At 38.4% G+C, this 57,671-nt stretch carries 55 protein-coding genes and 1 other annotated feature (2 of these 56 running past the window's edge); of the genes, 40 read left to right on the top strand and 15 right to left on the bottom strand.

What is annotated here, in order from left to right; translation table 11 throughout:
* Positions 1-918: the 3' portion of an amino acid permease gene (locus ACFX4E_RS10655; RefSeq protein WP_028407441.1), read on the top strand. Its footprint begins 501 nt before the window's first position; only the last 918 of its 1,419 coding nucleotides appear in the window; its start codon lies beyond the left edge, outside the window; it ends in the stop codon at positions 916-918.
* Between the two features lie 27 nt (positions 919-945).
* Here ACFX4E_RS10655 and ACFX4E_RS10650 read toward each other — a convergent pair whose 3' ends face one another.
* The 3 genes from ACFX4E_RS10650 to ACFX4E_RS10640 form a co-directional block, all read right to left on the bottom strand.
* Positions 946-2,358: a sigma-54 interaction domain-containing protein gene (locus tag ACFX4E_RS10650; RefSeq protein ID WP_028407442.1), complete on the bottom strand. Its 1,413-nt coding sequence runs from the start codon at positions 2,356-2,358 to the stop codon at positions 946-948.
* A 104-nt stretch (positions 2,359-2,462) separates the two neighbouring features.
* The gene (locus ACFX4E_RS10645) at positions 2,463-3,326 is read right to left on the bottom strand and encodes an SDR family oxidoreductase (protein ID WP_016763019.1); all 864 of its coding nucleotides are present in this window, start codon (positions 3,324-3,326) and stop codon (positions 2,463-2,465) included.
* 141 nt (positions 3,327-3,467) lie between these two features.
* Entirely contained in the window at positions 3,468-3,959 is a 492-nt protein-coding gene (locus tag ACFX4E_RS10640; protein WP_013055376.1) for a YajQ family cyclic di-GMP-binding protein, read from the bottom strand.
* 255 nt (positions 3,960-4,214) lie between these two features.
* Between ACFX4E_RS10640 and ACFX4E_RS10635 the strand changes: the two genes are divergently transcribed.
* Entirely contained in the window at positions 4,215-5,078 is an 864-nt protein-coding gene (locus ACFX4E_RS10635; RefSeq protein WP_028407443.1) for a CvfB family protein, read from the top strand.
* A 34-nt stretch (positions 5,079-5,112) separates the two neighbouring features.
* Here the strand turns inward: ACFX4E_RS10635 and ACFX4E_RS10630 are convergent, their stop codons facing one another.
* Positions 5,113-5,244, bottom strand: a complete 132-nt coding sequence (locus tag ACFX4E_RS10630) for a DUF3941 domain-containing protein (protein ID WP_013055378.1) — start codon at positions 5,242-5,244, stop codon at positions 5,113-5,115.
* 52 nt (positions 5,245-5,296) lie between these two features.
* Positions 5,297-6,157 (bottom strand): DegV family protein, encoded by an 861-nt coding sequence (locus ACFX4E_RS10625; protein WP_098525531.1) that lies wholly within the window; start codon positions 6,155-6,157, stop codon positions 5,297-5,299.
* A 256-nt stretch (positions 6,158-6,413) separates the two neighbouring features.
* Between ACFX4E_RS10625 and ACFX4E_RS10620 the strand changes: the two genes are divergently transcribed.
* Positions 6,414-7,253 (top strand): YitT family protein, encoded by an 840-nt coding sequence (locus ACFX4E_RS10620; protein WP_025749916.1) that lies wholly within the window; start codon positions 6,414-6,416, stop codon positions 7,251-7,253.
* Between the two features lie 37 nt (positions 7,254-7,290).
* Here the strand turns inward: ACFX4E_RS10620 and ACFX4E_RS10615 are convergent, their stop codons facing one another.
* The 3 genes from ACFX4E_RS10615 to ACFX4E_RS10605 form a co-directional block, all read right to left on the bottom strand.
* On the bottom strand, positions 7,291-8,052 hold the full coding sequence (locus tag ACFX4E_RS10615) for a DUF3813 family protein (RefSeq protein ID WP_028407446.1): 762 nt from the start codon (positions 8,050-8,052) through the stop codon (positions 7,291-7,293).
* Positions 8,053-8,055: 3 nt separating this feature from the next.
* The gene (locus tag ACFX4E_RS10610; protein ID WP_013055382.1) at positions 8,056-8,208 is read right to left on the bottom strand and encodes a hypothetical protein; all 153 of its coding nucleotides are present in this window, start codon (positions 8,206-8,208) and stop codon (positions 8,056-8,058) included.
* A 118-nt stretch (positions 8,209-8,326) separates the two neighbouring features.
* Positions 8,327-9,139, bottom strand: a complete 813-nt coding sequence (locus ACFX4E_RS10605; RefSeq protein ID WP_050691042.1) for a Cof-type HAD-IIB family hydrolase — start codon at positions 9,137-9,139, stop codon at positions 8,327-8,329.
* Between the two features lie 235 nt (positions 9,140-9,374).
* Between ACFX4E_RS10605 and ACFX4E_RS10600 the strand changes: the two genes are divergently transcribed.
* Positions 9,375-9,683 (top strand): metal-sulfur cluster assembly factor, encoded by a 309-nt coding sequence (locus ACFX4E_RS10600; RefSeq protein WP_377237321.1) that lies wholly within the window; start codon positions 9,375-9,377, stop codon positions 9,681-9,683.
* 30 nt (positions 9,684-9,713) lie between these two features.
* On the opposite strand, the gene ACFX4E_RS10595 is transcribed toward ACFX4E_RS10600, so the two are convergent.
* Complete coding sequence (locus ACFX4E_RS10595) at positions 9,714-10,412, bottom strand: Crp/Fnr family transcriptional regulator (protein ID WP_028407448.1); 699 nt, start codon at positions 10,410-10,412, stop codon at positions 9,714-9,716.
* Positions 10,413-10,763: 351 nt separating this feature from the next.
* Between ACFX4E_RS10595 and argC the strand changes: the two genes are divergently transcribed.
* From argC to ACFX4E_RS10540, 11 genes are all read left to right on the top strand, one after another.
* Positions 10,764-11,807: an N-acetyl-gamma-glutamyl-phosphate reductase gene (gene argC, locus ACFX4E_RS10590; protein ID WP_098965962.1), complete on the top strand. Its 1,044-nt coding sequence runs from the start codon at positions 10,764-10,766 to the stop codon at positions 11,805-11,807.
* A gap of 49 nt (positions 11,808-11,856) precedes the next feature.
* The gene (gene argJ / locus ACFX4E_RS10585; RefSeq protein WP_371264481.1) at positions 11,857-13,089 is read left to right on the top strand and encodes a bifunctional ornithine acetyltransferase/N-acetylglutamate synthase; all 1,233 of its coding nucleotides are present in this window, start codon (positions 11,857-11,859) and stop codon (positions 13,087-13,089) included.
* 12 nt (positions 13,090-13,101) lie between these two features.
* Positions 13,102-13,926: an acetylglutamate kinase gene (argB, locus tag ACFX4E_RS10580; RefSeq protein WP_028407451.1), complete on the top strand. Its 825-nt coding sequence runs from the start codon at positions 13,102-13,104 to the stop codon at positions 13,924-13,926.
* On the top strand, positions 13,892-15,046 hold the full coding sequence (locus ACFX4E_RS10575; RefSeq protein ID WP_098332507.1) for an acetylornithine transaminase: 1,155 nt from the start codon (positions 13,892-13,894) through the stop codon (positions 15,044-15,046). The genes argB and ACFX4E_RS10575 overlap by 35 nt, the downstream gene beginning before the upstream one ends.
* Before the next feature lie 70 nt (positions 15,047-15,116).
* Entirely contained in the window at positions 15,117-16,190 is a 1,074-nt protein-coding gene (locus ACFX4E_RS10570; RefSeq protein WP_028407453.1) for a carbamoyl phosphate synthase small subunit, read from the top strand.
* Complete coding sequence (locus ACFX4E_RS10565; RefSeq protein WP_377237322.1) at positions 16,183-19,293, top strand: carbamoyl-phosphate synthase (glutamine-hydrolyzing) large subunit; 3,111 nt, start codon at positions 16,183-16,185, stop codon at positions 19,291-19,293. Before ACFX4E_RS10570 ends, ACFX4E_RS10565 begins: the two co-directional genes overlap by 8 nt.
* A complete protein-coding gene (gene argF / locus ACFX4E_RS10560; protein WP_377237323.1) occupies positions 19,290-20,240 on the top strand; it encodes an ornithine carbamoyltransferase in 951 nt (316 codons plus the stop codon). The genes ACFX4E_RS10565 and argF overlap by 4 nt, the downstream gene beginning before the upstream one ends.
* Positions 20,241-20,344: 104 nt before the next feature.
* Positions 20,345-20,989 carry an SDR family oxidoreductase gene (locus ACFX4E_RS10555; RefSeq protein WP_098790832.1) on the top strand — a complete coding sequence of 215 codons (645 nt, stop codon included), beginning with the start codon at positions 20,345-20,347 and terminating at the stop codon, positions 20,987-20,989.
* A 129-nt stretch (positions 20,990-21,118) separates the two neighbouring features.
* Positions 21,119-21,298 carry a YjzC family protein gene (locus tag ACFX4E_RS10550; RefSeq protein ID WP_013055394.1) on the top strand — a complete coding sequence of 60 codons (180 nt, stop codon included), beginning with the start codon at positions 21,119-21,121 and terminating at the stop codon, positions 21,296-21,298.
* Positions 21,299-21,412: 114 nt separating this feature from the next.
* Complete coding sequence (clpB, locus tag ACFX4E_RS10545) at positions 21,413-24,016, top strand: ATP-dependent chaperone ClpB (RefSeq protein ID WP_098433401.1); 2,604 nt, start codon at positions 21,413-21,415, stop codon at positions 24,014-24,016.
* Positions 24,017-24,205: 189 nt separating this feature from the next.
* Positions 24,206-24,457 (top strand): hypothetical protein, encoded by a 252-nt coding sequence (locus ACFX4E_RS10540; RefSeq protein ID WP_014461601.1) that lies wholly within the window; start codon positions 24,206-24,208, stop codon positions 24,455-24,457.
* A gap of 28 nt (positions 24,458-24,485) precedes the next feature.
* Here ACFX4E_RS10540 and ACFX4E_RS10535 read toward each other — a convergent pair whose 3' ends face one another.
* Positions 24,486-25,379: a helix-turn-helix domain-containing protein gene (locus ACFX4E_RS10535; protein ID WP_028407458.1), complete on the bottom strand. Its 894-nt coding sequence runs from the start codon at positions 25,377-25,379 to the stop codon at positions 24,486-24,488.
* 338 nt (positions 25,380-25,717) lie between these two features.
* On the opposite strand from ACFX4E_RS10535, the gene ACFX4E_RS10530 reads away from it, so the two are divergent.
* Entirely contained in the window at positions 25,718-26,896 is a 1,179-nt protein-coding gene (locus tag ACFX4E_RS10530) for a galactokinase (RefSeq protein ID WP_377258361.1), read from the top strand.
* Between the two features lie 30 nt (positions 26,897-26,926).
* Positions 26,927-28,450, top strand: coding sequence for a UDP-glucose--hexose-1-phosphate uridylyltransferase (gene galT, locus ACFX4E_RS10525; protein WP_098965969.1), 1,524 nt, complete (start codon positions 26,927-26,929; stop codon positions 28,448-28,450).
* A gap of 42 nt (positions 28,451-28,492) precedes the next feature.
* Here the strand turns inward: galT and ACFX4E_RS10520 are convergent, their stop codons facing one another.
* Both ACFX4E_RS10520 and ACFX4E_RS10515 read right to left on the bottom strand, forming a co-directional pair.
* Positions 28,493-29,377, bottom strand: a complete 885-nt coding sequence (locus ACFX4E_RS10520) for an NAD(P)-dependent oxidoreductase (protein WP_136790168.1) — start codon at positions 29,375-29,377, stop codon at positions 28,493-28,495.
* Between the two features lie 202 nt (positions 29,378-29,579).
* Positions 29,580-29,768 (bottom strand): YjzD family protein, encoded by a 189-nt coding sequence (locus tag ACFX4E_RS10515; RefSeq protein ID WP_013055400.1) that lies wholly within the window; start codon positions 29,766-29,768, stop codon positions 29,580-29,582.
* Positions 29,769-29,977: 209 nt separating this feature from the next.
* Here ACFX4E_RS10515 and ACFX4E_RS10510 point away from each other — a divergent pair, with 209 nt between their 5' ends.
* The 3 genes from ACFX4E_RS10510 (at position 29,978) to ACFX4E_RS10500 (ending at position 32,056) form a co-directional block, all read left to right on the top strand.
* Positions 29,978-30,718, top strand: a complete 741-nt coding sequence (locus tag ACFX4E_RS10510; protein WP_013081744.1) for a hypothetical protein — start codon at positions 29,978-29,980, stop codon at positions 30,716-30,718.
* A gap of 181 nt (positions 30,719-30,899) precedes the next feature.
* Positions 30,900-31,784, top strand: a complete 885-nt coding sequence (locus ACFX4E_RS10505) for an NAD-dependent epimerase/dehydratase family protein (RefSeq protein ID WP_028407462.1) — start codon at positions 30,900-30,902, stop codon at positions 31,782-31,784.
* A 77-nt stretch (positions 31,785-31,861) separates the two neighbouring features.
* Complete coding sequence (locus tag ACFX4E_RS10500) at positions 31,862-32,056, top strand: ComZ family protein (protein ID WP_013081746.1); 195 nt, start codon at positions 31,862-31,864, stop codon at positions 32,054-32,056.
* A gap of 28 nt (positions 32,057-32,084) precedes the next feature.
* Here ACFX4E_RS10500 and ACFX4E_RS10495 read toward each other — a convergent pair whose 3' ends face one another.
* The gene (locus ACFX4E_RS10495; RefSeq protein WP_025749899.1) at positions 32,085-32,285 is read right to left on the bottom strand and encodes a hypothetical protein; all 201 of its coding nucleotides are present in this window, start codon (positions 32,283-32,285) and stop codon (positions 32,085-32,087) included.
* A gap of 256 nt (positions 32,286-32,541) precedes the next feature.
* On the opposite strand from ACFX4E_RS10495, the gene ACFX4E_RS10490 reads away from it, so the two are divergent.
* The 9 genes from ACFX4E_RS10490 to ACFX4E_RS10450 all read left to right on the top strand — a co-directional run bounded on the left by ACFX4E_RS10490 (position 32,542) and on the right by ACFX4E_RS10450 (position 42,619).
* Positions 32,542-33,480, top strand: a complete 939-nt coding sequence (locus tag ACFX4E_RS10490) for a beta-ketoacyl-ACP synthase III (protein ID WP_028407464.1) — start codon at positions 32,542-32,544, stop codon at positions 33,478-33,480.
* Between the two features lie 39 nt (positions 33,481-33,519).
* Positions 33,520-34,761 (top strand): beta-ketoacyl-ACP synthase II, encoded by a 1,242-nt coding sequence (fabF, locus tag ACFX4E_RS10485; protein ID WP_013055405.1) that lies wholly within the window; start codon positions 33,520-33,522, stop codon positions 34,759-34,761.
* 106 nt (positions 34,762-34,867) lie between these two features.
* A complete protein-coding gene (locus tag ACFX4E_RS10480; RefSeq protein WP_377237324.1) occupies positions 34,868-35,641 on the top strand; it encodes a DUF2268 domain-containing putative Zn-dependent protease in 774 nt (257 codons plus the stop codon).
* 226 nt (positions 35,642-35,867) lie between these two features.
* Entirely contained in the window at positions 35,868-36,890 is a 1,023-nt protein-coding gene (locus ACFX4E_RS10475; RefSeq protein ID WP_028407466.1) for an ABC transporter ATP-binding protein, read from the top strand.
* Entirely contained in the window at positions 36,890-37,873 is a 984-nt protein-coding gene (locus tag ACFX4E_RS10470) for an ABC transporter ATP-binding protein (protein ID WP_016763042.1), read from the top strand. The genes ACFX4E_RS10475 and ACFX4E_RS10470 overlap by 1 nt, the downstream gene beginning before the upstream one ends.
* Before the next feature lie 43 nt (positions 37,874-37,916).
* Positions 37,917-39,656: an oligopeptide ABC transporter substrate-binding protein gene (gene opp4A / locus ACFX4E_RS10465; RefSeq protein ID WP_377237325.1), complete on the top strand. Its 1,740-nt coding sequence runs from the start codon at positions 37,917-37,919 to the stop codon at positions 39,654-39,656.
* A 21-nt stretch (positions 39,657-39,677) separates the two neighbouring features.
* Positions 39,678-40,643 carry an oligopeptide ABC transporter permease gene (gene opp4B / locus ACFX4E_RS10460; protein ID WP_016763044.1) on the top strand — a complete coding sequence of 322 codons (966 nt, stop codon included), beginning with the start codon at positions 39,678-39,680 and terminating at the stop codon, positions 40,641-40,643.
* An 11-nt stretch (positions 40,644-40,654) separates the two neighbouring features.
* Positions 40,655-41,569: an oligopeptide ABC transporter permease gene (gene opp4C / locus ACFX4E_RS10455; RefSeq protein WP_028407468.1), complete on the top strand. Its 915-nt coding sequence runs from the start codon at positions 40,655-40,657 to the stop codon at positions 41,567-41,569.
* A 300-nt stretch (positions 41,570-41,869) separates the two neighbouring features.
* Positions 41,870-42,619, top strand: a complete 750-nt coding sequence (locus ACFX4E_RS10450; RefSeq protein ID WP_014461589.1) for a YjbA family protein — start codon at positions 41,870-41,872, stop codon at positions 42,617-42,619.
* Between the two features lie 28 nt (positions 42,620-42,647).
* Here ACFX4E_RS10450 and trpS read toward each other — a convergent pair whose 3' ends face one another.
* Complete coding sequence (gene trpS / locus ACFX4E_RS10445) at positions 42,648-43,637, bottom strand: tryptophan--tRNA ligase (RefSeq protein WP_026106503.1); 990 nt, start codon at positions 43,635-43,637, stop codon at positions 42,648-42,650.
* Positions 43,638-43,713: 76 nt separating this feature from the next.
* Positions 43,714-43,918 (bottom strand) — a binding site (T-box leader).
* 664 nt (positions 43,919-44,582) lie between these two features.
* On the opposite strand from trpS, the gene ACFX4E_RS10440 reads away from it, so the two are divergent.
* The 5 genes from ACFX4E_RS10440 to ACFX4E_RS10420 all read left to right on the top strand — a co-directional run bounded on the left by ACFX4E_RS10440 (position 44,583) and on the right by ACFX4E_RS10420 (position 50,195).
* A complete protein-coding gene (locus tag ACFX4E_RS10440; RefSeq protein WP_013055414.1) occupies positions 44,583-46,229 on the top strand; it encodes a peptide ABC transporter substrate-binding protein in 1,647 nt (548 codons plus the stop codon).
* Between the two features lie 97 nt (positions 46,230-46,326).
* Positions 46,327-47,262: an ABC transporter permease gene (locus ACFX4E_RS10435; RefSeq protein WP_013055415.1), complete on the top strand. Its 936-nt coding sequence runs from the start codon at positions 46,327-46,329 to the stop codon at positions 47,260-47,262.
* Positions 47,263-47,264: 2 nt separating this feature from the next.
* A complete protein-coding gene (locus ACFX4E_RS10430) occupies positions 47,265-48,191 on the top strand; it encodes an ABC transporter permease (protein ID WP_013055416.1) in 927 nt (308 codons plus the stop codon).
* A gap of 14 nt (positions 48,192-48,205) precedes the next feature.
* Complete coding sequence (locus tag ACFX4E_RS10425; protein ID WP_028407470.1) at positions 48,206-49,276, top strand: ABC transporter ATP-binding protein; 1,071 nt, start codon at positions 48,206-48,208, stop codon at positions 49,274-49,276.
* Position 49,277: 1 nt separating this feature from the next.
* Complete coding sequence (locus tag ACFX4E_RS10420; RefSeq protein WP_028407471.1) at positions 49,278-50,195, top strand: ABC transporter ATP-binding protein; 918 nt, start codon at positions 49,278-49,280, stop codon at positions 50,193-50,195.
* 282 nt (positions 50,196-50,477) lie between these two features.
* Here ACFX4E_RS10420 and ACFX4E_RS10415 read toward each other — a convergent pair whose 3' ends face one another.
* Positions 50,478-51,053, bottom strand: coding sequence for a GNAT family N-acetyltransferase (locus tag ACFX4E_RS10415; RefSeq protein ID WP_028407472.1), 576 nt, complete (start codon positions 51,051-51,053; stop codon positions 50,478-50,480).
* 451 nt (positions 51,054-51,504) lie between these two features.
* Between ACFX4E_RS10415 and ACFX4E_RS10410 the strand changes: the two genes are divergently transcribed.
* The 6 genes from ACFX4E_RS10410 to madM all read left to right on the top strand — a co-directional run.
* Positions 51,505-52,869, top strand: coding sequence for an amino acid permease (locus tag ACFX4E_RS10410; protein ID WP_377258358.1), 1,365 nt, complete (start codon positions 51,505-51,507; stop codon positions 52,867-52,869).
* Between the two features lie 523 nt (positions 52,870-53,392).
* Positions 53,393-54,799 (top strand): amino acid permease, encoded by a 1,407-nt coding sequence (locus ACFX4E_RS10405; RefSeq protein ID WP_028407474.1) that lies wholly within the window; start codon positions 53,393-53,395, stop codon positions 54,797-54,799.
* 418 nt (positions 54,800-55,217) lie between these two features.
* On the top strand, positions 55,218-55,616 hold the full coding sequence (gene spxA / locus ACFX4E_RS10400; protein WP_013055422.1) for a transcriptional regulator SpxA: 399 nt from the start codon (positions 55,218-55,220) through the stop codon (positions 55,614-55,616).
* 202 nt (positions 55,617-55,818) lie between these two features.
* Complete coding sequence (locus ACFX4E_RS10395; RefSeq protein WP_377258354.1) at positions 55,819-56,715, top strand: LysR family transcriptional regulator; 897 nt, start codon at positions 55,819-55,821, stop codon at positions 56,713-56,715.
* Between the two features lie 195 nt (positions 56,716-56,910).
* A complete protein-coding gene (madL, locus tag ACFX4E_RS10390) occupies positions 56,911-57,324 on the top strand; it encodes a malonate transporter subunit MadL (RefSeq protein ID WP_028407476.1) in 414 nt (137 codons plus the stop codon).
* On the top strand, positions 57,321-57,671 hold the 5' portion of the coding sequence (gene madM, locus ACFX4E_RS10385) for a malonate transporter subunit MadM (protein ID WP_028407477.1). It continues 411 nt past the right edge of the window; only the first 351 of its 762 coding nucleotides appear in the window; it begins with the start codon at positions 57,321-57,323; its stop codon lies off the right edge, out of view. The genes madL and madM overlap by 4 nt, the downstream gene beginning before the upstream one ends.

Raw genomic sequence — 57,671 nt, 5'->3', positions numbered from 1 at the left:
ATTTTAATTGGAGGAGCTGCTGTTTTTGGTTTTATCGATTTCAAGGGAGGAGAATCCGCACCGTTTCTTTCACATTTCACCCAAGGCGCAGGTCTTTTTCCAAATGGAATACTGGCAGTTTTATTGACTTTAGTAACGGTTAACTTTTCGTTTCAAGGAACGGAGCTTGTCGGCATTGCAGCAGGAGAAAGTGAAAGTCCTGAGAAAACGTTACCGAGATCTATTCGAAACGTCATTTGGAGAACGCTGTTTTTCTTTGTGTTAGCTATGTTTGTTTTAGTCTCTATTCTGCCATACAAAACAGCAGGCGTCATTGAAAGTCCGTTTGTTGCCGTATTAGATCAAATTGGCATTCCATACGCAGCGGATATCATGAACTTTGTCATTTTAACAGCCGTTCTATCAGTGGCGAACTCCGGCGTTTATGCTGCTTCTCGTATGCTTTGGTCACTGTCAAACAGCAATATGGGGCCAAAACCTTTGAAGAAATTATCTTCAAAAGGTGTTCCAATTAACGCATTAATTGTGACAATGATTATTTCAGGGTGCTCGTTGATTACAAGCGTCGTGGCTGCTGAAACCGTATATCTTTGGTTTATTTCGATTTCAGGAATGGTGACCATTATTGTTTGGATGTCCATTTGTGCCTCTCAATTTATGTTCCGCCGTCGTTTTTTAGCGGAAGGAGGAGACATAAAGGAATTGAAATTTAAAACGCCGCTTTATCCGTTCGTTCCTATTCTAGGTTTTTGTTTGTATGGACTTGTATTAATCAGTTTAATTTTTATTCCGGATCAACGAATTGGTCTTTACTGCGGTGTCCCTTTAATCATTGTACTCTACGTGTATTATCACGTAGGAATCAAGAAAAATATTGATCAAAAACAATCGGATTCACCGGTTTATAAAGCAAAATAAAAAAGAAGTGCACTGTGCACTTCTTTTTTATTTAGAGCGGATGTTTAATCGTTTCATACGATACTGCAAGCTTTGTCTGGTCAGCCCTAGTATCTTAGCACTTTTTGAGATGTTGTGGCTGTGTTGTTCAAGCGTTTGTTTAATACATTCTGCTTCGAACGCTAACAGCTGTTCCTTTAAAGGAAGAGAAGGGTGAAAAGCGCTTGGATAAGAAGGTGCGTCACTGCTTGCTTTATTTTCAAAATGTTCATGCTGCTTTAGCTGGAACTTCGTTCTGTATTGGAAAGGAAGGTGAGAATAGTGAATAACATCTTCGTCCATTACCAAGTTCATTGCGCCTTCAATAATGTGTTCTAATTCCCGTACGTTCCCTGGCCAGTCATAAGAGAGAAAAGAAGACATGACTTGGTGATCTACGGTTTTTACATTCATCTGAAACAAATCATTGTATTTTTTGATGAAAAACTTTGTTAATTCAATAATATCTTCTTTTCGTTCACGAAGAGGAGGAATAAAAAGCGTCACGACGCCAAGTCGATAATATAAGTCTTTGCGTAATCGGTTTTCTGCAATTGCATCGATTGGATCTTCATTCATGTTCGCGATCACTCGAACGTTAACCGGTTTGTCCACTGTATCCCCAATTCTTCGTACGGTTTTTTCCTGCAGCACTCGAAGAAGCTTAGCCTGAAGATTTGGGTTTAACGAGTTGATTTCATCTAGCAGTAATGTGCCTCCTTGCGCTTGTTCGAAAAGGCCAGGATTATCCATTGCACCTGTAAAAGCTCCGCGCTTCGTACCGAACAAAAGGCTTTCAATTAAATTATCCGGTAGCGCAGCACAGTTTTGTGAAATAAAAGGAGCAGAAGAGCGGCTGCTGCCATTATGTATGCTTTGAGCAAACAATTCTTTTCCCGTGCCTGTTTCTCCAATGATTAAGACATAAGAAGGAGTTCTAGTAGCACGCTTGGCGTCTTCAATCACATCATGAACCGCTTGACTGTTTCCGATGATGCTGTCAAACGTAAAGCGTGTGTTTCCTTTTTGCCTAATGTTTTGCCGGATTAGACGCTCTAGTTTTGTCACGTCCTGAGCAATTTCAACCGCTCCTTGAATGACCCCGTCTTTTAAAATAGGGAAGGTATTATTAATCGTCGTGATTTCTTGTCCTTGATTGTTGAAATACGTTTGCTTGACGTTAACCGTTTCTTTTCCTTTTTGCAGCGCCTGTACAAGCGTGCTTTGCTGATTTTCTTTGAACATAAATACATCTAACAAGTTTTTATGTAAAACGTCTTGTTCATCCATCAGCTCCATCTTTGTCATCTTTTCATTATAAATAATAGTTTTTCCTGTTTCATCGACCGCATGGATACCGGCATCGACTTTATTTAAAATGGTTTCGTATATATGTTTAAGAGTGCTTAATGTATCGGTCATTCAAATACTCTCCTTTAGCGGTGTTCATATCTCTATTTAAACAAAAATAGCTGAATTCTGATAGTGTTTCCACATAAAAATAAATGAATGACCGAAGAGAAATGTTATCCGTTTACAATGGATCCCCCATTAATGTGCAGAACTTGCCCGGACATATAAGAAGAATCAGAGCTTGCCAAGTATACATAGGCTGGTCCGAGCTCAGAAGGCTGTCCTGCCCGTTTCATAGGTGTATTAGACCCAAATGTCGCAACTTGCTGTTCGTCGAACGTAGACGGAATAAGAGGTGTCCAAATGGGTCCCGGAGCTACGCCGTTTACGCGAATGCCTTTTGTTGCGAGCGAAGCTGATAAAGAACGTGTAAAAGCAACGATAGCACCTTTGGTTGAAGAGTAATCAATCAGCTGATCATGCCCATGGTAAGCTGTCACAGACGTTGTATTAATAATAGCGCTTCCTTGTTTTAAATGAGGCAATGCAGCTTTGGTCAAATGAAAAATTGAAAAAATATTCGTTTGAAACGTACGAGTAAGCTGTTCAGTCGTGATATCCGTAATACTTTTTTGAGGATGCTGTTCAGCAGCATTATTGACTAAGATGTCTATTTTTCCGAAAGTCTGAATGGCCTTTGAGACGACTTCTTGACAAAAATGCTCATCTCCTATGTCACCAGCAAGCAACAAACAAGAAGCTTCCATTCGTTCAACTTGTTTTTTGGTTTCATTTGCATCATCGTGTTCATTAAGGTAGGTTATGACAACATTTGCGCCTTCTTTAGCGTAATGATAAGCGACAGAACGTCCGATACCGCTGTCTCCTCCGGTGATAACAGCTACTTTGTTCTGTAATTTTCCGCTTGCCTTATAATCTGGAGCGATAGAGGTAGGGATTGGGTGCATATCTTTCTCAATACCTGGCTGAGTTTGCTGATGCTGAGGAGGGAAGTTTTGTTTTTGATTTTGATTCATTGGTATACACTCCTTAATTAATATGAGTATGTAAAGCGTATACTAGTATTTGTTAAGAAAGTGTATCTATGCATAGGAATAAGCCTGAACGAATAAAAAAAGGCTTTAAAAGAAAAAATGAATGCCGGAGCATCCATTTTTTTAGCGGTAATTAATAAATTGTACGTCAATAGGTAAATCAGCGCTGCGAATAGCTGAAATGATTTGCTGCAGGTCATCACGATTTTTACCGCTTACGCGAAGCTGATCATCTTGAATCTGGCTTTTTACTTTTAAACCGGTATTCTTAATAATCGTATTTAGCTTTTTAGCGTTGTCTTTGTCGATACCTTGAATTAGCTTGGCACGTTGTCTAACCGTTCCTCCAGAGGCGTTCTCAATTTTTCCATATGAGATATTGCGTGTAGGTACGCCGCGTTTAATAAGCTTGGAGATCAGTACGTCTTTTAACTGTTCAAGCTTAAATTCATCATCAGAAATAAGAACAAGCTCTTCGTTTTCAAGCGAGATTTCGCTTTTACTGCCTTTAAAATCGTAGCGGGTTTTAATTTCTTTTGTTGCCATGGTAATGCCGTTTGTTACTTCTGATAAATCGACTTGTGACACAATGTCAAATGAACTATCTTTAGCCATAATAACCTCCATATGTAAAGAGTTTGTTCTTTTATTATAAATAAAACACAAACTGTATACAACTGATATTGAATAGAGAGCCGGTAATTGATACAATACAAGTTATGCTTTTTGTTGTAAGCTATAGAAGCAGCTTTTTTAAACAATGCATGCATTTAAGTTGATTTGAAATTTAAAATGCTGTTCGATGCAAAGTGAGAAGGTATGTGGTGACGGAATAGTCACTACTAATTTATATAAAGGATGGATAGAACGATGAATGTAGAAGCTGGGATGAAAGCGTATTTAACAGTAAACCGGGAAACGCCGATTGGTTATATGTTAGCAGAAGGTGAAGAAGAAATTTTGCTACATAAAAATGAAACAACAAGAGAACTTGCTGAAGGAGAAGAAGTAGAAGTTTTTCTATACCTTGATCAGCATGACCGTTTAACGGCAACGATGCACTTACCTCTTGTTGAAGAAGGTGTCTATGAGTGGGTCGAGGTCGTAGATGTTAATCCAGGTTTGGGCGTGTTTGTAAATATCGGCATGAACAAAGATATGTTAATTGGTTCAACAGACTTACCTGCCCTAGAAGATCTGTGGCCAGAAGTCGGAAACAAGGTTTACTGTACAATGAAGATTTCAAAGCGCGGTAAGATGTACGGGAAAATTGCTACAGACGATGTGATGAAAGCAATGGCATTAGATGCTCCGCCCGAACTTTTTAATCGTGAAGTGCGCGGATACATCTATCGCGTACTGCGCGTAGGTTCATTTATTATGACAGATGAAGGATATGTTGGATTTATTCATGAAAGCGAGAGACGCAAAGAACCAAAGCTTGGGACGTATGTAACAGGCCGCGTAATTAATGTAAAAGAAGACGGAACGCTAAACGTATCGCTTCTTCCGCGCAAGCAAGAAAGCATGGATGAAGATGCACAAGTACTATACGATTACATGGAAAGCCGCGGTGGCGTTATGCCATTTTGGGATAAAAGCTATCCGGAAGATATTCGCGAGCGCTTTAATATGAGTAAAGCTGCGTTCAAACGTGCGCTTGGTAAACTGATGAAAGAAGGAAAAGTTTATCAAGAAGAAGGATGGACATATTTTAAAAAAGAAGAAAACTAAAAGGAGAAGCCGCTGAAAATTCAGCGGCTTCTTTTTATAAGTGATCAGTTTTTTTAGAAAATGAATGTTTTCCAAGCTCACGGTTATGCTTAGCTTGCAGATTCTTTTCGTGAAGCTTTGCGTTATTATCTTTTGCTTTTTTATCGTTATCGCTCGTTTTTGGCATTGTGATACACCCCTTTTTGATCGTACCTTTAGAATGCCCTGACCTCTTTAAATTATTCGATGGTTTCGTTCAAAAAGAAGACTGCAATCGTCCCTGGGCCAGAGTGAGAACCTATGGCTGCACCAATAATATTAATAATAAAATGTTTGGTTCCAAAACGTTCTTGAATCATCTCTTTCAGCTGAAGAGCTGTTTCTAAATCATCTCCATGGCTGATTCCAATGGTTTGAGAAGAGAGGCTTTTTCCTCGTTCTTCCATTACATCAAGCATGCGCTTAAATACTTTTTTACGGCCGCGGATTTTTTCGATTGGAATCAGTTTTCCATCTTCCACATGAAGCAGCGGCTTAATATTAAGCAGACCTCCTACAAAAGCAGAAGCTTTGCTCACGCGTCCTCCTTGAGCAAGAAAATCTAAGTCATCGACCGTAAAAATATGTTCCATATGCAGCGCGTATTGTTTTATTTTTTCTGTCATCTCGACTAGTGAGAGGTTTTGTTGTAGTAATTGTGTTGCATAATAAGTAACTACTCCCTGGCCAAGAGATGCACATTTCGTATCGATTATCTCTAATTGGAAATCGGGATACTTTTCTAGGAGTTCTTCTCGAATCATCATTGCTGTTTGGTATGTACCGGATAATTCTGAAGAAAAAGCTAAATAAATGCACGAATCACCTGATTTAGCTATGTTCTCAAAGACTTCATACGTAGTAGTTGGAGCCGCTTGAGATGTTTTTGGCATTTTGCCTTTACGGATGGCTTCGTAGACAGAAGCTGGCTCAATCGTTTGTAGATCTAAAAATTCTTGATTATCCAGGCTTACGCGAAGTGGTAAAAAGCCAACGTTATTTTCTTGAAAAAAGGATAAAGGCAAATCGCTTGCACTATCGGTTAAAAGTTTAATTGACATAAATGTCACCTTCCTAATTGCATTTATAAAATATTAAATGAATTTGATGTATAAACATTGAGAAGCGTTATATACGACATAGTATTAGTGTATAAGCACTTTGAGGAAAATACAATTTTTGAATAAGTTTTTTTAATTCTGCCAAATCGTACATACTATATGTACTAACTATTTTAAAGATGCTGACTTTATTCATTTTATAAATGGGTATAGGAGAGTAAGAAGTTTTAAAAAAGCGGAGGTCGGTCATTTGAATATGTGGCTTGAAACAAAAAAAGCGATAGTCGTCTTAGTAGGAGCATTATTGAATGCGCTTGCGCTCAACTTGTTTTTGATACCTGCTAATGTATATTCGAGCGGCTTTACAGGAGTAGCGCAGCTTGTTTCGAGTATCGTGACAGATTACACCCCTTTTACTATTTCCACTGGAGTGCTGCTGTTGTTGTTAAACATTCCTGTAACTATTTTAGGGTGGAAAAAAGTTGGGAAGTCATTTACTGTTTACAGCTTTATCAGCGTTGCTGCAACAACTTTGTTTCTTGGAATTATTCCTATTCAAGCACTTTCTAAAGACATCATCCTTAACGCAGTTTTTGGAGGCGTTATTTTAGCGGTAGGGGTAGGAATTACGTTGAAATTTGGAGCTTCAACTGGTGGGCTCGATATTATTGCCCTGATTTTGTCTCGAGTAAAGGACCGACCAATTGGCACTTATATGTTCATATTAAACGCAATTATTATCGTGCTAGCAGGTCTTTTATATGGTGCTGAGAAGTCACTTTATACGCTTGTGACGCTTTATACAACTACTCGCGTCATTGATGTTATTCATACGCGTCATGTCAAACTCACAGCAATGATCGTAACGAAAAAAGGAGTGGAGCTAAGAAAGGCGATTCACGCCAAACTTGTGCGAGGGATTACGGCGGTACCGGCTAAAGGCGGCTTTACAAACGAAGATAAAGAAATGCTAATGATTGTTTTGACCAGATATGAATTATTTGACTTGGAGCGAGTGATTAAAGAGGTAGATCCTAAAGCTTTTACCAATATCGTTCAGACAACGGGAATCTTTGGTTTGTTTCGCAAGGATTAAAAAAGGTCCAGGTATTCATTACCTGGACTCTTTTTTATTAATGCGTGCCTTTTAAGTCATTAGAAAGTTCTTGAAGCTGAGCTTGTTCTTCAGGAGAAGCATTTTGCTGCGCATGAGACAGCATATCAGCTGCAATGTTTTCATCAGAAGCTGCAGACGTATGAGCCTGAGACGTTTGATGATTTTGACCAGCAGCTCCTAATGTATTCTGAAGCTGCTGAAGCTGAGCTTGTTCTTCAGGAGAAGCGCTTTGCTGTGCATGAGACAGCATATCAGCTGCTACGTTTTCACTAGACGTGTGAGATTCACGGTGAGCGTGAGACTGACCGCCTTCTAAAGTGCTTTGAAGCTGTTCAAGCTGAGCTTGTTCTTCAGGAGAAGCATTTTGCTGTGCATGAGATAATATATCAGCTGCTACGCTTTCACTGGACGCATGAGCTTTACCGTGAGCGTGAGACTGACCGCCTTCTAAAGTGCTTTGAAGCTGTTCAAGCTGTGCCTTCTCTTCGGAAGAAGCATTCTGAACGATGTGAGACAGCGTATCAGACGTAATGTCTGCGCTTTTCTCTTGTGAATGTGATTCTCCATCTGTATCATACGCTTGATGCAATGAGTTTTGGAATTGCTTCAGCTGCTCTTGCTCCTCAGGAGAAGCGTTAGAAGCAATACTATTTAATACGCCTTCTGAAATATCAAGTTCACCGTTGCCGTGCTTTTGACGATGAAGCTGATCTTCTGAATGGCCGGATACTGCATTTCGAATCGCATCTTTTACTTGACCAAAAAGTGAATTTTTCATAAGTTACTGTCCTCCATGAGGAGTTTGGCGCTGCTGAGCTTGAAATGCTTCTGCCTCTGCCATAGTCATATGATAAGGAATTCGTTCATCATGTTTTTGAACTGCGTCTGCACCTTGTTTCACAAAACGTTTTGATCGATTGCCTCTGCCCATCATAAATTCCTCCTCGTAATATAAATAAAACCGACACCTTAAGAAGTGTCGGTTATAGTGTGTGCTAAATAAAAAAAATGATAGCGATAAAAATTTACCTTGCTTTTCAAAAAAAGCTAAGTTATAAATTTAACGTTTTTTCCAAATAATAAGCAATACCATCATTTTCATTCGATTTTGTTACTTCACGCGCTAGCTGTTTTAATTCGTTAATACCATTTTCCATGGCAATACCGTGTCCTGCAAATTTAATCATTTCAAAATCATTGTCTTCATCTCCAAACGCAATAATTCGTTCGCGTGGAATTTGATAATGATTAGCTACGCGCTCAAGACCTACAGCTTTATTAAGTCCTTTTTTTACAATTTCAACGACATGCCAAGGTGCTCCCCAGCGTCTATGTTCTAGTACTTCTGCATGAACATCTGAAAGGTGAGAGCGTATATCTTGTACATGTTCTTCATCTGCGTGAATTAAAATAGACGTTGGGTCGTGCTGCAGCGTATGACGCAAATCACCCGTTTGTAATTTAGGATCCCCTAGGCTAAGTACATCCATTAATTTTCGATCTTCAAAATGAAGATACACGTCATCTTGTACTTCTGCCATGATATTGTTGATGCGATAGTCTTGCATAGCTGTCACAATGTCATGGACAGTGCGGCGGTTTAAAGGTTCGTGATGCGTGCCGAAATCAGGCTGAAGGGGGTGATGAACAAGCGCTCCGTTAAAGTTTACAATAGGCGTGGATAAATCTAATTCGCTGTAATACATAGCACTGGAACGATAAGGTCTACCAGTTGCAATCATTACAATATGTCCTTCTTGTTTGGCTTTTTCTAATACCCGTTTTGTTGTAGGTGAAATGGTTTTTTCATTCGTTAACAATGTTCCATCCAGATCTAAGGCGATTAAGTGTTGATCGTTTCTCATATAGGGCTCCTTTTAAATTGAAGTAGTTATACGATTATATTGAATTCTACTAATATTCATGCTTGTATTCCCATATTTTACACAACTTTTCCTTAGGAGCAAAGCAGAACGATTGACATGCAAAAGCTGTCTTGTTACGGTGTAAGACATAGTTATTGATTGCTTACGATAAATTGTTTAAGGGTATATTTAATACGTGAAGATAATTACGGAAGTAAGAGAAAGGAGAATGAATATGGATAAACAGTTAGAAGATAAAATCATGGAATCACTAGAAGAAGTAATTGATCCAGAGCTTGGCGTTGATATCGTAAATTTAGGCTTAGTGTATGATGTAGAAATGGAAGAAAACAACACGGTTATCGTGACGATGACGTTAACTTCTATTGGCTGCCCGCTGGCTGGTGTGATTGGCGAACAAGTGAAAAAACAATTAATTTCTCTTGAAGAAGTAGAAAATGTAGAAGTGAATATCACATTTAATCCTCCATGGGATAAAGATCGAATGACGCGCTACGCTAAAATTGCATTAGGTGTTCAATAAGAAAAAAGCCATCGACGATGGCTTTTTTTCTTATTCAATTCTGCACAATTCCAAAGGGCAGTCCTCACAGTCTATTTCTTTCTTTAAAAAAGAGAGCTTATGAATGATGATTTTTCCATCTGCCATCGAAATCACTTCATTTTTTCGCAACTCAGCGAGCATGCGATTGACCACTTCTCGAGATGTCCCGCATAGATTGGCGATTTCTTGATTTGTCAACGTTACGTTTAATAAAATACCATTTGGCTTCATTACTCCAAAACTATTAGACATGCGGATCAGAGTAGAGTAGAGAGCACCTTTTTTTCCATTTAGAATTAAGTCTCTAAACTTTGTCTGCATTCGCTTGATTTGGAGTCCCATCCACTTCATGTACTCCATAGAAAGAGCAGGGTATTGTGCTAGTTCGTTTTCTAACAACCGTTTTTGAATACTGATTGCCGTACAAGGTTCAATGGCTTTTGCTTGGAGCATATGGGGAGTAGATCCGCAAAACAGCATGACTTCCCCGATTAAGTCTCCTGAACTCGCCAGCTGAAGCGTCAGTTCGCGTCCTTCCGGCGTCACTTTACCTACTTGCACGGCCCCTGACGTAATAAAAAATAAATGAGTTGAAGGTGAACCTTCTTGAAAGAGAAAGTCACCTTTTTTAAACGAAATTTTATGATCAAAGTTCATAAAAAATTGCTGCAGCTCATTTGAAAAAGAATCCGTTGTGATGTTCATCATGTTATCACCTTTTAATTAAAATTTTTGCGACTGTTACTTATTAATCTATTAAGTTAGAACAGTCTGTATATGCTGTACGTCCACTAGCCGTATGAAAAAATCTCATACGGATGATTTTATCGATACTCTTATTATACACAAAAACAACCAGTGTTTTCCAAAACTATCTGTGAACAATTTCTAAACAAAAATAGAAAGATAGTTATAAAAATAAAAACTTATGAATAAATAAAAATGTTTAAAAATATAGAATAAAGTGTTCGATTTTTTAAATATTCATTTGATTTTATTTTTATACGGTATTATAATGATAAATAATTCAAATAGATACGTGGAAAAAGGAGTTTTAAAATGAAAGAATACAAGGTAGGAATTGTTGGAGCAACAGGGTATGGAGGAGTAGAACTGATTCGTTTGTTAGCGAATCACCCACATTTTCATGTTTATGCAGTTTATTCATCCTCTCAGGATGGGATGGAACTAGCAGAGGTTTATCCTCACCTTTCTAATACTGTATATACGCTGCAAGATATAAACCCTAAGAAGATGGCTGAAGAATTAGATTTAGTGTTTACAGCAACTCCTTCCGGTGTTTCTAGCAAACTTGTACCTCAATTAATAGAAGAAGGAATAAAAGTGGTAGATCTATCTGGAGATTTTAGATTAAAAACAGAAGCACTTTATGAAAAATGGTACAAAAAGCCTGCTGCAGCCGAAGCATTTTTACAACAGTCTGTGTATGGATTATCAGAATGGTTTGCAGACGAAGTCGAAAGCAGTACGTTCGTTGCGAACCCGGGTTGTTATCCAACAGCTACACTGCTTGGGCTAGCTCCCCTCGTTAGTAAACAAATGGTGAAACCAAACTCTATTATCATTGATGCAAAGTCCGGAATCTCAGGAGCAGGGCGCGGTCTTTCGCAAATGGCTCATTATGCTGAAATCAATGAAAATATGAAAATATACAAAGTTAATCAACATCAGCATATCCCAGAAATCGAATCTATTTTAGAAAAGTGGGATGAGGAAATTGGCCATGTTACGTTCAGTACGCACTTAGTTCCAATGACGCGAGGGATTATGAGTACAATATACGCTGAACTTTCTGAAGAGAGCTCAGTACAAGAGCTCCATCAGCTATATGTAGATACATATCAAAACTCCCCGTTCGTTCGCGTTCGAAAAGCTGGTGAATTTCCTTCTACTAAAGAAGTAAGTGCATCAAATTATTGCGATATCGGTATTACATTTGACGAACGAACAAAGCGTGTCACGATCGTTTCTGTCATTGATAACTTAGTAAAAGGGGCAGCCGGTCAGGCCATTCAAAATGCCAATATCATGATGGGATTTGAACAGCAAGCGGGTATCGGACTACTGCCTGTCTTCCCATAAAGTCAACAGCATCACTAATCACGATAAAAGCAGGAGGGAACGTATAGTGATTACGGTTAAACAAACGAAAGAAAAGATAAAGAAAATAGAGAACGGTACAATTGTAACGCCGCTAGGCTTTTCAGCAGACGGTGTTCATGCTGGTTTACGTTATGCTAAAAAAGATTTAGGAGTTATTGTAAGCGATGTGCCAGCTAATTGCGCAGCTGTTTACACGCTTAATGCCTTTCAAGCAGCGCCTTTAGCTGTTACAAAAGAAAGTGTAGCAGTGGAGCAGAAGCTGCAAGCGATCGTTGTGAACAGCGCATGTGCAAATGCATGTACGGGAGAACAAGGATTAAAAGATGCATACCAAATGCGAAATACATGTGCAAAAGAGCTTAATATCCTACCTCATCATGTAGCAGTAGCTTCTACAGGCGTAATTGGAGAGCTTCTAGATATGGAAAAAATCGTGAAAGGCATTGGGTTGTTAAGTCCTTCGTCGAACAAAGAAAAAGCAGAAGAATTTCAAACGGCTATTTTAACAACAGATACAGTGATGAAGTCAGCTTGCTATGAAACAAAAATTGACGGCAAAGTAGTTACCATTGGAGGCACAGCGAAAGGATCAGGCATGATTCACCCAAATATGGCTACGATGCTTAGCTTTATCACAACGGATGCTAAGGTTGAAGCTTCAGTGTTACAAGATGCGCTAGGTTCTATTACAAATAAAAGCTTTAATCAAATTACAGTGGATGGTGACACATCGACGAATGATATGGTTGTTGTTTTAGCAAATGGAAAAGCTGATCACCAGTCGCTTACACCAGATCATCCTGAATGGAATTCGTTTTATGAAGCACTGCGCTTGACGTGTGAAGATTTAGCCAAACAAATTGCACGCGACGGTGAAGGAGCAACAAAACTAATTGAAGTAAACGTATCTGGGGCTCATACAAACGAAGAAGCAAATGTGATTGCTAAACAAATTGTGGGCTCGAACCTAGTGAAAACGGCCATGTATGGAGCCGATGCCAATTGGGGACGAATTATTTGTTCAGTTGGGTACAGCGGAGTAACGCTTAATCCAGAAACAGTGAATGTTTCGTTAGGCAATATCCAGATGTTAGAAAACAGTCAGCCTGTTTCATTTAGTGAAGAAGAAGCAAAGGCTTATTTAGAAAATGATACGGTCGAAGTCTATGTTGACTTGCAGCAGGGAAATGGAATTGGCAAAGCGTGGGGCTGCGATTTGACTTACGATTACGTCAAAATCAACGCCAGTTATCGAACGTAAGGAGAGAGTGAAATGAGCAATGAAAAAATCGTCGTTGTAAAATGCGGAGGCAGCATTGTCAATCAGTTAACAAGCGCTTTTTTTGAAAGTATTCAGCAGTTAAAAGCGAGTGGATATCAGATCATTGTTGTGCACGGAGGCGGACCTGATATTCAAGATACGCTTACCAAACTTCACATTGAAACGGAATTTGTAGATGGGCTTCGAAAAACGTCCAAAGAAGCATTAGAAGTTGTGACGATGGTATTAGCAGGCAAGGTTAATAAGCAGCTTGTAAAAGATCTACAAAAAGCGAACTTAAAAGCGGTAGGACTATCAGGAATTGATGGATTATTGCTTAAAGCAGAGGCAATTGATGTGGAACGTCTAGGTTACGTTGGAGAAGTAAAAGGCGTAAACGATACATTATTAAAACAACTAACTGACAGTCAGTATATTCCAGTTGTTTCTTCCATTGGAGCAGATGAAGAAGGTAATAGCTATAATATTAATGCTGACGTGGCAGCCGGAGCCGTTGCACAAGCAGTAAATGCTGAAAAGCTGATGTTTGTAACCGATGTAAAAGGTGTGTTAAAGGATGGAGCATTGCTTCCTGAGCTTACAAAGTCAGAGATTGATGCACTTATTGAAGAAAAAGTAATTTACGGCGGAATGATTCCGAAAGTAACATCAGCGGTAAATGCGTTATCTCCTTTGCTTGAAGAAGTTCATATTATTAGCGGAACTGATGGATTTTTAGATAAGGAAGGGAAGCTGATTGGTACAGCAATTAAATATAGTGGAAAAGGTGGAGAAGATAGCGATGAGTTCATTGTTTCCAACATATCAACGGTTTGATATCCATGTGGAAGAGGCGCAAGGAACAAAATTAATAGATAACAAAGGAAATGAGTATTTAGATTTTATTTCAGGTATCGCTGTTTGTAACGTAGGTCATCGTCATCCTGATGTTCAAAAAGCGGTCGAAGAGCAGTTAAATAAAGTGTGGCATGTGTCAAATTTATTTCATCAATCGATTCAAGAAGACGTAGCAGGTAAGCTTGTGGAACACTCAAACGGTGATGCAGTATTTTTCTGTAACAGCGGTGCAGAAGCCAACGAAGCGGCGATTAAATTAGCGCGTAAGTACACACAAAAACACAAAATTATTACGTTTACAAAATCATTTCATGGACGTACATTTGCTACAATGACAGCTACAGGGCAGGCAAAAATTCATGATGGCTTCGGTCCTCTTGTTAATGAGTTTGTTTACGTGCCATACAATGATGAAGAAGCATTAAAACAAGAAATGGACGACAGCGTAGCAGCAATTATGGTTGAAGTCATTCAAGGAGAAGGCGGAGTGGTTCCAGGAACCGAAGCATTTTTATTAACCATTCAAGAGCTGTGTAAAAAGCACGAAGCACTGTTTATAGTCGATGAAGTGCAGACTGGAATCGGCAGAACAGGAAAACCATTTGCTTATCAGCATTTTAACGTTTCACCAGATATTATTACAGCAGCTAAAGGATTAGGAAGCGGAATGCCGGTTGGTGCGATGATTGGAAAAGGATATCTCAAAGAAGCATTTGGACCTGGTACTCACGGAACAACCTTTGGAGGAAACCCAATTGCACTAGCTTCAGCCAAAGCAACCTTAAACATTATTTTTAATGAAGCATTTTTGGCAGAGGTTACAGAAAAAAGCCTTTATTTTACCAATGCTTTGAAAAATAGCTTAGCAGATTATTCATTTGTAACCGATGTTCGTGGAAAAGGTTTTATGATTGGAATTGAATGCGGAGAACATCAGTCAGCATTGCTTGCAGCTATGCGTGAAAAAGGATTGCTAGCACTGGGAGCGGGACCGCATGTGGTACGATTGCTGCCTCCTTTAACTGTAACAAAAAAAGAGTTGGACCAAGCGATTCATATCATTGAAGAAGCGTTTAGCCAAACAAAAATTACTTCATAATACAAATTTTTTTGAATATGTTTGTATAAAAATTCTGTTTTATAAATAATTATTCGAAGAGGGATGCACAATGAACGGATATTTACACTTAGCAAACGGCGATTCGTTCGCCGGACACATTGAACATACAGCAACGCACCAGGCAGAAGGAGAAATTGTTTTCTTTACTGGAATGACTGGTTATCAAGAAGTTGTGACTGATCCATCTTACAAAGATCAAATTATCGTCTTTACGTACCCTTTGATTGGGAACTATGGTATCAATGAAAAAGATTATGAAAGCAAAAAGCCTCACGTAGCAGGCGTTGTCGTATACGAATGTTCAGATGAAGGGTTCCATTACGAAGCGATGTACAGCTTTAAACAATATTTAAAGAAATGGAACATTCCGCTTATTACACATGTGGATACGAGAGCGGTCGTAAAACGAATTCGAAAAGAAGGTACGATGCAATCTGCCTTTTCGACATCTGCTGAATCGCCAGCATTTACTGCTGAATGCGATGGATATGTAGTAAAAGAAGTATCAACAAAAGAGCCTGTTACTTACGGAAATGGTGAAAAACACGTTGTATTAATGGACTTTGGGTATAAAAAATCAATTTTACAAGAGCTGTTAAATCGAGAGTGCAAAGTAACAGTTGTTCCTTATTCTACAAGCTCTTCAAAAGTAAAAGAACTGCAGCCGGATGGCATTGTCTTATCAAACGGACCTGGAGATCCAACTCAAGTGAGCAGTCAGCTGGATGAATTAAAAGAAATTATTTCATCGTATCCAACTTTGGGAATTTGCTTTGGACATCAGTTAATTGGGCTCGCTTTTGGGGCGCAAACCAAAAAGCTGGCGTTCGGTCACCGAGGAGCTAATCAGCCTGTAATTGATTTAACGACTAACAAAGTGTGTATGACTTCTCAAAATCACAGCTATGTCGTAGACGAACAGACGATTACGTCTACGCCATTAAACGTTCGATTTAAAAATGTGAATGACGGATCGGTTGAAGGTTTAATGCATAAAGACCTTCCTGTTATGTCGGTTCAATATCATCCAGAAGCACACCCTGGACCAAGTGACAGCACGTATATCTTTGATGAATTTATGACGAAAGTACAGCAAGTAGGGAGCGGAAAAGTATATGCCTAAAGACCAAACGTTAAAAAAGATTTTAGTAATCGGATCAGGACCAATCGTAATCGGGCAAGCAGCAGAATTTGATTATTCAGGAACTCAGGCGTGCTTGTCATTAAAAGAAGAAGGTTATGAAGTTATCTTAATCAATAATAATCCAGCTACAATTATGACGGACACTCACGTAGCAGATCGAATCTATTTTGAACCATTAACAGTAGACTGCGTAGAGAAAATTATTGCAAAAGAAAAGCCCGATGGTTTGTTAGCCACATTAGGCGGACAGACGGGTTTAAACTTAGCCCTTGAGCTTCATGAACAAAACATTTTGCCGAAATACGATGTGAAACTTTTAGGAACACCGATTGAATCAATCAAAAAAGGTGAAAGCCGTGAAGAGTTCCGTGCATTGATGAATGAACTGAATGAACCGGTGCCGGAAAGTGAAGTTGTGACAAAAGTAGAAGAAGCGTTAGCTTTTGCCAAGAAAATTGGTTTTCCTGTTATTGTACGTCCTGCTTATACGTTAGGCGGAACGGGCGGAGGAATTGCTCATTCTATGGAAGAGCTTGAAAAGCTTTCAGCGTCAGGTTTGCGTGAAAGTGCTATTACTCAGTGCTTAATTGAAAAAAGCATTGCTGGATTTAAAGAAGTTGAGTATGAGGTTATGCGTGACGTAAACAATACGTGCATCACAATTTGTAATATGGAGAACATCGATCCCGTAGGCGTCCATACTGGAGATTCGGTGGTCGTTGCTCCTTCTCAGACACTAACAGACGTGGAATATCAAATGCTTCGCTCTGCTTCAGTTAAAATTATTTCATCGCTTGGCATTATTGGGGGGTGCAACATTCAGTTTGCGCTTGATCCAAAAAGCAAGCAGTACTATTTAATTGAAGTAAATCCGCGTGTGAGCCGTTCGTCTGCTCTTGCATCAAAAGCAACTGGCTATCCGATTGCTAAAATTGCTGCAAAGCTATCGGTAGGCTACACGCTTCATGAGTTATTAAATCCTGTGACAGGAGACACGTATGCAAGCTTTGAACCTGCTCTTGACTATGTAGTAGTGAAATTTCCAAGGTGGCCGTTTGACAAGTTTTTCTACGCTGAAAGAACGCTTGGCACCCAAATGAAAGCAACTGGAGAAGTAATGGCTATTGACCGTAACTTTACACGTAGCTTCCAAAAGGCATTATCTTCTTTAGAAATTGACTTACAAGGATTAGAAGTAGAAGAACTGCAAGAACTTTCAACAGATGAATTAAAAAGCAAGCTGGGCGAACAAAGCGATGAGCGTATTTTTGTTATCCTTGAGCTTTTACGCCGCGGCACAACGCCTGAGTATATCCATGAAGTAACACAAATTGATTATTTCTATTTAACACACTTTGTACAGCTGATTAAAATGGAAGCCTCTTTAAAAGAAGTACGTTTTGATTCGATTACAGCTGAACACTTTAAACAAGTGAAGGAGCATGGTTTTACAGATGCGTATCTAGCAAACGTATGGAATGTGCCAGAACTTGACGTAAGAGCGAAACGTAAAGCACTACATATTACGCCAAGCTATAAAATGGTGGATACATGTGCAGCGGAATTTGAATCTTCAACGGCTTATTTCTACTCTAGTTACTACGGGGAAAGTGAGATCGAACCATCAACGAATAAAAAAGTTGCGATTATCGGTTCTGGACCTATTCGTATCGGGCAAGGAGTAGAGTTCGACTATAGCTCTGTACACGGTGTGCTAGCTCTTGAAAAAGAAGGATACGAAACGATTTTAATTAACAATAATCCAGAAACGGTAAGTACGGATTTTGAAGTAGCAGATCGCTTATATTTCGAACCTGTAACAGTAGAAGACGTATTAAATGTTCTTGATGCTGAAAATGTGACGGATGTAATTGTTCAATACGGAGGTCAAACGGCTATTTCGCTCGTTAAAGGTCTAGAAGAAGCTGGCGTTAATTTATTAGGTATTACAAATGATGTCATTGATGCACTTGAAGATCGTGACCTGTTTTATAAGCTCTTAGACGACTGCGATATTCCTCATATTCCAGGTGAAATGGCGAAAGACGCGAAAGAACTTGTACAAAAAGCAAAAGATATGGGATTCCCATTACTCATTCGTCCTTCTTACGTGATTGGCGGAAAAGGAATGCTGACAATTCAAAACGAAACGGAGCTTCAGGCTTGTTTACCGGCTATTAAAGCGTCTCATTTCCCAATGCTTATTGATGCTTACTTCCCTGGAAAAGAAACAGAAGTTGATGTGGTAGCAGACGGAAAAGATGTGTTGATTCCGACAATCGTTGAACATATTGAAAAAGCCGGCGTTCATTCAGGAGACAGTTATGCGCTTTTACCAGCTAAAACAGTAGAAGCAGCACATAAAGAAAAAATGGTAAGCTACGCTCAAAAAATTGTAAACAAACTTCAATATAAAGGGATTATGAATATCCAATATGTTATTTACAACGATGAAGTCTACATGCTGGAAGTTAATCCGCGTGCCAGCCGTACAGTTCCTGTAGTAAGCAAAGTGTGCAACACGCCGCTTGTTTCGCTATCAACTCAAATATTGCTTGGGAAATCATTGTCGGAAATTAGTGAAAAGCTAGGTTTATTGCCGGATCCAGCTTATACAACTATCAAGTTTCCAGTGTTTTCGACAAGTAAATTATCAGGAGTTGATCCACTTGTTGGACCGGAAATGAAGTCAACTGGTGAAGGAATTGCGATTTCTTCAACGATTGAAGAAGCAGCAAAGAAAGTATTCCATCAGTATGTGTTAAGTAAAAAAGGTGCTGCAGAAGTGTATATCAACGGAGAAGCGCAGGGCCTTGAAGAACTTGCGCAAAGCGCGGGATTAACTCTTGTTAAAGATAAAGAAGTTAGTGAATGGGTGAAAACGAAAGAAGCTTTATTATATGTAAGTTTACAGCCCGAAGATAAAGAAAGCCGTATGTCAGCATTAAAACACGGTTTAATGGTTATGACGGAGGCAGAAACGGCTTCGCTATTTTTCCAATCGTTCCAAGTCGATGAATATCACGTTTCATCACTGCAAGAATGGTTTCAAAAAACTAAAAAGGAAGTGACAGTATCATGAGTACAGTATCGGTAAATACGAATTTAAAAGGAAAAGATTTGCTTACACTTAAAGATTTATCATCAGACGATATTATGTCACTTTTGGAAAGCGCCATTGAGCTGAAAGAAAAGCATAAAAATGGTGAAATCGTAACATCGTTAAAAGGAAAAACGCTGGGGCTCATTTTTGAAAAATCTTCAACAAGAACAAGAGTCTCATTTGAAGCGGGAATGATGCAGCTTGGAGGAAACGCCCTCTTTTTAAGCAGCCAGGATTTACAGATTGGACGCGGAGAAACGATTGCTGATACAGCACGCGTACTATCTGAATTCATCGATGCTATAATGATTCGTACGTTTGAACACAGCAAGATCGAAGAGCTTGCAGATTACGCATCCATTCCCGTTATTAATGGTTTGACAGATGATTATCATCCTTGTCAGGCTCTAGCTGATTTATTAACGATTTACGAGCACAAGAAATCATTTGAAGGGCTAAAAGTAGCTTATGTTGGAGACGGAAATAATGTAGCGCATTCGTTAATGATTGCCTGTGCAAAAATGGGAATAGATATTTCAATTGGATGCCCTGATGGATATGAGCCAAAAGACTTTGTCACAGCTTATGTTCATGAAATAGCTTCTACAACGGGCGCTAAAGTTACGATTACAAAAGATCCTGTAGAAGCTGTGAAAAATGCCGATGCTATTTATGCAGACGTATGGACAAGTATGGGACAGGAAGAAGAAGCACAGCAGCGTTTGAAAATATTTGCTCCTTATCAAGTAAATGCAGAACTAGCTGCCTATGCTAAGTCAGACTATTTATTTCTGCACTGTTTGCCTGCGCATCGTGAAGAAGAAGTAACAGCAAGCATTATTGACGGACCAAATTCTGTTGTCTTTCAGCAGGCTGGAAATCGTATGCATGTACAAAAAGCTTTGCTGCAAGCCATTTTATCTTAAGAGAAAAACCCTTTCTGAGAATATCAGAAGGGGTTTTTTTGTTTAAAGGGAATTAATTGAGGGAACACCAATTGTATACTAAACAGAACGAAAGGTGATTTATGATGAAAGTATTAGTTGTTGGAGCAAACGGAACAACGGGAAAACAAGTGGTAGAAAAAGTTGCAAACAGCAAGCAGCATCAAGCTTATGCGATGATTCGCGACGAAAAACAAGCAGACGCGTTAAAGAAGCTGGGTGCCAACGTTGTGCTTGGTGACTTGGAGCAAGATGTTTCAGATGCTTTAAGAGGTATGGACGCTGTCATATTTGCAGCAGGTTCTGGAGGAAATACGGGAGACGAAAAAACAATCGCTGTGGATCAAAACGGTGCTAAGAATATCATTGATGAAGCAAAAAATCAAGGTGTAAAGCGCTTTGTTATGTTAAGTTCAATGGGAACAGACGCACCTGAACAAGGACCAGAAGGCTTACAGCTTTACCTTCGTGCAAAGGCGATAGCGGATGAATACTTAAAGCAGTCTAATCTACAGTATACAATTGTACGACCAGGAACTTTATCGAATGATCAAGCTACTGGGAAAATTGACATCAATAATGATATTGAAGATAAATCTCAGACAATTCCCCGAGCAGATGTAGCAACCGTGCTTGTAGAATGTCTAAACGAAGAAGCTACGATAGGAAAAACGTTTGAAATGCTAGCTGGAGAAACTGAAATCGAACAAGCTATCAAATTTACTCATTAATATAAAAGGGCAGATCTGAAGGTCTGCTCTTTTTCTCTTCCTAATATGAAAACATCTCCATTATGAAACAGAAATCTTAAGGGAATAGTATAGGAGAACATTTCATTTCAGGAATGAGGAGGCAGGACAATGGGACAAAATCGTCATTTCACACCGGGTCAAAAAGCTCCTAATAACGGAGTTTATATTGAAATTGGTGAAACAGGAAGCAACGTAAATAATCCTCAAAAGGTTAAATTAAAAGCAGGAGAGCGTTTTCCAGAGACGGCCAACGATGATCGCCACTGGACGTACATGCGCAAGCCTTAAATAGTAAAAAATAAAGAAGCCATTCTAAATTGAATGGCTTTACTTGTTTTCCTATTGCTGGGTATAATGAAATAAAGGTCAATAAAGGTCAAATGTATCGAAGGAGGATGTTCAATGGATATAAATAAAATGACTCAAAAATTGCAAGAAGGCGTGATGGAAGCGCAGTCCGAAGCTATTAAACGAAATCAGCAGGAAGTGGATATTGCTCATTTGCTTTATACGCTCATCCATCAGCAAGATGGTATTGCTCCTCGCATATTAGATCATTTACATATCGATAATCAATCTTTTCAGCAGCAGGTAAATCAATTGCTTGCGAAAAAACCAGCCGTTACAGGAAGCGGTGCTGAAGCAGGGAAGGTTTATATTACAAATAAACTTCAGCAGCTGTTTGTTAAAGCTCAAGAAGAAGCATCTCGTCTGCAAGATGATTATGTTTCAGTTGAGCACATCTTTTTAGCGTTAGCACAGGAACCGTCTTCTAGTGAATATGGAAAGTTATTTTCAAGTCACGGTATAACAAAAAAAGCTCTGCAAGATGTGCTTACCAGCCTTCGAGGAAATCAGCGAATTACAAGTCAAAATCCGGAAGTCACATATGAAGCGTTAGCTAAATATGGAAGAGACTTAGTAGCAGAAGTACGAGCAGGGAACATTGATCCAGTCATTGGACGAGACGGAGAAATTCGCCGCGTTATCCGCATTTTATCGCGAAAAACAAAAAACAATCCAGTTTTGATAGGAGAACCTGGCGTTGGTAAAACAGCGATTGTTGAAGGTCTAGCACAGCGTATTGTTCGCCGAGATGTGCCTGAAGGATTAAAAGATAAAACCATCTTTTCATTAGATATGGGAGCTTTAGTAGCAGGAGCGAAATTCAGGGGAGAATTTGAAGAGCGTTTAAAAGCTGTTCTTCAAGAAGTTAAGAAAAGCAACGGTCAAATTCTTTTATTCATTGACGAGCTTCATACAATCGTTGGAGCAGGCCGTACGGATGGAGCGATGGATGCAGGGAATATTTTAAAACCAATGCTTGCTAGAGGAGAACTTCACTGTATAGGAGCTACAACTCTTGATGAGTACCGTCAGTATATTGAAAAAGATCCAGCGCTTGAAAGACGCTTTCAACAGGTGCTGGTTGAAGAACCTTCAGTAGAAGATACAATCTCTATTTTGCGTGGTTTAAAAGAACGATTTGAAATTCATCACGGTGTAAACATTCATGACCGAGCGATTGTTTCAGCAGCGGTTATGTCTGATCGTTATATCTCAGACCGCTTTTTACCTGATAAAGCAATTGATTTAATTGATGAAGCATGCGCAACCATTCGAACAGAAATTGATTCGATGCCCTCAGAATTAGATGAAGTAACACGACGTGTCATGCAGCTTGAAATTGAAGAAGCGGCATTAAGTAAAGAAACAGATCAAGCAAGCATCACAAGGTTAGAGGCAATTCGAAAAGAAGTCTCTGATTTAAAAGAGCGTGCAGATACAATGAAGCTGCAGTGGGAAAAAGAAAAGCAGTCGATTCAAACGGTGCAAGATGTCCGGGAGCAGCTTGAAAAAGCGAAGCGAGACCTAGAAGAAGCTGAAGGGAAATATGATTTAAATAAAGCAGCTGAACTTCGCCACGGACGCATTCCAGCTCTTGAAAAAGAACTAAAACAGCTGGAAGAAACAGCAGCTGAAAAAGCACAAGAAAACCGTTTGTTAAGAGAAGAAGTAACAGAAGAAGAAATTGCTGAAATTGTAGGAAGATGGACGGGAATTCCGGTATCAAAACTAGTTGAAGGAGAAAGAGAAAAGCTGTTGAAGCTTGAGTCAATTTTACAGCAGCGTGTGATTGGACAAGACGAAGCCGTATCCTTAGTGACGGATGCTGTGATTCGCGCACGGGCAGGCATTAAAGACCCGAACCGTCCGATTGGATCATTTATTTTCCTAGGACCTACCGGAGTAGGGAAAACGGAGCTAGCCAAAACGTTGGCACATTCTTTATTTGACAGTGAAGAACAAATGGTTCGTATTGATATGTCTGAGTACATGGAAAAGCATGCGGTCTCTAGGCTTATAGGAGCGCCTCCTGGCTACGTAGGATACGAAGAAGGCGGGCAGCTAACGGAAGCGGTAAGACGCAAGCCTTACTCAGTCGTTCTGTTAGATGAAATTGAAAAAGCCCATCCCGAAGTATTTAATGTGCTCCTTCAAATACTAGATGATGGAAGAGCAACAGATTCAAAAGGAAAAGTCATTGATTTTAAAAATACAGTTATTATTATGACGTCGAATATCGGTTCTCAATTTTTATTAGACGGTTTAACAAGTGAAGGCGAGATTACTGAAAAAGCCAGAGAGCAAGTGATGGCTCAATTAAGACAGCATTTTCGTCCAGAATTCTTAAATCGAGTAGACGACACGATTTTATTCAAACCGCTAACTGTTCATGAAGTAAAAGGGATTATTGATAAGCTATTGCTTCAGCTTGAAAAGCGTTTATCCGATCGTCATATTTCGTTAACGTTAACAGAGGAAGCAAAAAATTATATTGCAGCCTCCGGGTTTGATCCGGTATACGGAGCTCGCCCTTTAAAAAGGTTTATTCAAAAATATATTGAAACAAAAATTGCCCGAGAATTAATTGCAGGGCAAATTGAAGATTATAGTCAAGTGACAGTTGATGTAAAAGATGATGAGTTTGTTGTCAGCGTATAAGTTTTCTAAAAAGACCATTCATGATAAATTGAATGGTCTTTTTTTGCTATCAAAAGCAGTTCTCCTTTTAAAATAAATAAAAGAAAATACGTGAGAGCTAAGCGTAAAAACTTATTCAGTTTTAGGTTGTAGAATATATCTAATTCATTTATGATAATACAAAATGGGCAAAGGAGCATGAATGAGCACATGAAGGACCGTATAGAGCTTATATATGACGAAGCATACGATTTTATAGATCAGGCATTAACTAAAATAAGAGCGCTGGATAAAAATGATCTTCAAGCTGAAAATGAAGAAGTGCAGGAAAAGGCAGAACGGACAGAGTTTGCACTTCAAGCTGCACGAGATATTTTAGAAAATATGATTATCCCCGGTAAAAAATTGACTTTTATTTACGAAAAAGGTTCTGTGGTAGTAGAAATTCCCGATAAAAAATAAAAACGACTTCCTTTTATGGAAGTCGTTTTTATTTTGGCAATGCAAAGTGCTCATCAATGGATGCATCACTTTTTCGATACTGCCCGGGTGTCATATTGGTCGTTTTGCGAAATACTTTTGTTAAATAATTGGCATTTGCATAGCCGACGTTTTCAGCAATTTCTTCGATTGAGTACTTGGTTTGATGCAATAGCTCGGCCGCTTTTTGAATGCGAAGCTTCGTTAAATATTGAATCGGCGTAATCCCAGTCGTTTGTTTGAATAACCTGCTAAAATGATAGCGAGATAAATGAGCTGCATCTGCCATTTCATCGGGACCGATTTCTTCATGATAATGATTACGGGCAAATAAAATAGAGCTAATGATACTTTCAGGCCAATCTTCTGTAAAACTGTCCATGCTTTTAATATATTGGTACAGCTCCATTACAAAGCGGTAAGATAAGCTTGAGGCATGAAATGGGTCTGCTATATGTTTTTCACTTGCACGTTTATATATTTGAGCAAGCAGCTGAACAGGTGCTGATTCAGGATGAAATCTAATTACAGGGGAGTGGTTTGACTGAATATAATCCCAGCATTTTTGTACTTCATCTCCGTATAATGTAAGAAAAATAAACTCCCAGTTTTCACTTTCCTTTGGTAAGTAATAGCGATAATTTCCAGGTATATTGACGATGAATGCTTTCCCAGCATCCACTTTATATTCTTGTCCATCTATTTCAATCATCCCGTACCCAGAAACCGTGTATTGAAAAATATATTTCCCTACGTCTTTTCGCTGATTTCCGCTCCAGTTATAAAGGGGAGAGAAAACTTCATCCCACCCAACAGACCATAGCTGCGCAACTTCATTTGTGCGGGATTCTAAAAACCTGTATGCGTACGTTGAATATTCTTGAGCTTGGAAATGTGAGAGCAAATTTTCACCTTCTTTTTGAAATAAAGTAGTACTTAATTCTTACTTTAACGTAATCGCTTTCATTTTTCTATAATTTTTTGAAAATATCGTGATTATTTTTAGGGAATGTCTCTAAATCTATTATTTTCTTATAATTTGCAAGTCAAGGCTCACATAAAGATAACCCCTTTTTGGCGCAAGAGTAGTTCATCGTCAATTCAAAAGAATCATTTTTAAAGGGATAAGCAAAAAAGTACCGATTATCGATAGTAATTTTACCATTGAGGCAAGGAAAATTGGACTTTACAATGTACATATGAATCCGTTTCCAAAAAACTACTTAAAATAGGTGATAATAAATGCTGGGAAAATTAATCGAAGAGTTCAAACAAATATTTCATTCGTCAGAAGCTATTCGCTGCTTTTTTGCGCCAGGACGTGTCAATTTAATTGGAGAACATACTGATTATAATGGAGGGCATGTTTTTCCTTGTTCATTGAGTATAGGAACGTATGCGGTAGTACAAAAACGTCACGATCGAAAAATACGTATGTACTCTAAAAACTTCTCTGAAGCAGGCGTTATTGAATCCTCTTTAGAGCAATTAACGTACAAAATCGAAGATGATTGGGCTAATTATCCAAAAGGAGTAATGGATACCTTTAAAAAGCACGGATATGACCTTCCTTTTGGTTTTGATATCTTGTTTTTCGGCAACATTCCTAATGGAGCAGGGCTTTCATCATCGGCATCAATTGAGTTAGTCACATGCGTACTTTTAAATAAAATTCTTGAATTGAATATCGATATGATGGACCTTGTAAAAATGGCGCAGCAAGCTGAAAATGAATTTATCGGCGTAAGCTGCGGGATTATGGATCAGTTTGCAATTGGAATGGGAAAAGAAAATCAAGCCGTATTGTTAAACTGTCAAACTCTTGAATACCAGTATAGCCCGCTGCAGTTAACAGATGCTGTGCTCGTTATTTCTAACACAAATAAGCGAAGAGGGCTGGCAGATTCAAAATATAATGAGCGCCGTATGGAGTGTGAAAGAGCGCTGTCAGATTTACAAACGTCACTTTCCATTAATTCGCTTGGTGATTTAACCAAAGAACAATTTGAAAAGCATAAATCTTTGATACAAAACGAAGTAGATTGTAAGCGCGCTAAACATGCGGTATATGAAAATGAACGCACAAAAGAAGCGGTTGCTAAATTGCAAAACGGTGATTTAAAAGGGTTTGGTCAATTGATGAATGAGTCGCACCGTTCGCTGAGAGATGACTATGAAGTAAGCGGGAAAGAACTAGATGTTCTTGTAGAAGCAGCTTGGTTGCAAGAAGGCGTGATTGGATCACGCATGACAGGTGCAGGCTTTGGGGGCTGTACAATCAGCATCGTAAAAAAAGCACAGGTTGATAGGTTTATTGAGGAAGTAAAAGAAGCCTACTATAAGAAAACAAGTTTAGAAGCTGAATTTTACGTGGTTACCGTTGGAGAAGGAGCGCGCGAACTCACATTAGAAGCAGTATAAGAAAAAACAGATAGAGAAAGGAACGAGTGTATGTCAGTCAACATTCATGAAGAAATCACCCGACTTATTCAATATGGTCTGCAAAAGAATCTATTAACAAAATGGGATATAGATGTGGTGAGAAATAAACTGCTGGAAGTGTTAAAGCTCGATGAATACATCATGGTAGAAGTCAAACAAGAACGTCTGGAACATCCAGCTGCTATTTTAGACAACATGCTTGATTGGGCTGCTAAAAACAATCGAATTGCCGAGAATTCTATCACGTATAGAGATTTATTCGATACCAAAATAATGGGATGCTTTGCAAGCATGCCGTCAGAGGTTAATCGACTATTTTATGATTATTATCAACAAAGTCCTCAAAAAGCCACAAGCTACTATTATAAGCTGTCAAAAGACATTCACTACATTCGCCAAGATCGAATTGCTAAAAACGAAAGATGGGTAACAAACACTGATTTTGGAGAGCTTGAAATTACGATTAATTTGTCTAAGCCGGAAAAAGATCCAAAAGCAATTGCAGCAAGCAAATCATTGAAGGAAAGCAACTATCCACTGTGTCTTCTCTGTAAAGAAAATGCTGGTTATGCAGGTCGTATTAACCACCCAGCTCGTCAAAATCATCGGATTATTCCTGTGGAATTGCAAGAAGAGCTGTGGTACATGCAGTTTTCACCTTATGTTTATTATAATGAACATGCCATTATTTTTGCGAGTGAACATACACCCATGCATATTTCAAAGCAAACGTTTAAGCGGCTGCTTGCCTTCGTTGAACAATTTCCACATTATTTTTTAGGATCAAATGCAGATCTACCCATCGTAGGAGGATCTATTTTAACTCATGACCACTTTCAAGGCGGCTATCATGAGTTCCCTATGGCTAAAGCAAAAATGAATAAATTGTTCTCTCTCAAATCGCATGAAGAAGTGAAAGCCGGAATTGTTCATTGGCCGATGTCGGTCGTTCGTCTTCAAAGTCCGCACCTTGCACCATTAGTGGAAGCAGCAGATTTTATTTTGAAGAAATGGAAATCATATAGTGATCAAAGCGCTGGTATTTTAGCTTTTACAGATCAAACTCCTCACAATACAGTCACACCTATTGCTAGGAAAAGAGGAGATTTGTACGAATTAGATTTAGTACTGCGAAACAATCGAACAAACAGCAAACATCCAGATGGCATTTATCATCCGCATGCAGAAGTTCATCATATAAAAAAAGAAAATATAGGTTTAATTGAAGTAATGGGGCTTGCAGTTTTACCTGGTCGTTTAAAAGACGAAATGAGTCTAGTTGCCAAAGGGTTAGTTCAGAATAACCTGAGCGAGTTAGCCAGCAGGCATGACCACTTAAAAAAACACGTGGAGTGGGCTGAGCACATCAAGAAAAAGTATCCGCATATTGAAGAGAAAAATGTTCACGAGATTCTCCAACAAGAGCTTGGTTTAGTATTTGCGACTATTTTAGAACATGCAGGTGTGTTTAAACAAACTGCTGAAGGACAGCTTGCATTCAGTCGCTTTATGAATTCGTTAAATGAAGAGTAAATTATTAATAAAAACAGGCAGCTCATTATGAGCTGCCTGTTTTTATACAGTTAGGGCATGCTGTTTTAACAGGGTATATAGAGCCTGCGTTCCTTTATTGTCATCGCCTTGTTTTTCAAGCTGTTCATAAAGCGATTTTGCTAATTTTAATCCTGGTGTATACAGCTCCATTTCTTGGGCTGATTCAATGGCAATCTTCATATCTTTAATAAAGTGTTTAATATAAAAGCCCGGTTCGAAGTCTCCTTTAATCATGCGAGGGGCTAAATTGCTTAACGACCAGCTTCCCGCTGCACCTGTTTCAATACTTTTTAAAACGGTGTTCGGATCTAATCCTGCTTTTTCAGCATAAAGTATCGCTTCGCATACACCCATCATATTGGAGGCAATAGCAATTTGATTGCACATTTTTGTGTGTTGACCAGCTCCAGCGCTGCCTTGAAGAACGATATTTGTTCCCATTTTTTCAAGAATAGGCGTAACGGCAGAGAACGCTTCAGCATCGCCTCCTACCATAATCGCTAATGTTGCGTTTTGAGCTCCAATATCGCCTCCTGAAACAGGAGCGTCAAGCGCATGAATGTGCTTCTCTTTTGCTGCTTGATAAATCTCACGAGCAAGGATAGGGCTTGATGTTGTCATATCAATTGTATAGCAGCCTTTCTTTGCATTATGTATAATGCCGTCTTTGCCTAAATAAATCTCTTTTACATCGTGAGGATAGCCTACCATGGTGATAATAATATCAGATTGTTCGGCCACTTCTTGAACGGTTTCTTTCCAGTTGGCCCCTTTTTCAAGTAGTGCTTGAGCACGAGTTTTTGTTCGCGTATAAACAAGGACTTCATATCCTGCGTCAATTAAATGCCCGGCCATGCTTTGACCCATAACGCCTGTTCCGATAAAACCAATTTTTTCTTTAGTCACGGCAGTATTCACTCCTAAAATTAATAGTTTGATTATTCTAAAATTATATAGTTAAAGGTTGGGATAATCAATGATTATGAATGTATATAAATGTAAAAAACAGCTTCAGTCACTTGTTTTGAATACGAGTTAACGAAAGAAATTGCTGAGAAGAGCTTATGTCAAAAGATAAAAAAAGCGCTGGCTTTACAGCCAACACTTTTTAGTGATGATTATTTGCTGGTTTATTCGGTACACCCAGTTCTCCAATCAAAATTACAACTAGCGTGAAAACTACTCCAAGGATGGAAGCGGTTGCGAAACTGTAAGTACCGCCCGTCATTGCAGAGATTACGTACACTGCCATATTCATTAGTAAAAAGCCCCAAACAAAAGCCATTACGACACGCATTCTATTCACCTCGTTTACAGTACAGTTTGATTTCATTTTAGCATATAGCAGTCAAATAAGAAATTGAATTTTTTATGAATAAATAAGGGGCGTGTTCCCATATAGAAACAAAAGAGCAATAAGTCAGAAATAGGCATTATTCTAGTGCGCTTTTTGATGGTTCTATCATACACTGTATGGAACAACTAGTAAGTTACGGAGGAAGAGCTATGATACATCGACGCTTTTTTAGCTTAGATACGCAATGGAATGTCGTACATGTCCCTGAACGACCGAATGGTTTCGGTGTGTTAGTATTGGGTGATAAAGATCATTTTGTTGAAAGTTCAACTAGCTTATGGATTCAGCACGGCGGAAGGTCACAGCTGTTGCAATGTTTACAAGATGAAGGATACACAGTATTTTATTCCAATTTATATGGCCGGCATTGGGGGTCTCCTGAAGCATATCACCTTGCAAAACAACTTTATCATTTAGTAATGAAACAAGAAATTTTAAATAAACGAATTCATATTTTAGCTGAAGGAATGGGGGCTCTGTTAGCGCTGCAGCTAATGGAAAATGACGGGAATACGTTCGTTCGATCAGCTGGTTTACTAAATCCATGTATTGATCTTCATACGCATGCAGAACATGAAAAAAACAATAAATTCTTTTATAAACAATTCACGAAGGACTTGACTCAAGCTTATAAAGTGGAGCGCAAGCAAGTATCAAAGTTAATTAAGGAGTACCCTTCTGTTACAGAATTAAAATCAACGCTGCCCGTGAAGATATGGACGGCGCCTAATGCCTCTACTCATTATCCAATTGCACACAGTAAAAAATATGAACTACATCGTGAAGAACTTCACTCTCCGATTATGCTTTCACTTTATTTACCGGAAAAAAACTATTTGTTTGAACGGTCCCTTCTCCAATTTTATAAACAGCATGAAAAAGTGTTATAAGCAAAGCTTCTATGATTATACATATCATAGGGGCTTTTTGTATAAGAGATAAAATGAAAAAAGAGTTCATGATGCTTTTACAGGTGAGCTTCTTTGAAATAAGGAATGAGTGGCCTTTATAACTATAGGGATTTAAGCTTTTTGTTGAATAAATGATGAATGAAGAATTGGAGGAAGCGATATGGGAAATGTAGTAGTAATAGGGGCAAACCGCTTTATTGGTTTTCATTTATGTATGGCTTTTTTAGACGAAGGTACAGAAGTAAAAGGGTATACACATTCTGCTCATAAAGAAGAAGATGATTTGCAGGAAGAGATGAAATTTTTCTTAGGGCGAAACGCTAATTATGCATCGACTGAAGTAGGAGAGTCATTAGATATGATCACCTCAGAAACGGATATTGTCTACTTTACGTATTTCGATGGAGGAGATTTTTATCATCCTGATTTTTTAAGACAAGAAATGCAAAAAGCGCAGCAAGTGCTCATTCAAGCGCTTAACAAATGCCGTCAATTCAACATTCGATTTGTGTTTGTTTCTACCATGCGCGTATTTGGAGACCAGCAGCGAAAGATTGAAGAAACAACGATTCCAGAACCGGACAGTAGTGAAGGAAGGCTATACGTTCATTTTGAGCGAATGATAGAGAAATATAAAGATGATGGATGGCCCATTATAATTGTCAGAACGCCGACTCTTTACGGACCTTGGCAGCCTTTGTCAATGTGCTATTCCAAAAATATTGCCGGGTACGAAGAGGCATTTAACATTATGGAAGGCACGGATTTTATTATTTACATTGAAGATGCCGTCAGTGCACTTAGACGCTGTAAAACTGCTGCATATTCATATGAAGTGGTTCATTTAGTGGAAGAAAAGTTACAGCCTTGGAGCGCAGGAGCAAACATTACTCATATGGAGGTGAAGGAAGAAGCGGCTCAAGAAAAATATGAAATCAGCAGGAAAGCGAAAGAACTGCTGCATTTTTCTTCAAAAGTAACGGCTAAAGAAGGCATTTATCTGCAAAAAAAACATATGAGAACATTCTTTTTACCTCTTCATTAAAAGGAGAAAGTTGTACTTATAGAATAGATTCGCTAATATAAGGAGGAATAAATGTTTTTAATAAAGGAGATTTCACTATGGAAGAGCAAAATATGCAATTCATGCAAATTGCAATGAAGTACTTGCCAGAAGCAAAACAGATCTTAGATGAAACAGGCGTTGAGTTATCAATGGAACACGTACAGCCGGTATTGACATTACTAACAAAAGTAATGAACGACGCTTATGAGCTTGGCAAGCAAGATGCATTAGCTGAAAATGAAAACAACTAAAGAAAACAGCTCGGTAGAATCCGAGCTGTTATTTTTGTTTGGAAAATAAATCGACTAAAGGGGCAAACTGTTTAAGAAGAGGAGCTAGTTCTTCGACGGCGAGTACAATTTCATCGATTTGTTTAAATAATCGTTCCCACTCCTCTCGTTCTCTTTCTTCTCTTGATTTTCTGCGCCCAGCTCCAAACATAAAATCAGAAAAACCTTCATTTCTTTGTCTTCTTGCCATGATACTCATTCCTTTCACTATTTTAATGGTGGGTAAGTTCTTACCTAATGTTCCATACTAGAGTAAGAGGGTCCCGTATGATTACTATATGTAGCATGATAGATACCTGAGTAGGACGAACACCTATATAGACAAAAAATAAAAAATGAAGTAAAATTAGTACCAACTCATAATAATTGATTATATAATCGATAAATGAAATGACGGATATAGGTTTTATAGGAATATAAGCCTTTTATTTAAAGGAGAGGTTGATATGAACGCTGGTGTTCTAGGAATTGGACGTTATGTACCAGAGAAAGTTGTAACAAATTTAGATCTTGAAAAAGTAATGGATACATCAGATGAGTGGATTCGTACGCGCACAGGTATTCAAGAGCGCCGAATTGCAGCTGATAACGAGGACACATCTGATTTAGCTTATAAAGCAGCAGTTGAAGCTTTACATAAAGCTAACGTCAAAGCAGAAGATATTGACATGATCATTGTTGCTACGGTAACGCCAGATCAACCGTTTCCTACAGTATCATGTATGCTACAAGAAAAATTGGGAGCAAAAAAAGCAGCTTCTTACGATGTGAGTGCTGCATGTGCAGGGTTTATGTACGGCATGATTACAGCTAAGCAATTTATTGAAACCAATGCTTACAAGCATATATTAGTGGTCGGTGTAGAAAAGCTTTCTAAGATTACAGATTGGGACGACCGTAACACGGCTGTTTTATTCGGAGACGGAGCAGGTGCAGTTGTAATGGGACCTGTATCAGAAGGACGAGGTATTTTATCCTTTGAACTAGGGTCGGACGGTACGGGAGGCAAGCACTTGTATCAAAACGAGCTTGATCATATTGTCATGAACGGACGTGAAGTATTTAAGTTTGCTGTTCGACAAATGGGGGAATCTGCTGTTAATGTAATTGAAAAAGCGGGTTTAACAAAAGAGGATGTTGATTTTCTTGTACCTCATCAAGCGAATATTCGTATTATGGAAGCTGCAAGACAGCGATTAGATTTGCCTGAAGAAAAAATGTCTAAAACAATCCAATACTATGGCAATACATCAGCAGCATCGATTCCAATTTCAATTGTTCATGAGCTTGAAGCAGGGAAAATTCAAGATGATGATTTAATTGTAATGGTTGGCTTCGGAGGCGGCTTAACATGGGGAGCTATTGCTATTAGATGGGGAAAATAACACTACATTTTTAAAGCAACTGAAGGAGATGAATGTACGATGAATAAAAAACGTGTAGTTGTAACAGGACTTGGTGGGCTTACACCAATTGGAAATGACGTAGAAACAGCTTGGAAAAACGCAGTAGCAGGCGTGTCTGGCGTTGGTCCTTTAACAAGACTAGATGCAGATGAATTCCCGGCTAAAGTAGCAGCTGAAGTAAAAGATTTTAACGTGGAAGATTTTATTGACCGCAAAGAGGCTCGTAAGATGGATCGCTTTACTCAATATGCAATGGTAGCTGCATTGGCGGCTGTTAAAGATGCGGATTTGACTATTACAGAAGAAATTGCTCCAAACGTCGGCGTTTGGATTGGTTCTGGAATTGGCGGTATGGAAACGTTTGAAAACCAATATTCAACGTTATTAGAAAAAGGTGCCCGCCGTGTAAGTCCATTTTTCATTCCGATGATGATTCCTGATATGGCAACAGGACAAGTTTCTATTGCTTTAGGGGCGAAAGGCGTGAACTCTTGTACGGTAACGGCATGTGCCACAGGTACAAACTCTATTGGTGATGCGTTTAAAGTCATTCAACGCGGAGATGCAGACGTGATGGTGACGGGCGGTACGGAAGCGCCAATCACGCGTTTATCTATTGCTGGTTTCTGTGCGAATAAAGCACTTTCTACAAATCCAGATCCTGCAACAGCATCTCGTCCGTTTGATAAAGACCGCGACGGCTTCGTTATGGGAGAAGGTGCGGGTGTTATTGTGCTTGAAGAGCTTGAACATGCACTAGCGCGCGGCGCACGTATTTATGCTGAAATTGTGGGCTATGGTTCAACAGGAGATGCTCACCATATCACAGCGCCAGCTCCAGGAGGAGAAGGCGGCGTTCGTGCAATGCGTCATGCCATTGAAGATGCAGGCCTACAGCCAAGTGATATTGATTACATCAATGCTCACGGTACAAGTACAGGATACAATGATAAATTTGAAACAATGGCTATTAAAGAAGTATTTGGTGACCACGCTCAAAAAGTAGCAATTAGTTCAACAAAGTCAATGACTGGCCACTTGTTAGGAGCTGCTGGCGGAGTAGAAGCTATTTTTAGTGTGAAGGCAATTCAAGACGGTATTCTTCCTCCAACAATTAACTATCAAACACCTGATGAAGAGTGCGATTTAGACTACATTCCAAACAAAGCGCGTAAGCAAGAAGTAAAAGCGGTGCTAAGCAACTCACTTGGATTTGGCGGTCACAATGCAACAATCATCTTTAAAAAATACGAAGCATAATGAAAAATTCTAGGCTGATGCCTAGAATTTTTTTTATTTTTAATAACCAAAAGAGCAGCTGTGAACATATCATGAAACAAAAGGATGAAGAAAGTGAGGGGAAAACATGCCGATTGTTTCAACTTCTACTTGGACGGAGCCGAAAGAAATAAGCCGTTATCTTGCGCGCTATTTTAAGAAATTAAAAGAAAAAGAATATATGGAATTACTTTTTAACTATGGAATGTGTCCGCCTTCTTTAATGTTTATAAAAGAATTAGAAGAAATGAAGAAAAGACAGGTTTGGAAGAAAGTTAAAGCACATTATGAGAAGCTTAAAAAAGCATGGAATGGGCCCGATGTAGCAGTACTAGTGCTTCCAAGCAATCCTAGAAATCGAAAAATGCAGCGTGAATTTAATGGAAGAGCAGGTGTCGCTTTTACCGATAAATTATTTGTGTTTATGACAAGTCATACATCTGATGAAGAAATGTTAGCGGTACTTACCCATGAATACCATCACGTTTGCAGGCTAAAAGCCATTAATAAATCTGATGAAACGATTACTTTGTTAGACGCTATGATGATGGAAGGGTTAGCTGAAAGAGCTGTAGAGGAGTATTGCGGTAAAAAATATTTAGCTCCGTGGACAAATTATTATACCATTGAAGAAGCTAAAAAAATGTGGGAAAAGCATGTTAAACCTTATTACAATCTGCGCGCTGATGAAAAGAAATATGATCAACTGTTATTCGGCCAAAATTGGTATCCAGAAATGATGGGCTACAATATTGGTTATCATCTTGTTACTTCATGTATAAAGCCTCACACTTTAACTACTACACAGCTGCTTCCTCTTAGCACCAATACTATCTTAAAAAAATCTGCGTTCCAACTGTAAAAAAACAAGTTCTATATACCTAAAATTAAAAATAGTAAATTTTATCCTATTTCCAACAAAAAATTAGGAGGTTTATGCGTTAAAGTGCCGAAGGGATATTCAGAAATCATTATTTTAAAAATAAAAAATATAATTAATTTTCAAAATATATTGATTTTGTAATGAAATTGTAATAATATCTTATTCAAATATAACAATTTTCAGAAAAATGAGGTGTGCACTATAAATGGATAAAAAGCCCGTCGAATCAACACCTTTACTAGAAGTGAAAAATTTACAAACTGCTTTTTCCATTAATGATTCCTGGCATAATGCTGTGGACGACGTGTCGTTTCAAGTCGGACGAAAGCGAATTATAGGGGTTGTAGGAGAATCTGGCTGTGGAAAAAGCGTATTGTCTTTATCCGTTATTGGGCTATTACCTAAAGTAAATAGTCAAATTAGAAGCGGAAGCGTTTTATTTAACGGAAAGAATCTTACGCACTTATCAGAAGATGAGATGAATGATGTTCGGGGGAAAGACATCTCAATGATTTTCCAAGAACCGATGACATCCCTTAATCCTGTGTTAACCATTGGGTATCAGCTGCAGGAAGTATTGTTTAACCATATGAATATATCGAAAGCGGAAGCGCGTGAAAAAAGCATTGCGCTTTTAAAAAGCGTTGGTATTTCGAGATCCGAAAAGCTCATTGATGAATATCCGCATCAGCTGTCAGGAGGAATGAGGCAGCGTGTCATGATTGCCATGGCGGTAGCTTGTCAGCCTAAACTTTTAATTGCTGATGAGCCGACAACGGCACTAGATGTTACGGTTCAAGCTCAAATTTTAGAATTGCTAAAAGAAATTCAAGAAAGCAATGATATGTCTATTATTATGATTACACATGATTTGGGAGTAGTTGCTGAGATGTGTGATGAAGTGATTGTCATGTATGGCGGAAAAATTGTGGAGCATACAGATGTTGATACGTTATTTTATGCCCCAAAACATCCGTACACGAAAGCGCTTCTTCACTCAATTCCACGCATGGAAGATGATGTAGAAGTATTAAATACGATCAAAGGAATTGTGCCTTCTCTTGTAAACATGCCGCGGACAGGCTGTCGTTTCGTTAACCGATGTCCTCATGCAATGGAAGACTGCAGTTCCGTTACGCCTGTTCTTCGCCAGGATTCACAGGGGCATGATGTCGCATGTCTGCTGTATAAAAATAGCTATCCGTCAAAAGGAGTGAAGACAAGCTAATGACTAAAGCGGTGAAAGATGTATTGCTAGAAGTTCAGCATTTAAAAACCTACTATCCTATTCACGGCGGATTTTTCCGAAAGAAAATTGGTGATGTAAAAGCAGTTGACGGTATTTCTTTTGCTATTCGAAAAGGAGAAACGCTCGGTCTAGTAGGAGAATCTGGCTGTGGAAAATCCACGGCAGGAAGAACGATTTTAAGACTGTTGGAACCAACTAGCGGAAAAATTATTTTCGATGGTAAAGATATCACAGAAGCAAAAGGAACTTCTCTCCGTAAAATTAGACAAGATTTTCAAATGGTTTTTCAAGATCCCTATGCTTCCCTCAATCCAATGCAAATGGTTGGAGATGTGATTTCTGAACCAATTCGGAATTTTACAGGAAAATCAACCAATCAATTAAAATCAGAAGTTATGAATCTACTTACAAAAGTAGGGTTACCGGAAGATGCATACTATAAATATCCTCACGAATTTTCCGGTGGACAGCGTCAGCGGATTGGAATTGCACGTGCACTTGCACTTCGTCCAAAACTTATTATTGCTGATGAACCGGTATCGGCACTCGACGTTTCTGTCCAATCACAAGTTTTAAACCTTCTAAAAGAACTTCAACAAGAATTCGACCTAACCTTTTTATTTATTGCCCATGATTTGAGTGTTGTTAAACATATGAGTGACCGTATCGGTGTTATGTACCTAGGTGGTTTAGTGGAAATTGCTGATAAGAAAAGTCTGTACGCAGAGCCATTGCACCCTTATACGCAAGCGCTTGTATCGGCTATACCTGAACCAGATCCGCGAAAGAAAAAACAGCGTATTATTTTACAGGGAGATGTGCCAAGTCCAATTGATCCGCCAAAAGGCTGTGCGTTTCATCCTCGCTGTATACATGCAATGGCGGAGTGCAGCCAAACGAAACCTGCCTTAAAGGAGGTGAGACCTGGCCATCAAGTAGCTTGCCATTTATATAACTCGTAAAAGCTACATACGAACAGATTATTAGTTAAATAGGGGGAACGTCATGATGAAAAAGAAATCGTTTTTATCACTTGTTTCCATTTTGCTTGTGCTGTCGCTTTTTCTAGCGGCATGCAGCGGTGGAAGCAGTTCTTCATCTTCTAGTAATAAAGAAGGCGGAGAAACAAAAACTGAAAGTGCAAAAACAGACAAGCCAAAAGATGGCGGGACGATTACGTATGGGATTGACGGAGCGCCGGAAGGAGTATTCGATTTTAGTTTCTATCAAGGTGAATACGACGCTAACGTTCTGCAATTTATTAATGAAGGTCTTTATGATTACGATAAAGAGATAAAAATTCAGCCCAACTTAGCTACTTGGAAAATTAGTGATGATAAATTAACATATACCTTCAAATTAAAAGAAGGTGTTAAATGGCACAATGGCGATGAGCTAACAGCTGATGACTTTAAGTATACTTATGAGACAATAGCAAATAAAGATTACACAGGACCGCGTTATGCCAATGTAGAAATTATTAAAGGTGCTCAAGAATACCACGATGGCAAAGCAGACTCTATTTCTGGAGTAGAAGTTGTTGATCCTCATACGTTTAAAGTAACGTTTAAAGATGTTCGAGTGAATAACCTAGACACGTTATGGGCATATCCAATGCCGAAGAAATATTATGAAGGTATTGCTGTGAAGGATCTTCAAGAATCGAAAAAAGTTCGTCAGGAGCCAATTGGTGTAGGTCCTTTTAAAGTAAAGAAAGTAGTATCAGGAGAGTACGTGGAATTAGAGCGTAATGATGACTATTGGCAAGGGAAGCCTCACTTGGATAAAGTTGTCGTAAAGGTTATTGATCCATCTGTTGCGGCCGGAGCTTTAAAGAAAAATGAAATCGATGTATTAAGTGTACGCCCAGCAGATTTAGGACAAATCAATAAATTGGACAACATTGAACTTCTCGAAGGAAAAGCATCTATCTATTCTTATATAGGCCTTCGTTTTGGTCATAGAGATAAGGACAAAGGTATCAGTGTAGACGATTATGATAAGTTTAAAGATAAAAAAGTGCGTCAAGCGCTAATGTATGCATTAAATCGACCAGCTATGATTAAAGCGTTCATGAATGATAAAGCAACGGTTTCAAATACGGTTATTCCGTCTGTTTTCTGGTTAGCAGCAGATCCAAAAGATTTAAACCAGTATAAATATAACCCAGAAAAAGCTAAAAAATTATTAGCAGAAGCAGGTTATAAAGATGTAAATGGCGATGGATTTGTTGAAGATCCAGACGGTAAGCCATATAAGATCTCGTTTGGACATTACGCTGGCCCAGCAAACTTTGAGGGGCGTGCAAAAGCCATTATTCAAGCATGGAACGATATTGGTGTGAAAACTGAATTAGCATCGGGTTCATTAATTGAATTTAACTTATACAATGAAATGAAAGAAAACGATGATAAATCGTTAGATGCATTTTTTGGCTCATGGGGAACAGGATATGACCCAGACCCAAGTATTACGTGGGGATCAAATGCAGAGTGGAACCATGGTCGTTGGATTAATAAAGAATCTGATCAGCTGATTAAAGATTCGTTAAGTGAAAAAGCATTTGATGATAAATATCGTAAAGATGTTTCTGTGAAGTGGCAGAAGTTATTCAACGAAGAGCTTCCAGCCCTTCCTTTATGGGAAAATGTTAACATCTATGCAGTTAATAAACGTCTTAAAAATGTAACGATGGATCCAGATACAATCATCCTAGATTCACATAAGTGGTCAGTGACAGAATAATTAAAAGAAGGAGAATCAACGATGCTACAATACTCATTAAGACGTATTTTAGGAATGATTCCTATGTTGATTCTAATCTCCTTTGTCGTTTTTTCCCTGGCAAAAATGATGCCAGGGGACCCTTTTGGGGGCATGATTGACCCAAGTAAGACAGATCCAAAATATATCGAAGAGATGCGTGATAAGCTTGGATATAATGATCCTATCTATGTACAGTATTGGACTTGGATTAAAGGGGTGCTTCAAGGAGATCTTGGAAAATCAACAACACATAAGTTGCCGACACTTGAAATTATAAAAGAACGTATGCCTAATACTATATTTTTAGCGCTGACTTCATTATTTATTACTTATGTATTTGCTTTTATACTGGGGATGTATGCAGGTAAAAAACCGTATACTTTAGGAGATAATCTAATTGCAGGGTATAACTATTTTGCATTAGCGGTTCCATCGTTCATTGCTGGAATTGTAGGAATTTATTTCTTTTCTTTTCAGCTAGATTGGTTTCCATTTAGCGGTTCAGTAGAAGTTGGATTAGAAAAAGGAACGTGGGCATATATACAAAGTAGAATACATCATGTTATTCTCCCAGCTTTAATATTAGGACTGATGTCAACTGCTCAATATACGCAGTTTTTACGTAATGATATTATTGAAAACAGTCGCAAAGATTTTGTGCGCACAGCCAGAGCAAAAGGGACAAAAGAATCTAAAATTTATAATGTTCATATCTTACGCAATTCAATGATTCCTCTTATCACCTTCTTAGGTTTTGACCTTGTAACAGTAATTGGAGGAGCTATTATTACAGAAACAATTTTTACATACCCAGGTATTGGAATGTTATTTGTAGAATCTGTGTCGACCCGGGATTATTCTGTAATGATGTCACTAACGATGCTATTTTCAGTACTTACACTACTTGGAAATTTACTTGCAGATGTGTTATACGGCGTAGCAGATCCGCGTATTCGTTTGGATTAGGAGGAGAAAGTATGGAAATTGTAACGAAAAAAGATGTACAGCCAGAAGTGAATATGAAAGCTCCTAAAAACCTTTCTCCATGGGCGATTGCGCGAAAGAAGTTTGTTAAAAATAAACTGGCCATGATAAGTTTAGCTTTTATGATTGTGATTACGCTTCTTGCCATTTTTGCACCGCTGCTTACAAAAGCAGATATTACACGTATCGACTATATGGCGATGAATGCAGCGCCTTCTAGTGAGCATTGGTTTGGAACGGATACAAATGGGCGAGACGTATTTGCACGTACATTGTATGGAGGAAGAACTTCGTTACTGATTGGAGTTGCTTGTACAACGCTCGTTATTTTAATCGGAACTTTTATTGGTTCGATTGCGGGTTATTACGGGGGCAAGGTGGATCAATTCTTAATGCGTTTTACAGACTTTGTATTAAACTTTCCGCTAATTGTTTTCGTTGTAGTGTTAAATACAATCCTAATTGGAAAGATCTCAGGCGTTTGGACGCTCATCCTAGTTGTTAGTTTCCTAAGCTGGGGAAGTACGGCCCGGCTGGTTCGAAGCAAAGTCTTGGCTGAAAAAGAAAATGAATATGTGCTTTCAGCTGTTTCCATTGGGTGCAGCCCGTTTAAAATCATCTTTAAACATTTGCTGCCAAATGTGTTTTCAACGATTGTGGTTCAAGCCAGTTTGCAGATGGCGATCCTTATTGTGTTTGAGTCAGCGATTAGCTTTATCGGTTTTGGCGTGCCGGCTGATACGCCAAGCTGGGGGAATATGCTGACAGAAGCAAGGGAATCAGATGTGCTGCAGAATAAGCCTTGGATGTGGGTTCCGCCAGGTTTAGCTATTACATTTACGATCCTAGCTATCAACTTCATTGGTGAAGGATTAAAAGATGCTTTGAATCCCAAATCTCTTCGTTAAAAATCTATCACAAAAGTGTGATAGATTTTTTTAGGTTTGTCAGACCTCCTGACAAACCTATTACTATAGAAGAAACTCGGATTTTTTTCTGCTTATAGGGGTCGATATAGCTCATAAAGCCTTTAGCAATCATTAGCACTGGCGTTATATCTGTGCTTCGAAATAAGTGCATTTGAACAATAGCCAACAACGAAGGTATTTTACAATTAATTTTTAGAAAAATAACATCATTTGGAATAAAAATTCCTTTCTCTGCCTATACTGATGGATAACAAACAGATAGTAAGTGAGGGGTAAATTATGCTATATCTTCATGATGTATGGGTTAATTGGTTTGAAGGCGAAGAAAACGGTTATAATGTGTGTCATTTCCATGAGTGGAGAAAAGACGATTGTGTAGAACTGCTCGATCAAGCACCGTTATTAAAAGTAAATCCGCTTTTATTTCATTACATTGAAAATGATCTTTCCGAGCTACCTCAACAACTACTACAAGATGTCTATCAGAAAGCATACATTCGGAAAAATCATGAACGCACGCAGGTTGAATATTGTTTTATCGTTACAGATGGAACGAATATTTTAGCAATTGATACGATGGGATATCATATTCCAATTCGAAAAAGCCGCTTAATTCCAAGACAAGAACAGTTAGTCTATGAGATGATTGCGGATCAAGAAGAGCTAGAATATAAGTTCAGTGAAGACGAGCTGAATAAAAAAGAGCATCATATTCTTTCACCGTCTCCTGAAACGATGAGAGGACTAACACGTAAAGAACGTCAGCTAAAACAGCTGTTATTTATGGCACTTGATCAGCTACATACAACAAAAAATACAGCTCAAATCCGCTACTGGTACACGGAGTGGAATCCAACGAAGTACGAAGACATTCAAGAGATGCCGTTTCAAGACGTGTGGAATCAGCTATACGATGAAACGAAGTCAGGGTGGTCACCGAAGCATAAATTATTATGCGAGCGCTTAGTAAAAGGACAACCTTTCTTTGAAAAACTTTGGGAAATTGAACAAGAGCCAAAAGTTAATTAAAAAAAACGACTGCATAGCAGTCGTTTTTTTAACGTTTACGGCCAATTCCCATTGCGTTTCGCATTTTGCGAAGCATTTTATTAGCCGTTGCATTTGCTTTATCGGCACCTTGATCTAAAATATCATCTAGCTCGCTAGAATCAACTAATTCATAATATCTTTTTTGAATTGGAGCAAGTGCTTCAGCTACCACTTTGGCTGTGTCAGCTTTAAAGTCACCATAACCTTTGCCTTCGTACATCGCTTCAATGTCTTCGATCGATTTATTGGCTAGGATTGAATAAATACTTAATAAGTTTGAAATACCTGGCTTATTTTCTTTATCGTAGCGAACAATACCTTCTGAATCCGTTACGGCACTTTTGATTTTCTTTTCAATTGTTTTAGCGTCATCCAAGAGCGTAATGAAAGCTTTTTGGTTTGGATCGGACTTGCTCATTTTTTTCGTAGGATCTTGAAGAGACATGACGCGTGCGCCCACTTTTGGAATACGTACTTCAGGGATAGTGAAGATATCATTGTATTTTTTGTTAAAGCGCTCAGCTAAGTCACGCGTTAATTCTAAATGCTGCTTTTGATCTTCACCAACTGGAACCAAATCGGTGTTGTATAAAAGAATATCCGCTGCCATTAATGGAGGGTAAGTTAGTAATCCTGCTGATACTGCTTCTTTTCCAGCAGATTTATCTTTAAACTGAGTCATGCGTTCAAGTTCACCGATATACGCTACGCACTGTAACATCCATCCCGCTTCTGTGTGGGCAGGCACTTCCGATTGAATAAATAAAGTCGATTTTGCTGGATCAATTCCTACCGCTACATACAGAGCAGCAAGGCTGCGAATGTTTTTACGAAGTGCTAAACGATCTTGAGGCGTTGTAATTGCATGCTGATCTACAATACAAAAATGACAGTTATAGTCATGTTGAAGTTCAACAAATTGCTTCATCGCTCCAATGTAGTTACCTAAAGTGATTGTACCGCTTGGTTGAATACCTGAAAAAATTGTTTTCATCAAATCTTCCTTTCATCTGCACATATATGATGCTAATTTACGGATACAACATAAAAAGGCCCATCCACTCCTAGCATAAGCTAGGGGCGAATGGACCGCGTTGCCACCCTAATTAGCACACATAATTGTGAACTATCTTTATTCATGTAACGTTGAGGTCAACGTTCAAGCTTTGCACTTGAAAGCTCCAAAGTCCATTCTGCAGGTTTCAATGTTTGTTCTCACCAGCCACAAACTCTCTAAAAATGAAAATTCTGCATACTACTCTTTTTCACAGCTTTAATTATATAGTTATTCGTTATTATAACGCGAAAAAGCAGGAATTTAAACATCTTATCGCTAAAAAGTTTTATAAGACAATTTACTGGAATTTTTCAGCGGCAAAAAAAGACAAGAACCTTTTAATTAAAGCATTTCTTGATGAAAATTTGGTGGAGGATTTGGTAAAAATCTTTTATTTAGTATTTCTAATAACTTTGTAATACTCTTGTAATACCTATACTACAAAAAAGATTTTAGAAGTCTGACAAGTAGGCACAATCCTTATAAGATAAGGTTTTTTCCCTCGTGACAAAAAATACCATTAAATAATAGTATTGCAATAAATTTTTAAAATATTTATAATAGGCGTAACAAACATATTTTTTACAAAGGTATTACAATTTCTTAATTTTTCAGAAAACACAAAATAGACAATGTTTTGTTTCAATTAGCGAATTTGTAATGAATGAGTCTTCTACATATTAAGCGCATACATTGGATTTACAGCATGTAAACAATTGATGACAGTTTCATAGAGTAGAAGAATAATTTTGCAGTGAGGTCTTTAATACTCTACTACGTGAAAAAATAACTGATTATTTTGTATTGAAAGAGGATTAAGAAATTAGTGCATATCAAAAAAATATGGTTGCCACACAAACAAAATTTAATAGGGGGTAACACGCAATGAAGAAAAGGTTGTCGATTCTTTTCAGTTTGCTGCTTGTAATGAGCTTGTTTTTAGCTGCATGTGGATTTAACAAAGAATCTGGTGGCAGTGAAAATGCTAGCAGTGATGGCGGCGACAAGAAAAAAGAGCAAGAGCTTCGCGTAAACATTAAAACTGAGCCTTTTTCACTAAACCCAGGCTTAGCTAATGATTCAACGTCATCAAACGTATTATTACAAACATTTGAAGGTTTAACTCGTATCGGTAAAGATGGAAAACCTGAAAATGCAATGGCGAAAGATGTGAAGGTCAGCGATGATCAAACTAAATATACGTTTACGATTCGCGACGATGCAAAATGGTCAAATGGTGACCCTGTAACAGCAAAAGATTTCGAATATGCATGGAAATGGGCGTTAGATCCTAAAAACGAATCTCAATATGCATACCAATTATACTATGTTAAAAATGCACAAGCTGCTAATGAAGGAAAAGGTTCATTAGATGATGTTGCGGTTAAAGCAACAGATGATAAAACGCTTGAAGTAACATTAGAAAATCCAACGCCATATTTCTTGGAATTAACAGCTTTCTATACGTACTTCCCAGTGAATACGAAAATTGCTGAATCAAATGAAAAATGGTACACAAATGCAGGCGAAAACTATACGTCAAACGGTCCTTTCAAGCTTAAAACTTGGAAACATAATGACAAAATCGAGTTAGTTCCTAATGAAAACTATTGGGATAAAGATGCTGTAAAACTTAAAAAAGTTGAAATGTACATGATCAATGATAACAACACTGAACTTTCAATGTTCAAAAACGGTGAATTAGACTGGGCGGGTATGCCTACTGGTCAATTACCAGCTGATGCACTTCCTGAATTAAAGAAAGACGGTTCATTAAACATTCAAGAGATTGCAGGTACTTACTGGTACAAGTTTAATACAGAACAAAAACCTTTAGATAACGTGAACATTCGTAAAGCATTAGCTTATGCAATTGATCGTAAAGGTATTACAGAACAAATTACAAAAGACGGTTCAGTTCCAGCGATGGCGGCTGTACCCCCAACAATGTTTGAAGACAACAAAAAAGGTTACTTCAAAGACAATGATGTGAAAAAAGCAAAAGAATATTTAGAAAAAGGCTTGAAAGAAATGGGCCTTAAAGACGCTTCAGAACTACCAGCAATTAAGGTTTCATACAACACGGATGAAAAACATGCAAAAATTGCACAAGCTGTTCAAGATATGTGGAAGAAAAACCTTGGTATTAAAGTACAGTTAGACAACTCTGAGTGGGCTGTTTACATTGAAAAATTACACCAAGGAGATTATCAAGTTGGACGTATGGGCTGGTTAGGAGATTTTAACGATCCAATCAACTTCTTAGAATTGTTCCGTGATAAAAAAGGCGGAAACAATGATACAAACTGGGAAAACCCAGAATATAAAAAGTTATTAATTGACTCTCAAAAAGAAACAGATCCTAAAAAACGTCTGGAAATGTTGAAAAAAGCAGAAGGTATCTTCATGGATGAAATGCCAGTGGCACCAATCTACTTCTATACAAACGCTTGGGTACAAGATAAGCAGCTGAAAGATGTTGTGATGTCTGGACTTGGAGACATTCAGATTAAATGGGCTCATTTTGAGTAAGTAACATCAATTATGACAAAGGGTATATGGGGCCTGGTGCTCCATATACTTTTCTTTCTTGTGCGCGAATTTTGTAAAAATATGGAGGTGTGTCAGGGTGTTCAAATATATAGGAAAACGACTTATTTATATGTTTCTATCATTATGGCTGATCGTAACAGCGACCTTTTTCTTAATGCGTGCTGTTCCAGGAGGTCCATTCACATCAGAAAAGCAGCTTCCCCCTGAAATTCAAAAAAATCTAAATCAGTATTACGGTCTAGACCAGCCTTGGTACCATCAGTACTTTGATTATTTAACATCAATTTTAAAGTGGGATTTTGGTCCATCTTTCAAATATAAAGGCCAAACGGTAAATGATTTGATTAACGGCGGATTCCCTGTTTCATTCATGCTAGGGATGGAAGCTATTTTAATAGCGATTGCTATTGGTGTAGTACTTGGTGTTATTGCTGCTTTAAAACATAATAAGTGGCAAGATTACACGGCGATGGTTATTGCAGTTCTAGGAATCTCAGTTCCGAGTTTTATCATGGCAGCGGTATTACAATACGTTTTGGCTATGAAACTACAAATTTTTCCGGTTGCACGCTGGGAATCTTGGGCACACACGGTGTTACCAGCTCTTGCACTTGCTTCAACCCCTATGGCGTTTATCGCACGATTAACTCGTTCGAGTATGCTTGAAGTATTAAGCAATGATTATATTCGTACAGCGAAAGCAAAAGGTTTAAGCAGAGGCGTTATTACAGTTAAACACGCCATGAGAAATGCGATGCTTCCAGTTGTATCCTATATGGGACCTTTAGTAGCAGGGATTTTAACGGGTAGCTTTGTTATTGAAAAGATATTTGGTATCCCGGGATTAGGTTCACACTTTGTACTCAGTATCTCAAACCGAGATTATACAACGATTATGGGCGTAACGGTATTCTACAGTATTTTACTACTTTTTTGTATCTTGCTTGTAGATATTGCATACGGCTTCATTGATCCTCGAATTAAACTTACAGGTGCTAAGAAAGGAGAGTAACTATGCAGCAACTTCCGAAAATTCCTAAAGAAATGTTTGAAACAGCAGGGATTGACCGCGCTCAGGCAGAAAAGATTGAAAAACCGAGTCTTTCGTTCTGGCAAGATGTTTTTATTCGTTTTCGCAAAAATAAGCTTGCTATGTTTGGTGTAGTACTAATGGTTCTCCTTGTTTTTATGGCTATATTTGGTCCATTGATGGTGAAATATGATTATGCAACCAATGATTTACTGAATGCTAATCAGGCTCCATCTTCTGAGCACTGGTTCGGTACAGATGAATTAGGGCGTGATGTTTTTGCTCGTACGTGGGAAGGCGCTCGTATTTCATTATTTATCGGATTAGCAGCAGCTTTAATTGATTTATTCATCGGCGTAGTTTGGGGGAGCATCTCTGGATACCGCGGCGGCCGTACGGATGAAACAATGATGCGTGTTGCGGATATCTTATATGGTGTTCCTTACCTTTTACTGGTTATTATTTTAATGGTTATGCTTGGCCAAGGGTTAGGCACGATGATTTTGGCGATGACCATTACCGGCTGGATAAACATGGCCCGTATTGTACGTGGACAAGTATTGCAGTTGAAAAATCAAGAGTACGTAATGGCTTCACAAACATTAGGAGCAACAACAAAACGTATTTTATTTAAACATCTTATTCCTAACGCAACAGGTCCAATTTTAGTAACAATGACACTAACGATTCCTTCAGCAATCTTTACAGAAGCATTTTTAAGCTACTTGGGACTAGGCGTTCCGGCACCGCTTGCAAGCTGGGGAACAATGGCTTCAGAAGGCTTACCTGCTTTGGAATACTATCCTTGGCGCTTATTTTTCCCAGGTTTGTTTATCTGTTTAACAATCTTAGCGTTCAACGTAATTGGTGATGGATTACGAGATGCGTTAGATCCAAAACTACGTAAGTAAGGAAGTGGACTCATATGTCACGTTTATTAGAAGTAAAAAATTTAGCTGTATCATTTAAAACATATGGCGGAGAAGTTCAAGCTGTTCGCGGCGTTAACTTCCACTTAAATAAAGGTGAAACTTTAGCAATTGTTGGTGAGTCAGGATCTGGTAAAAGCGTAACTTCACAAACGATCATGCGCCTTATTCCGATGCCTCCTGGCCGAATCAAAAGCGGTGAAATGCTGTTTGACGGTATTGATTTAGCTAAGAAAACGGATAAAGAAATGGAAGCTATTCGCGGTAAAGATATCGGTATGATCTTCCAAGATCCGATGACTTCCTTGAATCCAACGATGAAAGTTGGGGCTCAAATTGGTGAAGTCGTAATCAAGCATTCCAAAGTATCTAAAGCAGAAGCAAAAAAACGGGCAGTCGAGTTATTAACGCTTGTAGGAATTCCTTTTCCAGAACAGCGTGTGAATCAATATCCGCATGAATTCAGCGGCGGGATGAGACAGCGTGTTGTTATTGCAATGGCTCTTGCTTCTAATCCGAAACTCTTGATCGCTGATGAACCAACAACGGCGCTTGATGTAACAATTCAAGCTCAAATTTTAGAGTTGATGAAAGACATTCAGAAAAAAACGGATACATCTATTATCTTTATTACCCATGATCTTGGTGTAGTAGCAAATGTAGCAGATCGAGTAGCCGTTATGTACGCTGGTCAAATTGTTGAAACCGGCACAGTGGATGAAGTGTTTTACGATCCAAAACATCCGTATACGTGGGGACTGCTAGCTTCTATGCCAAGCTTAGATAACGAGGCAGAAGAAGAGCTTGCTGCTATTCCTGGAACGCCGCCAGATTTAACGAATCCTCCAAAGGGAGATGCATTTGCAGCGCGAAATCCATACGCAATGAAAATTGACTTTGAGCAAGAACCTCCAATGTTCAAAATATCTGATACGCACTATGCGAAAACATGGCTGTTGCATCCCGATGCACCAAAAGTAGAGCCGCCTGCTTCAGTTCAGCGCCGCATGCGTAAAGTTGATAATGTATACAGCACACCTGTACTCGTAGCGAAGGATGGTGAATAATATGACAGATAAATTATTAGAGATTAAAGGCTTAAAGCAACATTTTTTCACAAGTAAAGGAACAATTAAAGCAGTTGATGGTCTGACGTTTGACATCTTCCGCGGAGAAACATTAGGGCTTGTAGGTGAATCCGGTTGCGGAAAGTCAACGACAGGCAGAACGATTATTCGTTTATACGACGCTACTAGCGGTGAGGTGCTATTTAATGGCGAAAATGTACATGGTCGCAAATCCCGCTCAGAGCTTAAAAAATTCAATCGTAAAATGCAAATGATTTTCCAAGATCCATATGCGTCGCTTAACCCTCGTATGACCGTAGCAGATATCATAGCAGAAGGCATTGACATTCACGGTTTAGCTAAGACTAAAAAAGAGCGTATGGCAAAGGTTCACGAGCTTCTTGAAACGGTCGGGCTTAACAAAGAACATGCCAATCGCTATCCACATGAGTTTAGTGGCGGTCAGCGTCAGCGTATCGGTATCGCAAGAGCACTGGCAGTAGAACCTGATTTTATCATCGCAGATGAACCAATCTCAGCTTTGGACGTATCTATACAAGCTCAAGTTGTTAACTTAATGAAGAAGTTACAGCGTGAACGTGGACTAACATATTTATTTATCGCCCATGATTTGTCAATGGTAAAATACATCAGTGACCGCATCGGCGTTATGTACAGAGGTAAGATTGTAGAGCTTGCACCAAGTGATGAACTTTATCGAAACCCTGTTCATCCATATACAAAAGCATTGCTTTCAGCTATTCCGCTTCCCGATCCTGACAGTGAAAAAACACGTCAGCGCAAAATTTATGATCCAAGTATCCATGATTATAACGGTGAAGAACCGGAGCTTAGAGAAGTATCTCCAGGTCACTACGTGTCTTGTTCTCAAGCAGAGTTTGCCACATATACAACATAACAAAAACGATCTCACAACGAGGTCGTTTTTTATTTAGTTATCAAAGAACACTAAGCTTCAAGTTGCAAAAAACATGTAAGAACAAGTAACATTAGCGCTTTACAGGTATTATACAGTAAAGGATTGAGAAATACTATTAAAAATTTTCAGAATTTTATATTTAAGACAAAATATCTACGTATAAACCTTATAACTAAAGGAATATAAGTGGTTAATAATGTTCTGTGTTGAATAATAATTCAAAAAGTACAAAAAGAAGGTAGACGCATGTCTACCTTCTTTTTATAAATCTGCTAAGATATCGCCGTCTTTACGATTCTTATCAATTTTTAGCACTTGATCTGCTGGCTGATAGGACGCACCGTATATTTCTTTGTCTTTGTACGTATGAATTAACTCGTACGTTTTTTTCATTTTATTTAAAATGCTTTCCTCTGTTTCAGAGGTAGGAGACCAATATAGAATTTCCATTTGGTTAATTTCATTTGTAGCTAATGACCGACGGTTATAGCCAATTGTTTGAGCATGCTTAAAGTCTGCACGTTTATAAAAGTGCAGTCGTTTTGCTGAGTCTGAATCTTTATAGTCTACAGGCTCTACTTCTAAGATAATTGGTTTGTTGTGCTGTTTTAACTCATCAATTAATTTACCGCCAAGCCCTTGACCTCGAGCGTCTTTTGAAACAAAGAGGTAATCGATAAAGATAAATTGGTTTGTTTCCACGTACATTAATACGTGATGAGGTCCTTCATTTTTATGATAAATATCGCTGCGTTCTTGTAAAAGCGTTTCGATATGCTTCTTTGATTTCATTTCTTCAATGGGAAAATATTGACTTAATTTTTCATACCAATTCATAGCACCCTCCTACTGATCTTTTCACGATGATGTTTATAATAGTGTTTAAACAGTTATCTTATCTTTACCCTTTTTAGGGAAAAGTAAGCATCTATAATTGAAAATATAGAAGAATAATCGATTGATTATTCTTAATAATTAGATAATTATAGTAGAATAAGAACATATAATGTAAAAAATGGTTTTTATTATATTTATATCGTAAGTTTATTTGTGAAAATCACAAAAAACTATCGCATTTTTTGTGATTTTTGATAAAATGAACAAAGTGAAGTTTTTTTAATATTGTATTTTATAGATGTGATAGCGATAAAAGTGCAGGTGTGAAACTTGTAATATTAGATTTTTAATACATACACCGTCTGAAATTATTTAGCTGAAAAATAAGTTAATACTATACACGTAGCCGCTATCGCTATTAAATGAAATGGATATGTTAGGAGAGAGAATTATGCAAGGGAACACGCAAGAAAAAGAATTAAGCCGTGGACTTGAGGAAAGACATATTAGCTTAATGTCTTTAGGTGCAGCTATCGGAGTTGGATTGTTTTTAGGTTCTGCATCCGCTATTCGGTTAGCGGGTCCTGGTATTCTTATCATGTATGGAATCAGTGGTCTTGTTATGTTTTTTATTATGAGAGCGCTAGGTGAAATGGCAGTGCAAAATCCAGTAGCCGGTTCTTTTAGTAAGTATGCTAACGATTATTTAGGGCCACTTGCTGGTTATTTAACAGGCTGGAACTACTGGTTTATGTGGATTATTACATGTATGGCTGAAATTACAGCTGTTGGAGTATATATGGAGTTTTGGTTCCCGGGTGTACCTCAGTGGATATGGGCACTTGCAGCACTCGTTATCATGACAGGGGTTAACTTTTTAGCTGTAAAAGCATATGGCGAACTAGAGTTTTGGTTTTCTCTTATTAAAGTGGTAACGATTATCCTTATGATCGTGCTGGGACTAGGCATGATTATCTTTGGAATTGGAAATGGCGGTATTGCAACAGGAATCAGTAATTTATGGAGTCACGGGGGCTTTTTCCCGAATGGTATGAAAGGTGTTCTTTTATCACTTCAAATGGTTATGTTTGCTTACCTTGGTATTGAAATGATTGGGGTAACAGCAGGAGAGGTCAAAAATCCGGAAAAGACATTAACAAAAGCAATTGATAATGTACTATGGAGAATTTTGATTTTTTACATCGGAGCTTTGTTTGTCATTATGTCTATTTATCCTTGGCCAGAGATCGGAACACAAGGAAGTCCGTTTGTTTTAACATTTGATAAAGCTGGAATTCCCGCTGCAGCAGGGATTATAAACTTTGTAGTGTTAACAGCGGCTTTATCTTCTTGTAACAGTGGAATTTTTAGTACAGGCCGTATGTTATTTAATTTAGCTCAGCATGGGGAAGCTCCAAAACGCTATACCAACTTAACAAAAGGCGGCGTGCCTGGTGCAGCAGTTATTGCTTCAGCTGTTGTACTGCTAATCGGAGTTGGCTTAAACTATGTTGTTCCTGATAAGGTGTTCACCTGGGTGACGAGTATTGCCACTATTGGAGCAATTTGGACATGGGGGATTATTTTACTTTCTCAAATTCGCTTCCGCAAGGGATTAAGCGATCACCAAGTAAGTGATTTAAAATATAAGCTTCCGTTTTTCCCGTATACGTCATATCTCTCTCTTGCTTTCTTAGCGGGAGTAGTAGTGGTGATGGGTTTTTCCTCTGATACAAGAATAGCCCTTATTGTAGGTCCGGTATGGTTTGTTTTATTGGTTGTTGTCTACTATTCAAAAGGTTTTCATAAAAGATAAAAAATAAAGCGCGGACAAAAGTAATTTCGTTGAAGGAAGATCCGAACGAGTTGAATTCTTGATTAAGAATCCAACTCGTTCGGATTTTTTTATGGTGATGGTGAACGTAGGTTTACTGTATGTAGGGCTTCAAGCTGTTAATTGGAGGGCAAGGTGAAGACTCCTCCCGGGAAAAGCGAGACCCTGCAGGAGCGGAAGCAACGATGAGGCTCGCCGGCCGCTCGCGGAAAGCGAAGTCTTGTACGGAAATCCACAGCGGTGTAACAAGCGTGATTCATACGAACTCATATATCCCATTTGTTCATCTTTAGATTGATGTAGTTGTGTTCCAGCCGCATTTTTTTCCAAAAGAAAATGAAGGATTTATTATTTCACTTTTTGCTTTAGTGTGCTAATATATTATATTGTTAAACAAATGAAGAGATGAATGAAGAAACAAATAATTATTACGTGTTAATAGATTAGCATCGAGCTTTCTATCTCAAAAGTTTAAGCGGTTAGAAAGCAAAAGGAGACACAGCAAATGAAAGATAAAAAATGGGGACTTTGGTTTTTAACAGCCTTTGTAGTTGGTAATATGGTAGGCGGCGGAGTATTTATGCTTCCTTCTAATTTAGCAAACGTATCAAGTCCAGTCGGTTCAACACTTGCTTGGATTGCAACAGGTCTTGGCGTATTCATGATTGCTCTTGTATTCGGGAACTTAGTCATGAGAAAGCCCGAATTAAAAGGAGGGCCTCAAAGTTATGCAGCGAATCTTTTTTCGTCGCCTAAAGCAGGTAAAGTAGCAGGGTATAGCATGGCTTGGGGCTACTGGGCAGCCAACTGGGCTGCAACAGCATCTGTCATCATATCGTTTGCGGGATATTTAACAACGTTCTTTCCAGTAATGGAGAGTAAGGATATTTTATTTTCAGTTGGAGATTTTCAATTAGAAGCTGGAAAATTCATTACGTTTTTAGTATGTTCTATTGTCCTATGGGGAATTCAAGCTATTTTGCAGCGAGATATCAATAGCGCCGGTAATATTAACTTTATCACAACGGCAGCTAAAATTATTGGATTCGGTTTATTTATTGTCGTGGCGCTATCGCTATTTAGCGCATCCAACCTGGTCAGTACAGAATTTGTTAATTCAAAGGGTATAAATGTAGGATTGGGAAGTCAGGTCAATGGGGCAGCCATTGCTACGCTGTGGGCGTTTATCGGAATTGAATCGGCTGTACTGTTATCTAACCGTGCAAAATCACAAAAAGTAGTGAAGAAAGCAACACTGCTTGGATTATTGATCTCAATGGTTATCTATGTGGGGATTACGCTTCTAGCTATGGGGATTCTTTCAACAGCTCAGCTTCAGCAGTCTCAAAAACCTTTGGTAGATACGTTAGAAATGGTGATTGGACATAAAGGTGCTTACGTAATGGCCATTTTAGCACTTATTTCTTTATTAGGTTCTACGGTTGGATGGATTGTTGTTAGTGCAGAAGTTCCTTATCAAGCAGCAAAATCAGGGTTGTTTCCACAGTGGTTTGCTAAAACAAATCAGAACAATAGTCCAGCCCGCTCACTAACATTAACAAATGGCTTAACACAGTTGTTTTTGTTTGCGACTATTTCAGGTACAGTTTCGCAAGCCTATAATTTCGCTATTGTTGTAGCTACTCTCGCTTATTTAGTTCCTTATTTCGTGACGACAGTTTATCAATTAAAGCTTATTGTGACGGGTGAGACGTACGACACGATTAAAGGATCGCGAGTAAAAGACGGAATCATTGCCTCGTTAGCACTTATTTATTCACTTTGGGTGATTAAGACAGGTACAGCTGATTTAAAAACATTTTTCTTAGGTATTGGCTTATTTGTAATCGGGCTGTTACTGTATCCTATCTTAATGAGACGAGGAAAAAGAAGCACATCAGCTATTAAATAAATAAGAGGTTATCTCAAAAGCTTTGCAGAAAAGTCAGTTCTTCTGCAAGGCTTTTTTAGTGACTGAAAAATTTGAGGAATTTGTAAAAGAAAAAAATAATAAAAAAATGAAACTAATCTACAGGTTTATTCGTAATAGTAGTGTGGTAAATAAATAATGAAGAAAATCGGCAATGAAAATAATGACAGTGAAGGAACGAACTAATGCACTAGTCCACTTCAAAAAGTATATCATTCCGATGAAGTTTATAGTATAATGCAAATAGATATTATTTTTTAAAAGTAATTATAAAGTAGTATCGATTTTCATTATCAGTCATTAAATATTTACACTCGTTGAAGTTTGTATAAAACAACATGATTTACAGTTCATGTTTTAAATGTTATGACCGATTATGATAGAAGGAGTGAAGGAGTAAATGGTTACATTATATACATCACCAAGTTGTACATCTTGTCGTAAAGCGAAAGCTTGGTTAGAGGAAAATGATATTGGATATACAGAGCGTAATATCTTTTCAGAGCCGTTATCGATCGACGAGATTAAAGAAATTTTACGTATGACAGAAGATGGAACAGATGAAATCATTTCAACACGTTCGAAAACTTTCCAAAAACTAGACGTTCAGGTAGACGCTATGCCTTTGCAAGATTTGTATGAATTAATTCAGCAAAATCCTGGCTTATTGCGCCGTCCGATTATCATTGATGAAAAACGTCTACAAGTTGGTTACAATGAAGACGAGATCCGTCGTTTCTTACCACGTAAAGTGCGTACTTTCCAACTTCGCGAAGCTCAAAGACTTGTGAATGGTTAATTTTTATATTTGTCTGTTTAAGATTTAAATAAGAAACCAACCAAGTAACGTTTGCTTGAAGTTGGTATATAAAAAAATAAGCAGCAGGGAGCCACTGGCTCCCTGCTGCTTATTTTTTGTCGAAATAGCAGGGAAAATGAAGTATGTATGTAATTAGTAAAGAAAGAGAGTAACTAAACACATAAAAGTGGTGGTGAACGGATTGGAGCTTTTACAGCTAAAATATTTCCAAGTAGTTGCTAGACTAGAACATATCAGTAAAGCGGCCGAAGAGCTATACGTATCTCAGCCTGCGCTCAGCAAAACGATTTCACAGTTAGAAAAAGAGCTAGGCATTCGTTTGTTTGATCGAAACGGTAAATACATTAAATTAAATCGGTATGGTAAAGCATTCTGTGCCAAAGTAGAACTTGCTTTAAAAACATTAGAAGACGCAAAGCACGAGCTAAAGGATATGTCGAACGATCCATGTGAAGAAATTCGCCTTGTTGTATTAGCTAGTTCACATTTACTTCCAGAGCTATTAAGCAGATTTCGTGAGCAATATCCTCAGGTGCGTTTTCGACTGATGCAGCATTTGACTAATTCTAATTCACAGCCTGATTTTGATTTATGTATTTCAGCTTTTCCATTAACAACCCGTCAGATCGAACATACTCCTTTGCTCCGTGAATCGATTTTGCTTGCAGTGCCTCTTGATCATCCTTTAGTCAAGCAATCACGCGTAAAGTTAAATGAACTTAAAAATGAGAAATTCATTGTGCTAAAGAAAGGAAAAGAGCTAAGGAAAATAACGGATGTAATTTGTAAGGAACAGAATTTTGTACCTCAAATTACGTTTGAAAGCGATGACCCAGCAACAGTGAGAGGTTTGATTAGAGCGAAGCAAGGAATAGGTTTTATTCCTGAAGTAACTTGGGGAGGTTCTACAGGGAAAGATGTAAAACTGCTGAAAATTGAAGAGGAAATATTTGAACATACAATCTTTTTAGCTTGGAACAACGGAGGCTACGTGACGGATTTACAACAAATCTTTAGGCAGTTTGTGATTGATTATTTTAAACATTTACCCTCCGGTATACCTCATGAATACATATAAGAATCATGACTAAATGTCATGATTTTTATTTCGTTTTCGAATAAATCTAAAGTGAACAGTAGAGAAAAACTGTATTATGTCATTTTTGATATAAGTATATAACTAAAAATGCATAGGTTATTCAACTTTTTTCCTTTACACTATTTTTAAACTATAAAGTAAACGCTTTCGATAATGGGTTGGGGAGGAAGTAATATGATAATCTTCGGTGTAGCGCTGCTGTCTATTTGCATGTTGATAGGGGTAATTGTAGGGGACGCATTAGGAGGGCTGATGGGAGTAGAAGCCAACGTTGGAGGAGTAGGGGTATCCATGCTTCTTCTTGTACTAGCGGTGGATTATTTAAAGAAGAAAAATAAGCTCCAAGTAAAATCCGAAGAAGGCATTGCTTTTTGGGGAGGTATTTATATTCCTATCGTGGTAGCAATGTCTGCACAGCAAAATGTTGTAGCTGCTCTTGATGGAGGAGGCATGGCGCTTCTTGCAGGGGTGGTAGTAGTCGTAGTAGGCTTTTTATCCATACCATTTATCAGCAGAATAGGAGAGAAAGCGAAGGTGAAAGAACAAGAAATAGAGCTTTCTATTTTACCTAAGGAGCAGGTCAAATGATGAATATGATCAAAGAAGGATTAGAAAATAACGGGCTGATTACGGCATTTGCTATTATTGGGATTGTCATGTATATTGCTTATTTTTTATCAGATAAATTAACAAAAGGAAGAGTTCACGGATCTGCTATTGCTATTATGTTTGGATTGATCCTTGCTTATATCGGTGGAGTGAATACAGGAGGAGAGAAAGGGATTTCTGATATACAGTTATTTTCAGGAATTGGTTTAATGGGCGGAGGGATGCTGCGAGATTTTGCCATTATTGCTACTGCATTCGGCGCCAATTTTAGCGAAGTCAAAAAAACGGGAATCAGCGGGATTACGGCCTTGTTTTTTGGGGTTTTC

The sequence above is a fragment of the Priestia sp. YIM B13491 genome (genome assembly GCF_042787605.1).
Lineage (GTDB): Bacteria > Bacillota > Bacilli > Bacillales > Bacillaceae_H > Priestia > Priestia megaterium_E.
Note: the sequence above shows the minus strand (reverse complement) of the source record. Positions and strands in the feature narration are given on the sequence as shown.

Bases quoted from the DNA above. Each gene is read 5' to 3' on its own strand.
- ACFX4E_RS10650 (WP_028407442.1), bottom strand. From the start codon at position 2,358: ATGACCGATACATTAAGCACTCTTAAACATATATACGAAACCATTTTA.
- ACFX4E_RS10645 (WP_016763019.1), bottom strand. From the start codon at position 3,326: ATGAATCAAAATCAAAAACAAAACTTCCCTCCTCAGCATCAGCAAACT.
- ACFX4E_RS10640 (WP_013055376.1), bottom strand. From the start codon at position 3,959: ATGGCTAAAGATAGTTCATTTGACATTGTGTCACAAGTCGATTTATCA.
- ACFX4E_RS10635 (WP_028407443.1), top strand. From the start codon at position 4,215: ATGAATGTAGAAGCTGGGATGAAAGCGTATTTAACAGTAAACCGGGAA.
- ACFX4E_RS10630 (WP_013055378.1), bottom strand. From the start codon at position 5,244: ATGCCAAAAACGAGCGATAACGATAAAAAAGCAAAAGATAATAACGCA.
- ACFX4E_RS10625 (WP_098525531.1), bottom strand. From the start codon at position 6,157: ATGTCAATTAAACTTTTAACCGATAGTGCAAGCGATTTGCCTTTATCC.
- ACFX4E_RS10620 (WP_025749916.1), top strand. From the start codon at position 6,414: ATGTGGCTTGAAACAAAAAAAGCGATAGTCGTCTTAGTAGGAGCATTA.
- ACFX4E_RS10615 (WP_028407446.1), bottom strand. From the start codon at position 8,052: ATGAAAAATTCACTTTTTGGTCAAGTAAAAGATGCGATTCGAAATGCA.
- ACFX4E_RS10610 (WP_013055382.1), bottom strand. From the start codon at position 8,208: ATGATGGGCAGAGGCAATCGATCAAAACGTTTTGTGAAACAAGGTGCA.
- ACFX4E_RS10605 (WP_050691042.1), bottom strand. From the start codon at position 9,139: ATGAGAAACGATCAACACTTAATCGCCTTAGATCTGGATGGAACATTG.
- ACFX4E_RS10600 (WP_377237321.1), top strand. From the start codon at position 9,375: ATGGATAAACAGTTAGAAGATAAAATCATGGAATCACTAGAAGAAGTA.
- ACFX4E_RS10595 (WP_028407448.1), bottom strand. From the start codon at position 10,412: ATGATGAACATCACAACGGATTCTTTTTCAAATGAGCTGCAGCAATTT.
- argC (WP_098965962.1), top strand. From the start codon at position 10,764: ATGAAAGAATACAAGGTAGGAATTGTTGGAGCAACAGGGTATGGAGGA.
- argB (WP_028407451.1), top strand. From the start codon at position 13,102: ATGAGCAATGAAAAAATCGTCGTTGTAAAATGCGGAGGCAGCATTGTC.
- ACFX4E_RS10575 (WP_098332507.1), top strand. From the start codon at position 13,892: ATGAGTTCATTGTTTCCAACATATCAACGGTTTGATATCCATGTGGAA.
- ACFX4E_RS10570 (WP_028407453.1), top strand. From the start codon at position 15,117: ATGAACGGATATTTACACTTAGCAAACGGCGATTCGTTCGCCGGACAC.
- ACFX4E_RS10565 (WP_377237322.1), top strand. From the start codon at position 16,183: ATGCCTAAAGACCAAACGTTAAAAAAGATTTTAGTAATCGGATCAGGA.
- argF (WP_377237323.1), top strand. From the start codon at position 19,290: ATGAGTACAGTATCGGTAAATACGAATTTAAAAGGAAAAGATTTGCTT.
- ACFX4E_RS10555 (WP_098790832.1), top strand. From the start codon at position 20,345: ATGAAAGTATTAGTTGTTGGAGCAAACGGAACAACGGGAAAACAAGTG.
- ACFX4E_RS10550 (WP_013055394.1), top strand. From the start codon at position 21,119: ATGGGACAAAATCGTCATTTCACACCGGGTCAAAAAGCTCCTAATAAC.
- clpB (WP_098433401.1), top strand. From the start codon at position 21,413: ATGGATATAAATAAAATGACTCAAAAATTGCAAGAAGGCGTGATGGAA.
- ACFX4E_RS10540 (WP_014461601.1), top strand. From the start codon at position 24,206: ATGAAGGACCGTATAGAGCTTATATATGACGAAGCATACGATTTTATA.
- ACFX4E_RS10530 (WP_377258361.1), top strand. From the start codon at position 25,718: ATGCTGGGAAAATTAATCGAAGAGTTCAAACAAATATTTCATTCGTCA.
- galT (WP_098965969.1), top strand. From the start codon at position 26,927: ATGTCAGTCAACATTCATGAAGAAATCACCCGACTTATTCAATATGGT.
- ACFX4E_RS10515 (WP_013055400.1), bottom strand. From the start codon at position 29,768: ATGCGTGTCGTAATGGCTTTTGTTTGGGGCTTTTTACTAATGAATATG.
- ACFX4E_RS10510 (WP_013081744.1), top strand. From the start codon at position 29,978: ATGATACATCGACGCTTTTTTAGCTTAGATACGCAATGGAATGTCGTA.
- ACFX4E_RS10505 (WP_028407462.1), top strand. From the start codon at position 30,900: ATGGGAAATGTAGTAGTAATAGGGGCAAACCGCTTTATTGGTTTTCAT.
- ACFX4E_RS10500 (WP_013081746.1), top strand. From the start codon at position 31,862: ATGGAAGAGCAAAATATGCAATTCATGCAAATTGCAATGAAGTACTTG.
- ACFX4E_RS10495 (WP_025749899.1), bottom strand. From the start codon at position 32,285: ATGGCAAGAAGACAAAGAAATGAAGGTTTTTCTGATTTTATGTTTGGA.
- ACFX4E_RS10490 (WP_028407464.1), top strand. From the start codon at position 32,542: ATGAACGCTGGTGTTCTAGGAATTGGACGTTATGTACCAGAGAAAGTT.
- fabF (WP_013055405.1), top strand. From the start codon at position 33,520: ATGAATAAAAAACGTGTAGTTGTAACAGGACTTGGTGGGCTTACACCA.
- ACFX4E_RS10480 (WP_377237324.1), top strand. From the start codon at position 34,868: ATGCCGATTGTTTCAACTTCTACTTGGACGGAGCCGAAAGAAATAAGC.
- ACFX4E_RS10475 (WP_028407466.1), top strand. From the start codon at position 35,868: ATGGATAAAAAGCCCGTCGAATCAACACCTTTACTAGAAGTGAAAAAT.
- ACFX4E_RS10470 (WP_016763042.1), top strand. From the start codon at position 36,890: ATGACTAAAGCGGTGAAAGATGTATTGCTAGAAGTTCAGCATTTAAAA.
- opp4A (WP_377237325.1), top strand. From the start codon at position 37,917: ATGATGAAAAAGAAATCGTTTTTATCACTTGTTTCCATTTTGCTTGTG.
- opp4B (WP_016763044.1), top strand. From the start codon at position 39,678: ATGCTACAATACTCATTAAGACGTATTTTAGGAATGATTCCTATGTTG.
- opp4C (WP_028407468.1), top strand. From the start codon at position 40,655: ATGGAAATTGTAACGAAAAAAGATGTACAGCCAGAAGTGAATATGAAA.
- ACFX4E_RS10450 (WP_014461589.1), top strand. From the start codon at position 41,870: ATGCTATATCTTCATGATGTATGGGTTAATTGGTTTGAAGGCGAAGAA.
- ACFX4E_RS10440 (WP_013055414.1), top strand. From the start codon at position 44,583: ATGAAGAAAAGGTTGTCGATTCTTTTCAGTTTGCTGCTTGTAATGAGC.
- ACFX4E_RS10430 (WP_013055416.1), top strand. From the start codon at position 47,265: ATGCAGCAACTTCCGAAAATTCCTAAAGAAATGTTTGAAACAGCAGGG.
- ACFX4E_RS10425 (WP_028407470.1), top strand. From the start codon at position 48,206: ATGTCACGTTTATTAGAAGTAAAAAATTTAGCTGTATCATTTAAAACA.
- ACFX4E_RS10420 (WP_028407471.1), top strand. From the start codon at position 49,278: ATGACAGATAAATTATTAGAGATTAAAGGCTTAAAGCAACATTTTTTC.
- ACFX4E_RS10415 (WP_028407472.1), bottom strand. From the start codon at position 51,053: ATGAATTGGTATGAAAAATTAAGTCAATATTTTCCCATTGAAGAAATG.
- ACFX4E_RS10410 (WP_377258358.1), top strand. From the start codon at position 51,505: ATGCAAGGGAACACGCAAGAAAAAGAATTAAGCCGTGGACTTGAGGAA.
- ACFX4E_RS10405 (WP_028407474.1), top strand. From the start codon at position 53,393: ATGAAAGATAAAAAATGGGGACTTTGGTTTTTAACAGCCTTTGTAGTT.
- spxA (WP_013055422.1), top strand. From the start codon at position 55,218: ATGGTTACATTATATACATCACCAAGTTGTACATCTTGTCGTAAAGCG.
- madL (WP_028407476.1), top strand. From the start codon at position 56,911: ATGATAATCTTCGGTGTAGCGCTGCTGTCTATTTGCATGTTGATAGGG.